32 protein-coding genes and 1 tRNA gene (1 of these 33 cut by a window edge) are annotated in these 44,181 nt (G+C 50.6%); 16 read left to right on the top strand and 17 right to left on the bottom strand.

Translation table 11 applies throughout. The annotated features are described in order from the left end of the window. Positions 1 to 125: 125 nt before the first annotated feature. Positions 126 to 890, bottom strand: coding sequence for a pentapeptide repeat-containing protein (locus tag H6G21_RS05220; RefSeq protein ID WP_190571221.1), 765 nt, complete (start codon positions 888 to 890; stop codon positions 126 to 128). A gap of 72 nt (positions 891 to 962) precedes the next feature. Between H6G21_RS05220 and H6G21_RS05215 the strand changes: the two genes are divergently transcribed. Further along, entirely contained in the window at positions 963 to 1,253 is a 291-nt protein-coding gene (locus H6G21_RS05215; protein ID WP_190571218.1) for a TIGR02450 family Trp-rich protein, read from the top strand. A gap of 45 nt (positions 1,254 to 1,298) precedes the next feature. Here H6G21_RS05215 and glcD read toward each other — a convergent pair whose 3' ends face one another. After that, on the bottom strand, positions 1,299 to 2,774 hold the full coding sequence (glcD, locus tag H6G21_RS05210) for a glycolate oxidase subunit GlcD (protein ID WP_347277981.1): 1,476 nt from the start codon (positions 2,772 to 2,774) through the stop codon (positions 1,299 to 1,301). A gap of 219 nt (positions 2,775 to 2,993) precedes the next feature. Between glcD and H6G21_RS05205 the strand changes: the two genes are divergently transcribed. Further along, on the top strand, positions 2,994 to 8,033 hold the full coding sequence (locus H6G21_RS05205) for a PAS domain S-box protein (protein WP_190571215.1): 5,040 nt from the start codon (positions 2,994 to 2,996) through the stop codon (positions 8,031 to 8,033). 58 nt (positions 8,034 to 8,091) lie between these two features. Here H6G21_RS05205 and H6G21_RS05200 read toward each other — a convergent pair whose 3' ends face one another. The 4 genes from H6G21_RS05200 to H6G21_RS05185 form a co-directional block, all read right to left on the bottom strand. After that, positions 8,092 to 8,457, bottom strand: a complete 366-nt coding sequence (locus tag H6G21_RS05200) for a DUF4864 domain-containing protein (RefSeq protein ID WP_190571213.1) — start codon at positions 8,455 to 8,457, stop codon at positions 8,092 to 8,094. Positions 8,458 to 8,599: 142 nt separating this feature from the next. Beyond that, complete coding sequence (locus tag H6G21_RS05195; RefSeq protein ID WP_190571211.1) at positions 8,600 to 9,979, bottom strand: lipid-A-disaccharide synthase-related protein; 1,380 nt, start codon at positions 9,977 to 9,979, stop codon at positions 8,600 to 8,602. Positions 9,980 to 10,055: 76 nt separating this feature from the next. Next, the gene (locus H6G21_RS05190) at positions 10,056 to 10,859 is read right to left on the bottom strand and encodes an endonuclease/exonuclease/phosphatase family protein (protein WP_190571209.1); all 804 of its coding nucleotides are present in this window, start codon (positions 10,857 to 10,859) and stop codon (positions 10,056 to 10,058) included. Positions 10,860 to 10,919: 60 nt separating this feature from the next. Beyond that, positions 10,920 to 12,515, bottom strand: coding sequence for an alkaline phosphatase D family protein (locus H6G21_RS05185; protein ID WP_190571206.1), 1,596 nt, complete (start codon positions 12,513 to 12,515; stop codon positions 10,920 to 10,922). Between the two features lie 414 nt (positions 12,516 to 12,929). On the opposite strand from H6G21_RS05185, the gene H6G21_RS05180 reads away from it, so the two are divergent. Next, positions 12,930 to 14,291 (top strand): Rieske 2Fe-2S domain-containing protein, encoded by a 1,362-nt coding sequence (locus tag H6G21_RS05180; RefSeq protein ID WP_347277982.1) that lies wholly within the window; start codon positions 12,930 to 12,932, stop codon positions 14,289 to 14,291. Between the two features lie 162 nt (positions 14,292 to 14,453). Here H6G21_RS05180 and H6G21_RS05175 read toward each other — a convergent pair whose 3' ends face one another. Continuing rightward, positions 14,454 to 14,948, bottom strand: a complete 495-nt coding sequence (locus tag H6G21_RS05175; protein ID WP_190571202.1) for a hypothetical protein — start codon at positions 14,946 to 14,948, stop codon at positions 14,454 to 14,456. A 572-nt stretch (positions 14,949 to 15,520) separates the two neighbouring features. On the opposite strand from H6G21_RS05175, the gene H6G21_RS05170 reads away from it, so the two are divergent. Then, positions 15,521 to 15,841 carry a hypothetical protein gene (locus H6G21_RS05170; RefSeq protein ID WP_190571200.1) on the top strand — a complete coding sequence of 107 codons (321 nt, stop codon included), beginning with the start codon at positions 15,521 to 15,523 and terminating at the stop codon, positions 15,839 to 15,841. A gap of 271 nt (positions 15,842 to 16,112) precedes the next feature. On the opposite strand, the gene H6G21_RS05165 is transcribed toward H6G21_RS05170, so the two are convergent. Further along, the gene (locus H6G21_RS05165) at positions 16,113 to 16,961 is read right to left on the bottom strand and encodes a metal ABC transporter permease (RefSeq protein ID WP_190571198.1); all 849 of its coding nucleotides are present in this window, start codon (positions 16,959 to 16,961) and stop codon (positions 16,113 to 16,115) included. A 154-nt stretch (positions 16,962 to 17,115) separates the two neighbouring features. After that, positions 17,116 to 17,862 (bottom strand): metal ABC transporter ATP-binding protein, encoded by a 747-nt coding sequence (locus tag H6G21_RS05160; protein WP_190571196.1) that lies wholly within the window; start codon positions 17,860 to 17,862, stop codon positions 17,116 to 17,118. A gap of 183 nt (positions 17,863 to 18,045) precedes the next feature. On the opposite strand from H6G21_RS05160, the gene moaB reads away from it, so the two are divergent. Continuing rightward, positions 18,046 to 18,567 (top strand): molybdenum cofactor biosynthesis protein B, encoded by a 522-nt coding sequence (gene moaB / locus H6G21_RS05155; RefSeq protein ID WP_190571286.1) that lies wholly within the window; start codon positions 18,046 to 18,048, stop codon positions 18,565 to 18,567. Between the two features lie 3 nt (positions 18,568 to 18,570). Here moaB and H6G21_RS05150 read toward each other — a convergent pair whose 3' ends face one another. The 4 genes from H6G21_RS05150 to H6G21_RS05135 all read right to left on the bottom strand — a co-directional run bounded on the left by H6G21_RS05150 (position 18,571) and on the right by H6G21_RS05135 (position 24,549). Further along, entirely contained in the window at positions 18,571 to 19,599 is a 1,029-nt protein-coding gene (locus H6G21_RS05150) for an isochorismatase (protein ID WP_190571194.1), read from the bottom strand. Positions 19,600 to 19,655: 56 nt separating this feature from the next. After that, on the bottom strand, positions 19,656 to 20,051 hold the full coding sequence (locus H6G21_RS05145) for a phosphomannose isomerase type II C-terminal cupin domain (protein WP_190571192.1): 396 nt from the start codon (positions 20,049 to 20,051) through the stop codon (positions 19,656 to 19,658). Between the two features lie 158 nt (positions 20,052 to 20,209). Then, positions 20,210 to 21,733: an MBOAT family protein gene (locus H6G21_RS05140; protein WP_190571190.1), complete on the bottom strand. Its 1,524-nt coding sequence runs from the start codon at positions 21,731 to 21,733 to the stop codon at positions 20,210 to 20,212. Between the two features lie 689 nt (positions 21,734 to 22,422). Then, complete coding sequence (locus tag H6G21_RS05135) at positions 22,423 to 24,549, bottom strand: FG-GAP-like repeat-containing protein (RefSeq protein ID WP_190571188.1); 2,127 nt, start codon at positions 24,547 to 24,549, stop codon at positions 22,423 to 22,425. A gap of 1,359 nt (positions 24,550 to 25,908) precedes the next feature. Here H6G21_RS05135 and prfC point away from each other — a divergent pair. The 6 genes from prfC (at position 25,909) to H6G21_RS05105 (ending at position 33,155) form a co-directional block, all read left to right on the top strand. After that, positions 25,909 to 27,537 carry a peptide chain release factor 3 gene (prfC, locus tag H6G21_RS05130; protein WP_190571186.1) on the top strand — a complete coding sequence of 543 codons (1,629 nt, stop codon included), beginning with the start codon at positions 25,909 to 25,911 and terminating at the stop codon, positions 27,535 to 27,537. Between the two features lie 107 nt (positions 27,538 to 27,644). After that, positions 27,645 to 30,089 (top strand): M48 family metalloprotease, encoded by a 2,445-nt coding sequence (locus H6G21_RS05125; RefSeq protein WP_190571184.1) that lies wholly within the window; start codon positions 27,645 to 27,647, stop codon positions 30,087 to 30,089. A gap of 824 nt (positions 30,090 to 30,913) precedes the next feature. After that, on the top strand, positions 30,914 to 31,366 hold the full coding sequence (locus H6G21_RS05120; protein ID WP_190571182.1) for an RNA-binding protein: 453 nt from the start codon (positions 30,914 to 30,916) through the stop codon (positions 31,364 to 31,366). Positions 31,367 to 31,667: 301 nt separating this feature from the next. Next, complete coding sequence (locus H6G21_RS05115) at positions 31,668 to 31,886, top strand: NAD(P)H-quinone oxidoreductase subunit O (protein ID WP_190571181.1); 219 nt, start codon at positions 31,668 to 31,670, stop codon at positions 31,884 to 31,886. Positions 31,887 to 31,954: 68 nt separating this feature from the next. Continuing rightward, complete coding sequence (gene mdh / locus H6G21_RS05110; RefSeq protein ID WP_190571179.1) at positions 31,955 to 32,932, top strand: malate dehydrogenase; 978 nt, start codon at positions 31,955 to 31,957, stop codon at positions 32,930 to 32,932. A gap of 150 nt (positions 32,933 to 33,082) precedes the next feature. Continuing rightward, positions 33,083 to 33,155, top strand: a tRNA-Met gene (locus H6G21_RS05105). 353 nt (positions 33,156 to 33,508) lie between these two features. Here the strand turns inward: H6G21_RS05105 and H6G21_RS05100 are convergent. From H6G21_RS05100 to H6G21_RS25355, 3 genes are all read right to left on the bottom strand, one after another. Continuing rightward, positions 33,509 to 37,936 carry a PAS domain S-box protein gene (locus H6G21_RS05100; RefSeq protein ID WP_190571177.1) on the bottom strand — a complete coding sequence of 1,476 codons (4,428 nt, stop codon included), beginning with the start codon at positions 37,934 to 37,936 and terminating at the stop codon, positions 33,509 to 33,511. 471 nt (positions 37,937 to 38,407) lie between these two features. Beyond that, a complete protein-coding gene (locus H6G21_RS25360) occupies positions 38,408 to 38,719 on the bottom strand; it encodes a Uma2 family endonuclease (RefSeq protein ID WP_199307018.1) in 312 nt (103 codons plus the stop codon). Between the two features lie 10 nt (positions 38,720 to 38,729). Beyond that, a complete protein-coding gene (locus H6G21_RS25355) occupies positions 38,730 to 38,993 on the bottom strand; it encodes a hypothetical protein (RefSeq protein WP_199307017.1) in 264 nt (87 codons plus the stop codon). A 225-nt stretch (positions 38,994 to 39,218) separates the two neighbouring features. On the opposite strand from H6G21_RS25355, the gene H6G21_RS05090 reads away from it, so the two are divergent. The 5 genes from H6G21_RS05090 to H6G21_RS05070 all read left to right on the top strand — a co-directional run bounded on the left by H6G21_RS05090 (position 39,219) and on the right by H6G21_RS05070 (position 44,044). Next, positions 39,219 to 41,759 carry a CHAT domain-containing protein gene (locus tag H6G21_RS05090; RefSeq protein ID WP_190571175.1) on the top strand — a complete coding sequence of 847 codons (2,541 nt, stop codon included), beginning with the start codon at positions 39,219 to 39,221 and terminating at the stop codon, positions 41,757 to 41,759. Positions 41,760 to 41,811: 52 nt separating this feature from the next. Next, positions 41,812 to 42,165: a hypothetical protein gene (locus H6G21_RS05085; protein ID WP_190571174.1), complete on the top strand. Its 354-nt coding sequence runs from the start codon at positions 41,812 to 41,814 to the stop codon at positions 42,163 to 42,165. Beyond that, positions 42,149 to 42,607, top strand: coding sequence for a hypothetical protein (locus tag H6G21_RS05080; protein WP_190571172.1), 459 nt, complete (start codon positions 42,149 to 42,151; stop codon positions 42,605 to 42,607). Before H6G21_RS05085 ends, H6G21_RS05080 begins: the two co-directional genes overlap by 17 nt. Before the next feature lie 79 nt (positions 42,608 to 42,686). Next, positions 42,687 to 43,070, top strand: a complete 384-nt coding sequence (locus H6G21_RS05075) for a hypothetical protein (RefSeq protein WP_190571170.1) — start codon at positions 42,687 to 42,689, stop codon at positions 43,068 to 43,070. A 23-nt stretch (positions 43,071 to 43,093) separates the two neighbouring features. Further along, the gene (locus H6G21_RS05070) at positions 43,094 to 44,044 is read left to right on the top strand and encodes a hypothetical protein (RefSeq protein WP_190571168.1); all 951 of its coding nucleotides are present in this window, start codon (positions 43,094 to 43,096) and stop codon (positions 44,042 to 44,044) included. A 108-nt stretch (positions 44,045 to 44,152) separates the two neighbouring features. Here the strand turns inward: H6G21_RS05070 and H6G21_RS05065 are convergent, their stop codons facing one another. After that, a protein-coding gene (locus tag H6G21_RS05065) for an ATP-dependent helicase (protein ID WP_190571166.1) crosses the window boundary here: on the bottom strand, positions 44,153 to 44,181 show its end. 2,290 nt of this gene lie beyond the right edge of the window; 29 of the gene's 2,319 nt are visible here — the last part of the coding sequence; its start codon lies off the right edge, out of view; it ends in the stop codon at positions 44,153 to 44,155.

The following is a 44,181-nucleotide window of genomic DNA, read 5'->3' as shown; positions in this document are numbered from 1 at the left end:
CCAACCCCATCTCGTCAATCACACCGGCCACAATCCCGCTGTGGTCAATATCTTGTACTCTAATTTCAGATGCATTCATGCATCAAAAATACAATAACTCTATGCCAAAACCTGCGGAATGTGGGTTAGAACGCGACAAAATATCGCAACAGCATTCCCATCAAGCCGAGAACACTTTGGCCAATGCCAGAGTAATTCTTTTCCTTTGGCGGATTCTTGAGGGCATGTACCACTTTTTGCGTAGACTCTGCGCTGGCCTTATCCCCTTGGGTGTTAAATAACGCGATCGCTTTTTCCAAATCTTCGATCGCCGCTTTATTTTGTCCCAGTTCTACCTTCGCTGCACCCCGTCCCAGCCACGCCGGAGCGTAGTCAGACTTTTGGGAGATTGCTTGGTTGAAGTGATTAATCGCCACCTCAAACCGTTTCGCTTCCCCTGCGGCCATGGCCCAGCGATAGAACTCTTGATAATTGACAATGCCCTCTGGAATCGCGATCGCCGACTCCAAACTAGTTCCCTCTAGGCGCGCATTTTGTAGATTCGCTCCGCCTAAAAAAGCTCCCCGCAGATCTACACCCCGCAGATCTGCCCCGACTAAATTCGCCCCAGCCAGATTCGCCCCGGCCAGACTGCTGCCTGCCAGTTGAGCATTACTCAGGTCAGCCCCGGTTAAATTAGATTGACTCAGATTGGCTCCCATGAGATTGGCTCCCGATAGGTTCGCCCCTTGCAGTTGGGAGAGAACCAATCCCGCCCCACTCAAGTCACAGCCCGCACATTGCTTCGTTGCCAACAGTTGACGGGTATGCTCCAAATTTTCGGCAACCGCAGCCGTTGCCCCGGTTAGCGTCATCAGTACCGCGATCGTGGTTAATTTTAGGGACTTCATAGGATGCCATCCAGAACCAGCAGGATGTCCGTTAGGACACTCCATGTTACTTTGTGTTTGGAGGACTAGATCATGTCAAACAAACAAAAGTTCCCGCATTTGGTGGGTTCCAAATGGACAGCGCGGGAGGAAACCTTTGGCTGGCGGCATTTTCAGGTCGTCAATCGCAAAAACGAAGGGGAATGGGTCTTTGCAGAGTTGGAATCCTCCTGTGGCAATCCCCCGGTGCGGTTTTGGCTGAATGCCAAAGTGCTCAAGGATCGTCGCCGCTGGTTCCCCGGTTGGAAAACCCTGGAAGAAATCCGCGAGCACGATCGCCTAGAACTCGAACGACGGGAACGGGCGGGGGCAGCGAGAACTTAGCGAGAACTTAGCGAGAACTTAGCGAGAACTTAGTCAGGAGACTGCTTAGAACCGTTCCAGATTCGGAAATTCCTGGGCAGCGATCGATCGGGCGGCTTCACCGCAGGTTTTAGGCGTCGGGAAAATCTTCGTCGGATTGGCAATGCCCTGGGGATCGATCGCCCGTCGTACCCATTGCATCGTTTCTAAATCCGCCTCGGAAAACATATCGGGCATGTAGCAGCGCTTCTCAGCGCCAATCCCGTGTTCGCCGGAAATGCTGCCCCCCACTTTCACACAGAGCTTGAGGATTTCCCCGCCCAAAGCTTCCACCTTTTCCAACTCGCCAGGAATGGCATTGTTATACAAAATCAGCGGGTGCAGGTTGCCATCTCCAGCATGGAATACATTAGCCACGGGATAGCCATACTCTTTCCCCAGCCGCGCAATTTCACCGAGGACAAATTCCAACTTTGTCCGGGGAATCACGCCATCCTGAACATAATAGTCGGGACTGATTTTGCCCATGGCCGCGAAGGCTGCCTTGCGCCCTTTCCAAAGGGTCAGGCGATCGTCCGGCTCTGTGGCGACGGTGACATTGCGCGCCCCATTCTTTTTGCACAGATCCGCCACCCGTTGGGCATTGCCCGCCGCTTCTACTTCCAAGCCATCCACTTCCACCAGCAAAACCGCCTCTGCATCGCGGGGATAGCAGTTGGTTTTCACCACATCTTCCACGGCGTTGATGCTGAAGTTATCCATCATTTCAATGCCACCGGGAATAATCCCCGCACCAATAATATCGGCGACCGTTGCCCCCGCCGCTTCCACACTGGTGAAATCCGCCAGCAGCACTTTGATTGATTCCGGAGTCTTGAGAATGCGCAGGGTGATTTCCGTAGCAATACCCAGCGTCCCTTCCGACCCAACAAACAGGCCGGTCAGGTCATAACCGGGCATTTCCGGCACCGCTCCCCCGATCTTCACCACCTCTCCCGTCGGGGTCACGATCGTCATGCCCAAGACATGGTTCGTTGTGACGCCGTATTTCAGGCAATGAACCCCACCGGAATTTTCCGCCACGTTGCCCCCGATCGAGCAAATAATTTGGCTAGAAGGATCGGGCGCGTAGTAGAACCCGGCTCCACTGACCGCCTGGGTCACCCAATTGTTAATCACCCCCGGCTGTACCGTGACCCGTTGATTATCCAGATCAATGTCTATAATTTGCCGCATCAGTGCCGTGGTGATCAGCACACAATGTTCGATCGGCAACGCCCCACCGGACAGCCCCGTCCCCGATCCCCGTGGCACAAAAGGTACCTGAAACTCGTGGCAGACCTTGACCACAGCGGCCACTTCAGCGGTTGTTCGGGGGAGCACCACCACCGCCGGTCGCTGGCGATAACTGGTTAACCCATCACATTCGTAGACCAACAGTTCTTCCCGCCGTTGCACCACGCCCCGATCGCCTACAATGTCCCTGAAGCGCTGGATAATCGGCTGCCAATCGCGGGGTTCTGGACTGGAAAGAGATGCCAAAGCCTGCATAGTGTTTTAGAACTACCATTAGGATATGTTGCTTGATCCTATCACTCCCGTTATTCCTGAAGACTGATCGGGAATTTTGGTGATCAGAGGAATGCAGGGTATAGATCGATTTCGATTGCCATCCTAAAATAGTAATTTCTTCCTTATGGATGTCGAATTGAAGCGGGTTCTCAGCTAACCGGAAAGACTCTGTTGATGGGGGGAAATATTGTGGCTTTTTCCGAGGATAAATGGCGAGTTTGGCAAGGGCTGCCTCCCCAATCATCACGCCAGTCCTCGCTCGAATCACCCTATTTTGCTGGGGGCATCACGCTACTCTATAGCCTTTTGGGATGGCTGTGGATGACCTGGGCCGATCGCCTCTTGGCCCTTGGGGGAGGAGCAGGATTATCGCCTGCCCAGCTCCAACTGATTAAGGAGTGGGGCTTTGTGGCAATGACGGCTGTTGGATTGTATGGCCTGTTGTGGCAGGGGCTGGGGCAGCTACGGAAACGCCAAACCGTCCTGCATAACATCATCGATGCGGCGAACGAAGCGATTTATGTCAAAGATGCCCAGGGGCAGTACCTGATTGTCAACCAGACCGCCGCCCAGGGGCTAAAGCTACAACCCAGCCAAATGATTGGACGATCGGCCCAAGACTTCATGGAACCGGAGGAAGCTAAACGGATCCATGACGAGGAATTGGAGATTTGGCAAACGGGGGAACCACAAGAAACCGAATATACTGTCACGATCGCTGGGGAACAACGCTACTTCCTAACAACCAAAAGACTCTGCCGCAATGAGCAACAAGAGCCGATTAGCCTCGTTTCTATCACCCGCGAAATTACACTTTACAAACAAACGGAAAAACGACTGCGGGAACGGGAGGAAATTTTCCGCCAACTGGCCGAAACCGTCGAAGAAGCCTTTTTGATTCAAACCGCCGATGGAAGTCAGACCCTCTACGTCAGTCCCGGATACGAGCGGATTTGGCAGCGTTCCTGTGAAGAGCTGTATCAGGATCCCACGGTTTGGTATGACTCTCTTCATCCCGATGACTACGATCGGGTGAGGGCGGAGCTCCAACAGGTGATGAGTGGCGAAATTCGTCATACCGAGTTTCGCATCTTACGTCCCAGTGGAGAAGTCCGCTGGATGGTTGCCCGGGGCTTTCCTGTCCGAGATGAAACTGGAAGGCCCTACCGGATCGTGGGAGCCGCCCAGGACATGAGCGATCTACGACAGGCTGAGCGCGATCGACAACAAGCCACCCATCTGCGAACAGAACTGAATGTCCTGGAGTCCATTCTCGAATCTGCGATCGCAGGCTACTGGGACTGGGATATTGCGGGTAACACCACCTATCTCAGTCCAACGTTTAAGCGGATGTTTGGCTATGAAGATCACGAATTGCCCAATGTGCCACAAACCTGGCAAACGTTGGTGCTCCCTGAGGACCTACCCATTTTGTTGAACTCGTTTGAACAGCACGCCCACAGCCAGGGACAGATTCCCTATCACAACGAAGTGCGGTACCGCCATAAGGATGGATCGATCGTCTGGGTCATTTGTGCCGGACGCATTCTCGAATGGAACAACGATGGGCAACCCGTGCGGATGGTCGGTTGTCATGTGGATATTACCCACCGCAAACAGGCGGAAGCAGAACTGAATCGCCTCTCCGATCGCCTCGCTCTGGCCCTGCAATCAGGCGCGATCGGGACGTGGGAATGGCATATTGCGGAGAATCGTCGCTTCTGGGATGAACGGATGTATGAACTGTACGCCGTCCAACCGAGGGAAGATGAAGACCTCTGCCAAGTCTGGGCTCAGTGCATCCATCCCGAAGACTTGTCCCGAGTTGAGACGGCCCTGTATCAAGCGGCACGAGGTGAGCAGGACTTTGACTTAGAATTTCGCATTGTTCATCCAGATCAGACGATTCATGATATCAAAGCTTCTTCCCTAGTTCAACGGAATGACCAAGGTCAACCCATCCGCATGATTGGGATTAACTACGAAATTACCGATCGTAAACGAGTTGAACAAGCGCTCAAAACCTCGGAAGCACGGTTGCAGGCTACGGTGGAGAATGCACCTGGAATCATTGTGACCTACGATCGCCAAGGTTACGTTACCTATATCAACCGGGCTGTGACTGGACAGTCACCCCAGGATTTTCTGGGTACTCACTACCACAACTGTGTTCTTCCGAAGTATCACGCCCAGCAAGATCAAGCCCTCATGCAAGTCTTTGAGCAAGGTGCGACCGTTGAGTATGAAGTTGAGGGCTACGTTGATGGCTTGGGCAACACCACCTGGTATCAAGTAACAACTGGCCCGATCTGGCAAGGGGACCAAGTGGAGATGGCGATTGCCACAGCCATTGACATCACCGATCGTAAACAGGCTGAAATTGCCCTGCGGGAAAGTGAGCATCGGTATGCCACGCTCACAGAATCTGCGCCCGTTGCTATTTTTCGATTAGATACCCAGGGACAGTGCATTTATGTCAACAGTCAATGGGGCAAGATGATGGGACGATCGCTGGAGTCGGCCCTAGGCATCGGTTGCTTTGATACGCTTTATCCTGAAGATCGCGATCGCATCTTCCAAGATTGGGCTAAAAAATTTCAGCAGGGGGAAGGACTGGGTGAAGGCTACCAAACTGAGAGCCGCCATGTGCATTCCAAGGGTCAAATCATTTGGTGTTATACCAATGTCGTTCCTGAAACGGACGCCCAAGGCCAGTTAATCGGCTATGTGGGCACGTTGATTGACATCAGCGATCGCAGAGAAGCGGAACAGATTCTGAGACGCTATGAGCGCATGGTCAATGCTACGGACGATGGCATGCTGTTGATCGATTGCAACTACATTTATCAAATCGTCAACCAGTCTGCAGAACAGGATCACGGAAAATCTAGCCAGGAAATGGTAGGGATGAGGGTCAGTGATGTGATGGGGCAGGCCGCCTTCGATCAAATTCTTAAAGCTCAATTAGATGAATGCTTCCTGGGGCACACCCACCAATATAGTATGTGGCTGGAATTGCCTGGGATTCCCGAGCCCCAATTTGTCAACTTCAGTTTGTCGCCCTATCGGGAAGCGGATCAGACCATTTCCGGAGCCGTCATCAGTGCCCGCAACCTGACGCACCTCAAACGGATTGAAGAAGCGCTGCGGGAAAGCGAACGGCGCTATGCCACGTTGGCTGCCGCTGCCCCCGTAGCCATTTTCCAATTCGATCGCCCAGGTAACTGCGTTTATGTTAACGATCACTGGAGCGAAATGGCTGGCAGACCCAAGGAATTTGCCTTAGGTCAAGGCTGGCTCAATGCTTTACATCCGGACGATCGGGAGATATTTAGTCAAGTATCCACCAATACTAATGCGCTTGACAATGAATTTATCTATGCCCATACCTACGTTCGAACCATGGAAGGGCGACATTTGCGTCCCGATGGAACGATCAATTGGTTCTATTGTCAGGTCGCCGCAGAAATGGATGCAGATGGAACCGTAGTGGGATATGTCGGAACATTAACGGATATCACAGAACGCAAACAGGCGGAACAGGCTTTGCAAGAATCCCGCGCCATGTTGCAATCTATTTTGGACACCATTCCCCAACGGGTTTTTTGGAAAGATCGGCAATCGCGCTACCTGGGATGCAATCGAGCCTTCGCCCAAGATGCGGGATTGCCAGATGCCAAGGAAATTTTAGGAAAAACAGATTTTGAGATGCCTTGGGAGAACTTTGCATCTGCATATCAAGCCGATGATACCGAGGTGATTAACCAAGGTGTTCCGAAATTGAATTACGAAGAACTCCTGCAAAATAGTAATGGGGAACAGCACTGGTTACAAACCAGCAAGGTCCCGTTGACCAATAGTGCAGGGGAGATTGTAGGCGTTTTGGGAACCTATGAAGATATTACTGATTTGAAACAATCAGAAGCTCAGTTGCGCCAAATTAATGAGCAACTCGCCTATACAAATTTGGAATTGGAGCGGGCAACTCGCCTGAAAGATGAGTTTTTGGCCAATATGAGCCATGAGCTACGGACACCTTTGAATGCAGTCTTAGGAATGGCTCAGAGCTTGCAGGATGAAATTCTGGGTCCCCTCAATGAACGACAACTCAAGGCGATCGCGACGATCGATCGGAGTGGCAGTCACCTGCTGGAATTGATTAACGATATTCTCGATCTCTCCAAAATTGAGTCGGGTAAGTTGGAGTTAGATGTTCGCCCCGTCAGTATTCGTAGTCTCTGCGATATGAGTTTGACCTTTGTTCGCCAAATGGCCACGAAGAAAAATATTCAACTAGAGAGTGATCTATTACCCAACCTGGGGCGACTTCTAGCCGATGAACGGCGATTGCGCCAAGTTCTGATTAATCTTTTGGATAATGCAATCAAGTTCACGCCTAATGGAGGGACTGTGACCCTGGCCGTACGGTATCAACCCAGTGCAGAGCACCGTGGTAGTGATTTGGGCCATTGGGTAGAATTCTCAGTCACGGATACAGGCATTGGAATTGCAGAAGAAGATTTTGATAAACTGTTCCAACCCTTTGTTCAAATTGATAGTAGCCTGAACCGGCAATATAGTGGGACGGGCCTAGGATTATCTCTCGTGTGGCGCATTGCTGAGTTACATGGGGGTAATGTTACAGTTCAGAGTGAACTCGGACGGGGAAGTTGTTTTACTGTGCAGATTCCTGATGCATTCCGTAATATTCCTCGGAATCACCTATCTTTGCAGGCTAGTGAATTTCCCCCTAGTCAGGGTTGTGAGATTGATGCAGAGTTGATTGGGAGTCGAGATGATCTGTCTTCGGCCTCCACCACTGTCCAACCTATTCAAGTGACTATGCCCGCTGCTGACCACCCTTTGATCCTTCTCGCAGAAGATAACTTAGCCAATATTGAAACCTTTACAGCCTATCTTGAAAGTCGGGGATATCGCTTAATTTTGGCGGGTAATGGGCAAGAAGCTATCGACCTCACCCAGACCCATCGTCCAAATATCATCTTGATGGATATTCAAATGCCGGGATTGGATGGATTGGCTGCCATTCGCGCGATTCGAGCCATACCCGACTTTGCAAACCTACCAATTATTGCACTGACAGCCTTAGCGATGTTGGGCGATCGGGAAAAGTGTTTAGCTGCTGGGGCGAATGAATATATGGCTAAACCGGTTCTGTTAAAACATCTCGTGAGTACGATTGAGAAACTCTTGGTAGCGACATCCTAACCGCAAGGTTGACTCAAGATTAACGCAAGATTAACGAAAGATTAACGCGATGAATGCATTAAACGGATGGACGTTCGATCGCGACTAGGTAACAGCCATTCACCGCCCACCGCCCATTGGAGAGCTGTTCCATCAGATACAGGGCTCGCACTGGAATGCCCTGGGGGCTAAGGAGTAGAACGGGTTGGGTCAGGTTACCTTCGACAAGCATGACCTCTTCAAAAATCACCGATCGGGGACGATAGACAGGCTCATAGGACTGCCGTACCATGTTCATAAAATTGGTGGGATTGCGAAACATGGCTTGAATCCCAGGACTGGCCAAGGCAAATGCACGCACCGCATCATCTTGCTGGAACGCGGATAGCTGCCATTCCACCACGTCTCGAATGGCCTTGCGATCGAATTCGCTAATGCTGTCCATAGGTGCTCTTCATGGTTCGAGGTTCCAGTGTTGGAAAATGTTCTGCGAGTCATTCCTTTCAAAATCGACATTTTGGGCGAGCGAATTGCAGATTGTCGGGAGAGTTCAGCGGATAGGCTGAGTACAAATTTTCTAGTCTGACCTAGGAGCTTGTGCGTTCGATCGTCCTGTGTTTGATTGTTGTGCAAGGGGCTAACCCACCTCCCAATACTTCAACTAATTTGCGGGCAATGCGCTGGGCTGCCCCCGGTTCCCCCATGCGACGGCGACCATTTTCAGCGATCGTGCGGAGACCATCGGGATTATTGAGCAAGCGGTACAGCGCATCACCGACCTGCTGGGGATGGGCAACGCACTGGACAGACCCTCCCAGCAATCGGGTTTGGGCTTCGGCAAAGGCGGGGGTGAACTGCGGCCCCGCACCGGGAAGGGTGATGACGGGTTTCCCAAGCCCCACAAATTGTTCCGTGGCCGTCCCCGCGAGGGCGATCGCGCAATCGGCTCGCTGGGCGTACTCGGCAAATTTCCCGACCGATAATTTCAGGGTGGATTGGGTTTCGCCCCAGCCGACTGTAAAGGTGTCGCCCAAGGTGTCAAAGGTGTCGCCCAAGGTGTCGTCTTCGATCGCTTGCCAGCGGGCTTGCTGGAGGGTTTGGCCCAGGATCTGACGCTCTAAACTGGGGGCGATCGCGGCTAAAAAGGTGATCGATCGGCCCAGTTTGGCCATGACATCATTGGCAGCGGAGAGGAGTAATTCCCAGTTGGCGTAGGCTTCGGGGGCACGGGATCCCGGCAAGAGCAGAATTTTCAAGGTTTCGCGATCTTTCAAGGTTTCGCGATCGTCGGCTACCAGGGATTCCGGCGCATTGGGCTTCTCCCTCAAGTCCATCATGGGATTACCCAAGTCATAGGCTCGGATGCCAAAGCGTTGTAGGGTTTCCGCTGTCAGGCGATCGCGGGGAAAGACGGCGACGCAGTTAGGCCGTGCCATCAGCCAGCGCTCCCAGGGATAGTAGACTGAACCTGTCGCGATCGCGAATCGATCGTCCCACCAGGATTTACGCGGTAACCAACCCGTTTCATCCCGCAGATAATATTCCGATTTCGCCGTTCCTATAAAGGCAAAGGGTAAGCCACTCATCCAAGCAAAGAGCATGGGAACAATATCCCCCACTGCCAGTACCAGGGCGGGTTCTCCGCGATTCGCTTTGGCCCAACGCTGTACCGATCGAATTTGTTCTAGCGTTAACTTTAGCAATCCTCCTTGGATATCCCGCGCTAGTTGTTTCCCGTCCATATAGATAAATCCACCGGAGGGCATTTGCTGCACTTTGCCAATTAATGGAAATCCTGCTTGGGTATAGGCATGGCCTTCGCCGACGATCGGCAAAACTTCGATCGTGGGGGGGGTTTGGGCAGTGGGGTTTGGGGGGGAGGGCTGGGGCAGGTTTTGCAGGGCTTGCAGGATGCGGAGGGCAATGCCATCCTCACCATGACCGTTACTGAGGCAAAGGAGTCGCATGGGTGATTGGGACGATCGATCGCTTCTATTTTAAGGCGTGGGAGGGCTGAGAGGAGAAGAAGGCGATGGTCGAGGATTAATTCGTAACAGCTAAATTCACGATCGATAAATCAGCAACAATCCCGAAGTGATCGGAGGGATAGAGGTTTCTGTCTTGGGCAGGTTGGGTGAGAATTAACCGACAATCTTGAACTTGCCAAGCAGAACTGACAAAGATGTAATCTAGCGTGCCTTTCCAGGGGATGAAAGTGCGGTTGAATAGGAATGTGCGTAGACTGCGATATAGCCATTCGCGTAAATCCCAAGGCGCGATCGGCGGGGGGCAGGTATAGTCTGGTTCTCGGCCATGGTAGGCTGCATAGGCAGAAGTGAAGCGTTGTCGCATCTGTTCGATCGCAGATGTTTCCGGTGTTCCGTTAAAGTCCCCCACTGCGATTACGGGTTGATCACCGACCTGTAATTCTAAATAATCCAACACTGTTTGAATTTGCCGATCGCGCTCCGGATGGGAACCCGGATGCCAGTAGTAATGGCCATTGCACAATACAACAGGTTGATTATTGATCATCACAGTGACAACTTGGGCCAGTCGGCCTTGACTCTGTAAATCGATCGCGGCCTGTTGGACAAAGGGATAGCGACTTAAAATCGCAATGCCATAGGTAATTCCAGGGTGATCCGCCGCAGGAAAGGGCACGGTGTAAACGTAGGGCATTCCCAATTGTTCCGCCAGCCAGTCGCCCGTATTCTGCACCAAGTTCACTTCTTGGAGTGCAATCAGATCCGCCTGTTCTGCGGCCAACCCCTGGACTAAGAGTTCCCGGCGGTGTTCCCAGTCCTCTAATTTGAACAAGATGTTGATTGTAATGACTTTCACCATACAGGCTGGCAAGAAACAGACTGGTAAAAATAGGCTGGCAAGAATCGTGCTGACTTCATTCTAGGCCGGGGGAAGATCGATCGAGAATAACGTCTCACCCCAGAGATTGCGTAAGGTAACCGTCATTAAGCCAGAATCCTGGGCAATTTTGACGGTGCCGAAAAACTGTTGCCCCTGACTGGGCGGTTGATTGATCTGGACGGTGGGTGCAGCGGTTTGGAACTTGACCTGTGGCCCAAAGGTGTTATCCAGCGGATTGGGGCCAAAATTGCCAGCGTTCAACGGCCCCGCCACAAATTCCCAAAAACCATGGAAATCCTGGAACTGCGCCCGATCGGGGTCATAGTAATGGGCCGCAGCGTAGTGCACATCGGCAGTCAGCCAAACGGTATTGCGAATGTTCTGCTGCTTGATAAATTTCAGTAAATCTGCCAGTTCTAATTCCCGACCCAATGCAGGCCCAGCCCCATTGGCTAAATTTTCAAAATCCGTTTTCCCATCAGCAACCACTAATCCCAAGGGCATGTCAGCAGCAATAACTTTCCAGGTGGCGCGGGATTGTTTCAACCGTTGTTTGAGCCATTGAATTTGTTGATTCCCTAGAAAGGCAGTATCCGGCCCCATAACGGTTTGGCGGTTGGGATTATTGGCACCGCGATAACTGCGCATATCTAGCATGAATATTTCTAAATGCTTCCCGTAGAAGAACGATCGCTCAATTTTTTGCTGCCGTACAAACTCCGATCGTAGGGGCGAATATTCCAAAAACGCTTGCTTGGCGCGCTGAGCCAGGACGGCCACGTTTTTGACGGTGTAGCGACTGTCGTCCAGAATTTCTGTGGGATACCAGTTATTGACAACTTCATGATCATCCCACTGCATTAGTACCGGAACTTCCGCATTAAAGCGCCGCACATTTTCATCTAACAGGTTGTAGATAAAATTGCCCCGAAATTCCTGAAGCGTTTCTGCGACCTTAGATTTTTCCGGTGTGGTCAGATTTTTCCAAATTCTTCCATCCTCCAATTTCACTTCCGCTTGGATGGGATTATCGGCATAGATCGTGTCGCCGGAGTGGATGAAGAAATCCGGTTTCAGTTGGCGCATCGTTTCATAGATTTTCATGCCGCCAAATTCGGGATTGATACCCCAGCCCTGCCCCGCCGTATCGCCCCCCCAGGCAAAGAAGATATCCCGCCGACTGTTGGGGATTTGTAACTGCCCGATCGCGGGTTCGCTGAGAATTTTGGGCTGATCCAGGTCTTGGAACTGCACTCGGTAGAAAATGGGTCGATCGGTGGGCAATTGAGACAAGACCACGCGACTGGTGAAATCCTGGCTGGCCTGAGCCACCTCACCGTAGACCAAGCGCGATCGCCGGAAATCCGGTTCTAGCGAGAGTTCCACCCGCATCCGACTCAGCCGATCGGCCCGACTCCAGACCACCGCCCGACTGCCCCCCACATCTCCACTCATCACCCCGTAGGGAATTTGAGGCCGACTCCGTTCTGAAGGAATAACAGCAGGGGCAGACAAGCCCGATCGCTGGGTTCCGAGGGAAGCCGTCACCACACTGGCTCCTGCAAAAAGGGTCGATCGAAGAAACTGGCGGCGATTGAACTGGGGATGATTGAACCGGGCTTGAGAACGGGACATAACGGCGGGATATCCAAAGTAGGAAGTGGACAGTGGGCTAGACAGTGAGCTAGACAGTGAGCTGGGCAGTGTACTGGACAGTGGGCTAGATGGGCAGTGGGCAGCAAACTCTTTCAACGCTCCTAGGTTGCAGGACAAGATCCATGGGCTAATCAGCCTGGGTTGTCTACCCTACGGTTTAACCTACGGACGGATAAGAATTGCATCCGATTAAATTTCAAGTTGAATTTCAACAGATTATCCTCCCTCGGTTAAGAAAATATATTTTTTAATCAAGGAAAATACTCGAAAGTTTGTTAAGCTCGTAAGTCCATTCGATCGTGAATTCCGTACTGGACACGGGCCGATTTGCTATGGTTAAACTAAATGTAAATAAGTGTAAAGAAATCCTGCGAGAGGTAACGAATGGTAACGATGCCAGTGTCCCAAGTCCGCAGCACGTCTTCCAGCGTCGGCGGTGCCGATCCCGATCGCTTTGATGTCAAGGAAGCCTGGTATCCCGTTTTTTATCTGACCGATCTGGACAAAACCAAGCCCATGCCTTTTACGCTGCTGGGGATGGATTTGGTGATTTGGTGGGACGGTTGGGCCAAGGCTTGGCGCGCCTTTGCCGATCGCTGTCCCCATCGCCTCGTCCCCCTCTCGGAAGGCCGGATTAATGAGGATGGGTTATTGGAATGCCCCTACCATGGTTGGAGCTTTGCAGGTTCGGGCGATTGCAAGAATATTCCCCAGCAAAATGAAGGGGGGCAGGCAGAAACCTCGCGGCGGGCCTGTGTGAGATCGTTCCCGACGGCGGAAAAGCAAGGATTATTGTTCGTCTACGCAGGACAACCGGACAATGCTGAGAATGCTCCTGTTCCCGCGATCGATCCTTGGGAAGAAGGCACGGAAGGATGGGTTTGCTTGGATATCTTTCGCGATCTCCCCTACGATGCTGCAACGTTACTGGAAAACGTCTTAGATCCAAGCCATCTGCCCTACACCCACCACAACACGGTCGGCAAGCGCAGTAATGCCTCTCCGGTGGAGTTAGAACTGCTCACATCGGATAAATGGGGCTTTACCGGAACCTGGAAGGAAGGCCCTCGGCGCGGCAAATTGGGTTCCCAGGACACGATCTTTATCGCGCCCAATTTAATGTGGCATGACCTCACGTCTAAGCAGTTTGGTCGCACAATTACGGCAGTCTATGCAACCCCCATTCGCAAAGGGGAATGTCGATTATTTGCCCGGTTCCCATTCAAGTTCCCCTCCAAGTTTCCAGCTTTGGCCATGAGTCTAACGCCGCGCTGGTTCTCGCACCTGGGACAAAATGCCATTTTGGAAGACGACCAAATCTTTTTGCATTGGCAGGAACGGATTTTAGCGACAGAAGGGGGCAGTGAGCAGTTTTCCCGCGCGTTTTACATGCCAACCAAGGCCGATCGCTTTGTGTTTGAGTATCGTCAATGGTTTAACCAATACGAAGCGGAACCCTTTCCCGGTGAAGCCTTGCCACCCCGTCTCAACCGAGAAGCCTTGCTCGATCGCTACCACTCCCATACAGAACATTGCGCGAGTTGTCGATCGGCGTTGGCACGGGTACAGCAATTGCGTCAGGGTTGTGTAGCGATCGCTGGCTTGGCGATCGTGGGAACGACCCTCTGGCAGAATGCGTTATTGGCGGGTTTAACAATTGTGTTAGGAGCGGCGTGGTACGGTTTGGGTCAACTGGAACAACGGTTTTACCACGGTCGATCGATTCCTCCGAGAAATTTACCAGAGAAGAGCTAAATCTACATCGGGTTGCTTTAGCGCGAGACTATCATTCGCCGCAAACATCTCGCTAAAATGATGGTCGATCGAACCCCTAACCGCAGTTAATCACACTACAGTTAGGGGTTTTTGATCGATTGCTTGATGGAGAGGATTGATGATTCAAGTTGGAGGATTCAATTAAGTTTGTTTTCGGATGGGAAGCATCCAATTATCTTTTTGATTCAGTTCATGCCGTTGGCCTTGGCTCAGCAGCCATAACGTTGTGCGGGTACGGAAACGGCCAATGACAATACGATCGCCATTCTCCCCAGCCTTGCTATCAACCACTTTTACCACAGAGGCATGGCCACAATATTGTTTTTGCCCTTGGTCAACCGCCACCTGAAAAAAGGAACTGGGCTCATACCCCGCAGGCACTTTAAAAAAGCCATAGACATGATGACGCCCTCGCCAAGGTTGTACGACAACTCTTTCTGGTTTGATGCTGGTCAAATCCCCGGCAGTTGTCTTGTCTGCTATTACCGAGGGGGCTAGTTCCAAAGTAGTCTGTTTAGACCGCACAGTTTGATCCCCGGATGACGGATGGAGGCTTTCTTGAACCACTTGACGGAGGTGCTTTGCTAAGGCGTGATCATCCACTGACTCGTCAGCTGACTCGTCAGCAGTAATCATTTCCACGTCTGGGGCAAAGTCTGTCTCTGGAGGGCATTTGGAAATAGCTTGAAGCCTATGGGGGACGATCATACTTCCCGCCACTAGGCTCGAGATTGTGATGAATCCAAGAAAGGTATACATCAATTGAAAGTGTTGACGATTTGGTAGCATGACAGCTTGATTCGGATTGTCAGGTGGAGCAACAGAGAGCGATGAGCTTGATTCTTAAGGTACAGGACAGATGTTACCTGGGTATGGCAGCCCCATCTCAACTTTATAAATCCCTGCAATGTCTCAAAATCACCGATCGAACTCTTGATGACCCGGTATTTCAGCGTAAAGGCTCAAACGTATACAGCCAAAATTATCGAACACCACAAAACAGACATCTTCGATAATGGTTAGTTTTTATACGCAGGGTGACACGTTCCGTTTTGAGATTTTGTTAGGCCCAGTGCAAAGGGACGATCGTCCCTGACGACTGATGATTCCCTGATTCAGGGAATCTGATGAATTGATCAATGTTTTGGTATTTTAAAGTGAAATACTGAATTCTAGAATTTTACGTTCGATCGTCCAACCCTTAGACTATGGCAGACTTTGAAGTGACTCCGGAACTACTCAAAACCATCGAAATTCTCGAAGGACTAGAAATTTTGCTTGAACAAGCGCCTACTCCTGCAATTTCTGAGATTTTGCAAGAAGCATGGCTGCAGGTAACTCGTACCTTTCCTGAAGATTTTCAAGAAGCGACCTGTGATGATGCCGGAGCTGAGGGATTACGGCGCTATCTGAGAGTTAAAGCTGCCTTTTCTGACCCAGGAACGACCACCCTCAGTTGGGAGGATTTACAAGACTATTATCGTCATCGCTTACCGATCGAGTTAGATGACACCGATGAAGACAAATAACTTGCCCCGAATGCAAGAATTAGGTTGCGTGCAAAAGCTAGGTTCAGTGCAAAAGATTAGCTAAAATTCCTTGCAGAATTAGCACTCTTAAATAACAAGATTTTTTTCCAACTGTGCCAGCTTGAAACGGGCCAAAGCCAGATTTCCTTTTTCCCGATCGAGCACAAGATAGAAAAAGAGCCCTTCAACCGCTTGGGTTAGCCGAATCAAATAATACTGGCTTGTCAGAGTAATGAGAATATCTTCAATTCGATCTATGCATCCCACAGCGCTAATGGGGCGATCCTGAACTGCTGGGTCTTGTCAAAATTCCCTGGGAAGGGCTGAAAAAGAGTGCTATTAGAAATAAGCTGGAGGATACTAAGACGATCGCGGGCCCAGACGGTAGATTGTTGTAGTAACTAATGTATACACCTGCCAAGCTGGAAAGAATGCCTAAGAGTGCTCCAACCCCCATCATCTGATGTAACTCAGTGGTTAGTAAATAAGCTGTCAGTGCTGGGCCAATTAATAACGCAATGACAAGGATTACGCCCACAACTTGCATACTGGCAATGATGGTGAGGGTGATTGCGGCCATGAATGCTAAATGCAATAGATTGACAGGTAATCCCAGGGCTTGTGCTCCTGTTCGATCGAAGGTAAAAAACAGCAGTTCTTTATAAAAAGCTTTGACCGCAACCAGAATAATGACAGCAATGATTAAGGTGCGAATAATGTCATGGCCTGTAACACTCAAAATATCACCGAAGAGAAAACTGTCTAAATCTAACTTATTTTTTAATACCGTAATTAGGATAATACCTAGGGCAAAAAAGCTGGAAAAGGTGAGTGCCATCGCTGCATCCACTTTGACGCGGGACTGCGATCGAATCCAGGCGATCAAAAACGAACCCAGCATTCCCGATGCAAAGGCTCCAAACATCATGTCGATGCCAAGAAAAAAGGAAAGCGACAAGCCCGGTAAAACGCAGTGTGCCATGACATCCCCTAAGAGTGCCATACGCTGCACAATCAGATAACTCCCCACCACTGGACAGAGAATCCCAATAATGACACTAATCGCTAGGGCATTCCGGATAAATTCATAGTGGAGGGGATCGGTTAATAGTTGCAGCATAGGTCAACATCAATAGGGAGTGCCAATGGGGAGCGATCACACATTAGAAACGATCGCACATTAAAAACGATCACACATTGGGAGCGATCGCTCCCAACCTCTCAAGCCATCTCACAGACCACTAGCCTGCCGAGTCAATTAGCAAAGCCATGAATTAGCAAAAAAGATTATCGCCTAAATCTGGATGCATGGACTGCATCCAAGCCCGACCATAGGCGTGTTTTAAATTATCTTGCGTCATCACCTGCTCTGGCGTGCCATCCGCGATGAGGCGTTGGTTTAATAGCAACATGCGATCGAGTTGATGCAGGGAATGCCCCCATTCATGGCTACTAATGAGGAGAATTTTGCCCGATCGGCGCAGTTGATCAAAAACCTGGAATAAGATCTCTTCCGTTACTGCATCAACGCCCGTAAACGGTTCGTCGAATAGAAAAATTTCTGCTTCCTGGGCCAAGGCCCGCGCTAAAAAGACTCGTTGCTGTTGCCCGCCGGATAGATTCCCAATCCGCCGATCGCGCAGATCCCACATCCCCACCTGTTCCAAGGCCCACTGGACTCGCTCTCGGGTCGATCGACCGGGACTGCGGAACCAGCCCAGTTTGCGGGTACGCGCCAACATCACCACATTCTGCACGGTAATGGGGTAATCCCAGTCAATCTGCGATCGTTGCGGCACATAGGCCACCTTTTCTAACTGCTGATGCAAGGGACAGGTACAGTAATGCACCTTGCCACTGGTCACGGGTACCAGCCCTAGCAATGCCTTCAGCATCGTGCTTTTGCCTGCACCATTCGGGCCAACCACCCCCACTAACTGTCCGGGGCCGATCTGAAATGTCACGGATTCTAGTCCTTTGACTCCGCGATAGTTGACCCCTAACTGGTGCACTTCTAGCATAGATAGCCTGCGGCAATAATGATTCTCATTGTAATGCTGCGATAACGATTCTCATTTTAGCGATACTCCGCCGAAAATGTTCTGAGGAAACCTAGAAATTTGTTGGGAAATTTCCGGGCTAGGATAGAGAACGGTTTAGAAGATTCCTGAATTCTGCTCTGCTGTTTTTCCGAAGTGGTTGCTATGCCTGTCGATCGATCGTTTCTACCGCTGAATATTGCAGTGCTGACCGTGTCCGATACCCGCACGGAAGCCAGCGATCGCTCAGGACAATTGCTGGTCGATCGCTTGACGGAAGCAGGCCATCACTTGGCCGAAAAAGCCATCGTGCCCGATAACATTTACCAAATTCGCGCGATCGTGTCCCAATGGATTGCTGATAATCGCGTTCAGGTGATCCTCACGACAGGCGGAACGGGGCTGACTGGGCGAGATGGGACTCCGGAGGCGATCGGGCCACTGCTGGATAAAGCGATCGAAGGTTTTGGGGAACTGTTCCGCTGGATTTCCTACGCCGATATCAAAACGTCAACCATCCAATCACGGGCGATCGCCGGGGTGGCCAATGGCACCTACCTTTTCTGTTTACCGGGTTCGACCGGAGCTTGCCAAACCGCCTGGGATCACATTCTCAAGGATCAACTTGATGCCCGCCATCGCCCCTGCAACTTTGCCGATCTCCTACCACGCTTGACTGAGTTGTAATTTCTAAAGCTGCAACCAAGTTTCGATCGGGTCAGTGGACTTGACCACATGCATTCCCGCCTCAGCAAACCGTTGGTAAGCCGCATCAGCCTGCTCAGAAAAATCCACCACCCCCGGCACCACCACCGGAGACGCACAATCCTCTAAGAGATATACCTTGCTGGCCAACTTGGGATCCCGCAGTTGAATTTCATTCAGCAAATCCGCGATCGTCCAAGCCACACAATGACTTTTAGCCTGTCCCGCAATAATCACTGCGTCGTAGTCCAACAACTTCTGGATTAACGATGTATTTTTTTGGGCGATCGGGCGACCATTGGCCCCATCCAACACCTCAGGCCGCAACACGGAATAGTTTTCAGTCAATGGATTACTGCCCTTCAGTTCAAATTGGGTTTGGGCACTGCGAGCCATGCAGTGGAAAAAGCACGCTTCCTCAAAGGCCGACACCAGCGCATGGCCAATTCCCCCCAGCATCGAGTGATAACACCAAATCGTCAGGGGATATTTGCCATCTTCAGTTAACTGACGGGTGTAGTGCAGAGCGTGCTGTTGCAACGTTTCCAGATCCCCCTGGGCCACACTTGCAGCAATGTTGGGGTTAACGCGCCATTGGCCCGCCTCCACCTCCGCCAGCGTAATCATTGTCGCGACGGGTACCGGATGCTCACCCTGCTCATTCACCCAGAAAATCGGATGGAAAATCTGCATAGCGGTGTGGGTATCCATCGTGGGCACGATCGTGGTAATCGTCCCCAGGTTGCGATAGATAAACTCGCACAGCCGCTGGGTATCCTCCACCGCCCCCCGGCCAGAAGCCCCACCCACAAACAATTCAAAATCGGGAATGCAAAACGTATTCTGCACATCGATCGCCAATAAGCAAACCCGAGCAGCATCCGTACTAGAAGGAGCAATCCCCTGCTGCTTGGCCCACATCACCGCTTGGGAAGCCCGCTCTTGATAGGGAACACGCCACACCGTCCCCCCACGATCGGGCTGAAAAAACTCAGGAATGGGCAACGCAGACATAGATAGCTCCTTGGGCGTTCTCGATCGTGGGGCGATCGTCCATCCGGGCGATCGGGTCAATCGTCGTGATCGTCTGGATCGGGCTCAAACCGCACGATATCATCTTCGCCCAAATATTCCCCATTCTGGACTTCAATCATCACCAACGGAATCACCCCAGGATTTTCCACCTTATGGGGCAACCCCATCGGCACATAGGTGGATTGTTTTTGAAAAATAATTTTTTCCTCGCCGCCACAGGTGACTTTGGCAGTCCCTGCTACCACAATCCAGTGTTCACTGCGATGGTGATGCATTTGTGTACTGATGTGCTCACCGGGCGCAATTTCGATGCGATTAATCCGATAACGCTGACTTTCTTCCAGCAGTGTAACCGTTCCCCAGCGGCGGGTGCGGGTTGTGGCCGTTGGGGGCGTCATGGACGGACGCGGGAACTCCACGGGATGACTCATAGCTGCCTTTCCTTACAGGTATTAAAAATTCACTACCAGTATTCTACGAAGAACAATTTGATTGTTTCGATCGAAATCGTCGATCGATGACTCTAATCAACTGAAAAGAGTGAAAAACCCTCAATTAGTCCTAAAAGTCAAATCCTAGAAATCAAATCCTAGAAATCAAAATAGATGTACTTGGCGGCACCCTGAGGAGAAAACAGAAATACAGCGTACAGACAGAGGGGCACGAGTAATAGCTTTAGGTACCAGTTTAACTGCAATTTCAGCCCCTGGTGAAACAGGTAGGAGATCCCCATTCCCATTGTCAAAACCCCCAGACATGCCCAAATCTGTTGGGGGGAAATCCCTAGGGTTTCTTGGTAGATCTTAATGGCAAATTGAGGATCCGCTGCCTTACCCACCAGATTTTGCAGGGCGTAGATGGCATCCTTTAAGTTAGGAAGCCGGAAGAGAAGCCAGGATAGGAAGACAACGAGTTGCGTTGCCAGCCATGCGATCGTAATTCCGGGTAAACTTTGCCAAAACTGCCCCATCCACTCATGGCGTTTGGAAAACCCATCCACCAAACGATGCCCCACTAAGGCTAGACCATGGACTGTGCCCCAGACGATAAAGCCCCAGGTTGCCCCGTGCCACAACCCGCATAACACCATCACGAGCAGAAGGTTAAAACAAGTTCTTAGTAATCCTTTGCGGGAACCCCCCAGGGGAAAGTACAGATAATTCCGGAGCCAATCCCCTAAGCTCATGTGCCAGCGTCGCCAAAAACTCGCAATACTAGTGCTGAAATAGGGGAAATTGAAGTTTTGCGGCAAATTGAACCCCAGCAGCATGGCACTACCCCGCGCCACATCCACATAGCCGCTGAAATCAAGATACAGTTGGAACCCGTAGGCGATCGTGGTTAGCCAAATATCACCGCTGCCCGCCCGCGTTAGGTTGTCAAAGCTTAGGTTTACATAGGTGCCTAACCGATCGGCAATCAGTCCTTTTTTCACCGCACCACAGGCAATCAGCCACAGCCCTTCGGAAATTTGATCGGCATTGGGAAAGGTGAGCGATTGTAATTGAGTCACGAATTGTGGATAGCGGGTGATGGGGCCTGAGGTTAACTTTGGGAAAAACAGTTTGTAGGCGGAAAATCGCGCAAAGTTGCGTGACGCAGGCGCACCCCGATAGACATCGACCAGGTAGGAAATACATTCAAAGGTAAAGTAGCTGAGCCCGATCGGGGTTAGCAGACTCAAGTTTTTCCAAGCGGACTCTGTAAAGGCCAGATCGACTTTAAAGAGTTGGGCGATCGTAGAAGCCAGTAGCAAAACGACCGATTTAAAGCTCAGCAGCAAAAAGAGATTGAGGCCAATGCCGAGAACCAGTAACTTAATGCGACGACGGTTCCAGTCCTGCTGGGCAAATTGCCAATCCTCAATGCGCCAGTCGGGGGGAGATCCGATCGCACGCCCCAACTGGAAGGTGATCCAAGTCATGACCAGCAGCAAAGGAATATACTGAGCCTGGTTCACCACCTGGGAGCTATTCTCTACATATAGCGTGCCATAGAACATTAAACTGGCCAGCAACAGCACCCAAATTCGCAATTGGGGCTTCGGCAGCGTCCAGTAAACTCCAACAACCCCAAGCAGGAAAACGGCATAGGTTAGTGAAAGAAAGTTCATGGCCTATAGCACTACGAGTAGAGTGTAAGATGTTTCCATCTTTGGATATGTAGTGTACTCTAAATTTGCAAATCGATCGGCCAAAAGAACGATCGGCCAGAAATTGCTCGGCCACAAACTGATCAGCCACAAAGTTGGCTAGACCACAAAGTTGGCAAAAAAAAGCAGCCTTTAGGCTGCCGTCGGTAGTGCATGAGGTTTGAGTTACATGATGATGAACAAGAAATGATTCACTCCGGTTTCCGGATGATGGGGGGAAGCTATTGATCCAGATATTAAGATGATCTGAGCGTTTAGTAATCTGAGTCTTAAGTTTGGTGTTTTTTATTGCTGTGACAAAGCTATTGTCTCGTGAAATCACTGCTTAGATGAGAAAAAGTAGACAGTCTTTGAAGCGTCATAGCGCTTGAGGAGGGGTGAGACAGCGATTTTGCGATGGACAGTCAATGAACTGTCCCCTAATCGACAACATTCCCCTCAAAATGGGCAATATTGGGGTCAGCGTTCAACTGTCCCTGTGCCCCGCAACTGTCTTGTTGCAGGGCAATTTTATTATTAGAGGTTTATGAATTAGCGGCTAATGACTGGCGAATATTGAGACTATTGGGGGACTGCACAATTTCCTCGATTTCTACGTTTGCTTAGTCCCGCCATCTCTGACCTAGATTCAGTTACCTAGATTCAGCGACCTAGACCAAGTGACTCAGATTGGTCGAGCCGATCGTATACAACCCATTCGTATACAACCCATTAGCGCTCAGATGCTTAGCACAGCCACAGACTAGTCTCCCCTTCGCCGCAGGGCGGGAACTCATATGGTCAGCTGCGGATGCAGCGAACTCTCCCAGGCTAGCTGCTGCGATCGCAGTGGTTTCTGAGGATAAAGCAGAGGAGTTGGATGGATCACTGCTGCTTCCCGCTCGCAGTGCATTAGCTGTGACATAACTGGGGAGCGTATAGGGTTGTGCCGCACCATAGTTAACATTCCAGCCCAAGTCCCGGAGTGCCGCTAGCGTCATCTGACTGGTTGGGGTAGCGATGCCAATGCTCTCGGCATAGGGCGTCATGAGTTCTGTGTCAAACTGATACTCATCCCAATGTTGAAAGACCCCAGCTTCGATCGGAATAGCTGTGGGACTGTAGGTTCCTAGCAGTTCGCCGTAGGCCCAGGCTGCATAGGTATTCGCGTTATAGGTTGCCGTGGTTTTGTTGATGTAAGTTCGCCCCACCAGGGTAGAACTATTCCCCTGCCGAAATTCGACGGGTACCCACAGCGTTCCCAACCCTAACGCATGGGCAAATTCATGGATCATCAAACTGCGGAGATAGCTGGGGTTACTATTAAATTCTGCCAATCTCCGGGTGTTGATGGTAGCGTTGCCACTCACGATAAAAAGATTAGCCCAATCCGTGGTGACATTGGGGCCTGCGTAGGCAAGCAAATTATAATCACTCAGCTCCAGGCCCACGAGCTGAATATTGAGATTCTGATACTGGGTAATGGCACTGCGACTGGTTATGATATTGCTCCAGTAGCTAGCAGCCTCCGCGATCGCCTGACGAGCCGCAGTATTCAGGCCACCTGTACCCTCACCAAAAGTTACGTTTAAACTAAATTGCTGGTCATCTACTGCAGCAGCTCGAAAGTTCGTCGAGATGGCATAGCTGGCAGATTGGTTGTTGTAGCTATTAACTTGGAGATAGTAGGTTCCAGGGTTAAGAAAGCGGCGCAGGGATTCTCCACTGGTTCCCCGTTCCCATTGCCAAGCCAGAATTTCTCCAGAATCAACTTGGTCATTCCGATTAAGATTTTGAATGAGTTTGACATCAGCATCCCCGGTTAATCCCGTGAGATGGGCCGTGAAGATACCGGATTGCGTCACACTAAATTGATAGACGTCAGTGAGATCCCCTCCACTAACTCGTTGCGCTCGGAAAAACTGGGCTGTACTCTCTATCGTTGCATTGAGGAGAGCATTGCCTGCATCGGCTTCTTCCGGTTTAGGGCGAGAGAGAAATCCTACAATTTCCCAAGACTTGCCGACAACAGATTGGATGTCATACTTTTCCAGAACTGTGCTACCTTGCATGATCCAAAGACTATTGGATCCTGTGTTGTAATCTCGCCAAACTAAGTCTAGATGTCCATCTTGATTGAGATCATAGGTTCCAGCTAGGGTGGCGTTCGGTAAACCAGTTGGTAAACTCACGCCTTGAATAATTTGGCTACCTTGCATCACCCACCATTGGAGTGTGCTAGTGGCTTGGTGTTGCCATAGCAAATCCACAAAACCGTCACGGTTGAAATCTCCAGTGCTGACAATCTTCCACCCTGGATCAACTGTCGGTAACGCCACACTTCCAATGATCTGACTATCCTGCATGTACCACCAGGCATTGTTGCCTGTTGCAGTATTGCGCCAGAGAATATCCAATTTTTGATCGCCGTTAACATCTCCTGTTCCTGCGATCGTCCAGTTCAGATCGGATAGAGTTGGTAATGCAAAGGCACTGGAAAGGGTCTGGTTCTGAAGTATCCACCAAGCCATGGCTCCAGAGGGACTATGCCGCCAAAGGATGTCTGTTTCGCCATCCCGATCGACATCTCCTGTGGCAGCTACTTTCCAGCCTAGATCAGGCATCGTAAATAGGCCACCACTAATAACATTTGCCCCACTCATGCCCCAGCGAACGCCTGTTCCAGAGCCGGTTTCACGCCACAATAAATCAACAGAATAATTAAAGGGCGTGGACTGGCTCGTGCTGGATGAGTTGGCCAAACTGGACGCGCTGACTGAATTGTAGGATTCCAACATACGGAACTTCAGACCCTAAAAACCTAAAACGCAATGGCCATGAATCACGCTTCATCTATCAGAGCTACTCTTGAGCTAATGCGGGGACTATTTCAGTGGGACAAAACCCCAGTTCTAGGATTCAGGCAAACGCTTCCATTCACACTATCTGGCTAGAATTAAATGTAAGCCACGGTGATCTGTAGTTTGGTCGATTGCTGAACTGATTGGGTAGGACTCCACGAAAGCTCTGGTTGACTGAATTCTGGAAGCGATGATACTGAGTGAGCAATGGTTGGTGAGCAATGGTTTGTCTGAGAATATGTCTTCTGAAAAGATGTCTTCCCAATGACATTGGGTGCGACCCTGAATAGATGCAGTTGGTACTGTGCAGTTCTATGCAACGACCTAAGTGTATAAGGCTTAGGGCTTAAATGCCTAGAGGGATTGAATGACTAGGTTGTTTGTAATCGCTGGAGTAGGGGTTGATGAATCAGTCATGACTGAGTCTGGACTAAAAGGTGCCTTTGATTCAAGACAGGCATTCGTCTATGTCATGACTTGCCGCGGTGTTAAATCGCACCACGACTTAACCACTGTGATCTAACACATTGTCGGTTAATACATCGTCGGTTAATACATCGTCGGTTAATACATTGTCGGTTAATACATTGTTGTCTAGCACATTTGACTTAACGCATTTGTTATTGACCTGAAGGACGAAAGAACTAGTCATCTAGTCTTGCGATTGTAGACCCAGTGATTTCACCCTAAATACGCCATTTGACGATATATAACAGACAGTTACTAAGGTTGTTAGAAGGTCTATTAATGAGCTCTATATCCTACATTCCATCCTACAGAAAAATATCCGGAAAACCGGGGCCAAAGTTCTAAAGTTATAGTGATTGATCCCGGGATTTTAAATGAAGAAGTGATAAAGCTGATTGATTGCCCAACGCTAGACCCTGCCTAGAGACCAACATTTACAGCTAGGTTGAACTCGCGATCGAACATGCGAGGACTTGATAGCTTTCCGCTACTTTGACGCAGACTTTATGGGTTAAAACGATAAATTCCGTCGGTACGGTGGATTCCTTGGGTTAGACGACAGTTTGGTTAGGCGACAAAGCCCCTTCGCCCATCCATGATTTCAATCCTGTAGCTTGCCACTTTGGCACTGTTGTGCTGTGCGATTATTGTGCTGTGCGATCGTGACCGTTTTAGGCAAAGACGCGACTTCCGGTCTCCAGCAGTTCCCAGGATGCTGGGTGAATCAGTGCATTGCAACCATAGATTTTGGGCATTCCGAGCAGAGACATTTTCCGATTACAATGTAATCTTCTTGCAATCTTTCTTAATTTGTCTCAGAGCATCGCTATGTCCTCAGATTTGCAGACCGAGTTGGAACAAGCTGTCAACCGTCGCCGTAATTTTGCGATTATTTCCCACCCGGACGCAGGGAAGACGACGTTAACCGAAAAGCTGTTGCTGTACGGAGGTGCAATTCATGAGGCAGGTGCGGTGAAAGCTCGCAAGGAGCAACGTCATGCAACCTCTGACTGGATGGAAATGGAAAAACAGCGGGGGATTTCCATTACTTCCACCGTGCTGCAATTTGACTATAGCAACTACTACATCAATCTGCTGGATACCCCTGGACACCAAGACTTCAGCGAAGATACCTATCGCACCTTGGCAGCAGCGGATAATGCGGTGATGCTAATCGATGCGGCGAAAGGGTTAGAGCCTCAGACTCGTAAGCTGTTTGAAGTCTGCAAGATGCGATCGCTGCCGATTTTTACCTTTGTCAACAAGCTCGATCGACCGGGGCGGGGGCCATTGGAGCTGCTGGACGAAATTGAGAAAGAACTGGGGATGCAAACCTACGCGGTCAATTGGCCGATCGGCGGAGGCGATCGCTTCAAGGGGGTCTTCGATCGACGCAAGCGGCAGATCCATCTATTTGAACGGAGTCTCCACAATAAGCGCGTGGCCAAGGATACGATTTTGGAACTGGATGATCCAATGCTGGAAGACCTGTTGGAGCCAGATCTCTATGCACAATTTAAAGATGAGTTGGAACTCTTAGATGAGCTGGGCGGCGAATTGGATCCAGAAGCGGTGCATATTGGCCAGATGACGCCGGTCTTCTTTGGCAGTGCCATGACTAATTTTGGGGTGGAACTCTTCCTGGAGTCCTTCCTCGACTACGCCCTCAAACCCGGTGCCCACGAAAGTACCCAAGGTGAAATTGCTCCCACCTATCCAGAATTTTCGGGCTTTGTCTTTAAATTGCAAGCCAACATGGATCCCAAACACCGCGATCGGGTGGCCTTTGTGCGGGTGTGTTCCGGCAAGTTTGAAAAAGATATGACGGTTAGCCATGCCCGATCGGGGAAAACGGTTCGACTCTCCCGCCCCCAAAAGCTCTTTGCCCAGGATCGGGAAGTCATTGAAGAAGCCTATCCCGGTGACATCATTGGCTTGAATAATCCTGGTGTCTTTGCGATCGGGGATACGATTTATCTAGGTCAACGGCTGGAATACGAAGGCATTCCCTGCTTTTCCCCAGAACTGTTTGCCTTCCTGCGTAATCCCAACCCGTCCAAATTTAAGCAATTCCGCAAGGGTGTTTCTGAACTGCGGGAAGAGGGGGCCGTTCAGATTATGTATTCCGCCGACGAATCGAAGCGGGATCCCATTCTGGCGGCAGTGGGACAACTGCAAATGGAAGTCGTCCAGTTTCGGTTGCAAAACGAATACGGCGTCGAAACCCAACTGGATTGGTTACCCTACACCGTTGCCCGCTGGGTCGATGGAGGCTGGGATACCCTAAATGCTGCTGGGCGGCTCTTTAACACCCTGACGGTGAAGGATAGTTGGGAACGACCAGTCCTGCTGTTCCGTAATGAGTGGAACTGTCAGCAATTGGAAGGCGATCATCCTGAACTGAAGTTGAGCCGGGTAGCACCTGTTGTGTCTGGCAAGGAACCCATGGCGATTTAACGTCCCTGGGCTTCAAGTTTGCAGCCCAAATAGATCGTTTCGTGACAGTTCACCCCATTTAGCTCCTTTGGGTATCCTAAAGGGGCAAGTGATGGGGGCGCATGACCATGGCTGAAACATCGATCACACAATGCTTGGAGGCAGGATTCTCTGCCCTAAAAGAGAAAAACTATCCTCGGGCGATCGCGTTCCTAGAGCAGGTCATTCAGGATCCCAGGGCACAGGCGGAGCCAGCCCTACCGGAGTGTCTCAAAGCGCAAATGGGATTGGTCACGGCCTATAGCCAAATGGGACAGCACGATCGCGCGATCGACCTTGCTCAAAGACTGTTGCAGCAGGAAAATCCCAAGGTTCAACAATGGGCCGAGCGGCAATTGGCGGAGTTGGGTGCTTCATCAGCACCGCAATTGAACGATTTGTCTGACCCAGAGCTTCAGGAAACAGGATTTGTCCCCTTAGCGGTTTCCCCCTCTTCCCCTGGCGAAGGCCGCCGTCGTGTTGTGCTGCCTACGATGGATAATCCGCCGCCGCAAGCCTTATCGTCAGGGACTCCCGATACAACTTCAGCGAGTGGGATCTCTGCACGGTCGCCCTCGATGGATGTGGATATTAATGCAGAGCCATCCCGTGCAGAGTCTCCCCTGACAGCGACTTCAATGGCAGCCTTTTCCCCACCTTCTCAGGATGCTGAACCGTGGCCTCAACACTGGCAACAGGAACGGGCAACCAAGTGGTCAGCGTTGCCTCAACGATCGCTGTTGTCCCTAATCTTGGCCCAAATGAGTGTCCCGATCGGCTTAGTACTGATCCCGTTAGTCCTCTTTACAGCCAAATATCTGTGGGATGTTCTGCGCATCGGCTTTGCAACGCGCGTCTTGCGGTGGAGTCAAGTATTACCCAGTTGGGAATTTCCGGTTTGGTGGATTCTGCCCCTGTTGGTAATTTGCTATTTCGCATCCCCCTGGTTTTTAGATTGGATCCTACGACAGTTTTATGGCTTAAAACGCTTGGCCACGGGCACTCTGGCCCAATTTAGTCCAGAAAGTCATCGTCTGCTCCAACGCAGTTGCCAACAGCAAAACATGCCGATTCCCAGCCTTGGGCTCTTACCGATCGCGGTTCCTGTGGTCATGAGCTATGGTTTTTCGGCGAAAAATGCCCGCATTGTCATCAGTCAAGGCTGTCTCGATCGCCTAGAAGATGACGAGATTGCCGCGATCTATGCCGCTGAAATGGGGCACATTGTCCACAAAACCCTCGCAACCCTATCCTGGGTCACAACGGTCATTCAGGTTCCCTATCTGGTTTATTGGCAGGCCGCCGATATTGGGGATTGGGTCTTACAACGGGCAGAGGCGGTAGCGGGCCGCAAGGCTTGGCTCGCTGGATTGATTCGGATCCCTGCCTACATTCTGGCTGGGATTTCTGCCTTGGCCTATGGCTTATTTTGGATGTTCCGTTGGGCCGGATTGAAGCTGAGCCGCGATCGTGCGGCCTATAGCGATCGAATTGCCTGCAACCTGACAGGTAACCCGAATGGCTTGGCTCGGGCTTTAGCCAAATTAGCCATGGGCACCGCAGAAGCCGTTGAACAACGGGGGCATGTCGATCCCGTGCTCGAAAGTTTTGAACTGTTACAACCGCTAGGGTATCGATCGATCCTCTCCCTCGGCAGCGCATTGCCGTATTTATCTCCTACTCAGGTGCTGGCCTGGGAAACGAGTCATCCCTTACGGACTTGGCTCCAGCTGAATCAACCCAGCGCCTTTCTGGCCGATCGCCTGCGCAGTCTGATGACCTATGCCCAAACCTGGCAGCTACAACCAGACTTTACCCTCCCAGATCCCACAGCATTACAATCCCGCTCCCCCCAGTCCAAACCGCGTCCAGCCAATCTCTTTATAATAGCTGCACCTTTTTGGGGTGCCCTAGGGGGCTATTTGGTGGCAACTCTGGCTTGGGGACTGGGCTGGCTTGCCTTCCAACTGGGGCAATATCGACTGAGTTGGCTGGGCAGTGACTATGGGCTCTTGATGGGATTCCCCTTAATCGGTTTTGGCCTCGGTACCATTTGGCGATTTAACCGCTTCTTTCCCGAAATTCCCCTCTCGCTCCTCCGGAGTGGCCCCCCTGAACAACACGATCCATTACAGGAAGACCGTTGCAGTGAAGTGGCTGAATTTCTCCAAAATCCAACGCTGGATCCTCTACAGCCACAAAGGATTAAACTCCAAGGCCAATTGTTGGGACGTCAGGGGATTAGTAACTGGTTGGGACAGGATTTATGGTTACAGACGCCCCTAGGACTGGTGCGATTACATTACCTCTCTCAACTGGGGCCGATCGGCAATTGGCTCCGGCATCAGGATCGACCCAGCGATCAGGTTGGTCAACCCGTCACCGTGATTGGTTGGCTGCGGCGGGGGGCAACTCCTTGGCTGGATATGGAATGGTTACGCAGTCCCGCAGGGCGCAACAACGGCAGCCATCCCCTCTGGTCTACGATTGTGGCCATACTCGCGATCGTGGCGGGGCTCTACCTACTGCTGTAATCTGCGCCCGATTGGCTTGTGGCCGATCGGCTTGTACCCGATTGGCTTGCGCTCGATTGGTTCACCCCGATCGGCCATCGAGAATACCATCCGTCGATTTGTAACAAACAGTTGCAGTTTAACGGGCGAATATGTTACATTTCTTAACAAGGAGACTGAAAGTTCTGCGTCCAGGTTAGCCTCCATCGCTTTTGGGATTTGCCCTGTGGGATTTACCTCGTGGGATTTGCCCAGTTCGATCAGGTTGTCTTGAATGGTCTCGGTATCAGATATTTCTCCTCCCAACACAGCAAGCTTCGCCAGCCACCCGTATGGCTGGCTTTTTACTGCTAGAACGTCAGCAATAGGCCCTCGATCGCTGGGGATTGTGGCTGACAGGAGCTCTTCTATTTAGGAGAAATCTGTAAAACTACCTAGCTCTGAAGAAACCAGCATGCTACTTTATTGAATGGTTGATTTTTCAGTTAGAGTGGAGTCGTCTCTCGCCCTTGCTTCTGGCATTTGTCAAGGTGTCAATACACACCAAGACAGGGCTTTCAAGCCTTGTTTTCTCTTCGTTTATCAGGAATGTGAAAAGAACATTCAGAAAATTTGCAGGCGCAGTCTGAAAAAGGAAGAGGTCTTGGTAAGGTGGATAGAGAAAAGATGTCATGATGGTGGATGGGATTTAAGTCGTTTGCGAGCTAATTGAGGAATGTTACAAAACCGGACATGGTTTCGCTGAGGTTGAAGCTCCAGCCCGCCTTCTAGAATCCTCGCCTGAAACGCCCACAGTTATGAAACAGTTTTTTCTTTCAAAGTTCTGAGTCTGGAGGTCTTTTCCAATGTCTGTTCGTCTGTATGTCGGCAATCTGCCTGAGGATGTCAATCGCCAAGATCTAGAAGCGGTGTTTTCTGAAGCAGGAGTCTCCGCAAAACTAATTACCGATCGCAAAACTGGCAAATGTCGGGGCTTTGGCTTCGTAACTGTCAAAACCGATGAAGAAGCCGATCAATTCATTGAGAAATTCAATGGAGTCTCGGTGAAGGACAACGCCATCAAAATTGAAAAGGCGCTGCCTCGGTCTAAGGGCGATGATGCAGCGGAAGGCTCGGCTCCTGCGGCTCCTGCTTCTAACAACCGCCGGAACAAGGGTGGCAACAACAAAGGTGGCGGTGGTAACAATCGCCGTGTTGCTAGCACCTCCGATTCTGAAGGATTCCAGCCCGATCCTCGCTGGGCCAGTGACCTGGAGAAGCTGAAGCAACTACTAGCGGCTCAAACTACGGGTTCATAGGCAGGCTCGATCGAGGTCGATCGATAGGTCAATTCGAGCTATCGATGAAATTCATCGAATTTACCGTTTCCATTCCGGTGAAACCATTGGGTTGCAGCCAGTTTTCTAAATTGGATTTAAGTCGATGGATTGAACAAGATGGATTGAACAATGGGTGTGCATTGTATAGATAAATTGATCAATGTTACCTGTGTTAAGAAACCTGTGAATTTTGCTTAAATAGATGGGGTGAAGTCTTGGCTTCACCCTTGATTTTTAGCGATTTCTGAATTGTCCTCAAAGCAGATCCCGAGGTGGAATCATGACGGTCAAAAAAGGTGCCATGGTTAAGGCAATCCGCGAAAAGCTGGAAAATAGTGTTGAAGCCTATGCTAGCGATCGCCGCTTTCCATCCTATTTATTTGAAACCCCTGGGGAAGTCTTAGACGTTCGTGGCGATTATGCCTTTGTCAAATTTGGCATCGTGCCCACGCCCAATATTTGGTTAAGGATTGATCAGTTAGAAGCGTTCTCGGGTTAGAACTTGCTAGACTGCGGATAAAGCATCCTTCAGTTGCTCTTCTGAGAAGGAGCTTGGGAGTAGGAGTTATGCTGTCTGCCCAAGTGTTAGGTTGCCCGCAGTTTCGGGTTGCAGTCATTGGGGCTGGAAATGTTGGCAGTGCTTTGGCACAACGTCTGGCGGAAAAAAACCTTGCAGATGTGGTTTTGCTGGATGTTGTGCCAGGTCGGCCCCAAGGACTAGCCCTAGATTTAATGGAAGCGCGAGGTGTAGAGCGCCATAACCGCCGAATTCTTGGAACCAATGACTACGCAGATACGGCAGGATCGGACATTGTGGTGGTGACAGCGGGAGTTGCTCGTAAACCCGGCATGAGCCGGGATGATCTGCTGATCACCAATGCAAAAATTGTGCAAAAGGTGGTGCAAAATGCGATCGCACAATCTCCCAATGCAGTGATCATCATGGTGACGAATCCCTTGGATGTGATGACCTATCTGGCATGGCAGGTGAGTGATTTGCCCCCCGATCGGGTGATGGGGATGGCCGGGGTGCTGGATGCCTCCCGATTCCAAACCTTTGTTGCCATGGAACTGGGGGTTTCGGTCGCAGAGATCCATGCAACTGTTTTGGGCGGCCATGGTGATTTAATGGTGCCGTTACCTCGGTATACCACAGTCAGCGGAATCCCCATTACTGAGCTAATGGATGAAGCTACGATTGCTCGATTAATCGATCGCACCCGTAACGGCGGCGCAGAAATTGTGCAATTAATGCAAACGGGCAGTGCCTTCTATGCCCCCGCTTCCTCGGCAGCTTTGATGGTGGAGGCCGTGTTATATAACCAAGCGCGGCTGTTACCCGCAGCCGTCTATCTGAATGGAGAATATGGATTGAAAGATATTTTTCTGGGAGTGCCCTGTCGTTTGGGATGCCGAGGTGTAGATCAGGTGGTGGAACTGAAGCTGACAACCCATGAACAGGAGCAATTGCTCTCTTCTGCGCGATCGGTGCGCCAAAGTATTGATCTTCTAATGGATTTGTTGCAAACTCAGGCAAACAATTAAAACAATCAAGGGGCGATGGCCCGATCTGATGGCATCTAGGGGCTTCTAGGAGACTCGATCGGGGAGTGGTGAGGGCTGGCAACTTCTTCGCAGTTTTTCGAAAATTCCCTAGCAATATTTCAATAACCTGTGTTATATTAATTGAAGCACGGCTCAGTAGCTCAGTGGTTAGAGCAGGGGACTCATAAGCCCAAGGTCGCAGGTTCAAATCCCGCCTGAGCCATTTAAAAATTGTATAGTCTTAATGATTAGCTAGTCTAAACTAGTAGTTTTAGCTTGCGTTTTCAGCCTTTTTGCTTGCTGAGTTTATAGCTGTATCTGCAATCTCCAGCTTGTCAATTCAGTAAGTGTTTCGTGAGATTGCTAACTCTAGGGGGGTCCCCGGTTGGATCCAAACTGTCAAAATTCAGGTAATGGATTCACAACGCCCGCAGGTCATTTGCCCACCAAATTTATTACCCGCAAATTATGGAAGATGCCCTTCCGATCGCCCAGGGGGGCGTGAAGCAGCTTGACTAGAATTACAAGCTGCTCTAGCAAGGTGGCAATAGAGATATAGACCCGTTAGGGGCAGGATTATGGAATCTCAATCAAAAATTCAGTCCCCACACCAGGGGTTGAATGACAGACGATTGTGCCGCCATGCTTTTCTTCCACAATTTGACGGGCGATCGCTAACCCTAAACCAGTTCCTTGACCCACCGCCTTCGTAGTGAACAAGTGATCAAAAATTCTAGCTTTAACCTCATCAGTCATGCCTCTACCATTATCCCGGATTGAGATCTGCACTCGCTGATCAACCAAGGCTGTCCGAATAGTAATTTGTTGAGGATTTGCTTCCAACTCAGCAAAAGATTGAGATTGAGCCATTTCATCAAACAGATCGATCGCATTAGCCAAGATATTCATAAACACTTGGTTGAGTTGCCCCGGAAAACAGTCTACCAAGGGTAAATGACCATACTCTTGAATGACCGCAATCGCAGGACGATACTCGTTGGCTTTGAGGCGATATTTCAAAATCAGGATGGTACTATCCAGCCCATCATGCAGGTTAGCTCTGACTTTATATTCTGTATCGGCACGGGAAAAGGTGCGTAAGCTGGTGCTGATATCTTTGATGCGATCGGTGGCTCCTTGCATGGAGTTGAGCAATGTGGGTAAGTCTTCACAGATGAAATCTAAATCAATGTCTTCGGCGTTATCTTGGACAGATACAACAGCATTGGGATAGTGTTGTTGATAGAGTTTCAGATGTCCTAACAAGTCCTGAATATAGTCTTTAGCGTTGTTGATACTGCCATTGAGAAAACTGAGCGGGTTATTGATTTCATGGGCAACCCCTGCAACCAAGTTACCTAGGGTTGACATCTTTTCAGACTGCACAACTTGCGCCTGACTCTGTTGCACTTGCATCAGCGCCTGTTCAAGGGCATGATTTTTCTGTTGAATAATGGCTTCGGCAGCTTTGCGATCACGAATATCTTCCACGCTAGACCAAATAAACTGTTTGCCGTGACGTTCCACAACCACACCTGATAACCGCACGGGAACCCGCTGCCCATTTTTATGGATGTACTCTTTTTCATAGGGGCCATAGCGGCCAGTGGTTTGTAGTTTTTCCAGTTGTAGTTGTTCTGCATCGGCATACTGTTCAGGGGTCACTTCCCAGTAGCTTAGTGAGAGGGTTTCTTCTGGCGTTCGTCCAATAATGTTTGCATAAGCCGTATTTACATACAGCAGTTGTCCAGTCATGCTACAGAGTGCTAATCCAATGGAAGACTGGTCAAATAGATTACGATGGTACGCTTCGCTCTCCACTAACGCAGCTTCTGCTTGTTTGCGATCGCTAATATCCCGTGCAATACCGCGAATTCCAATCACATTCGCTTGCTCATCTTTGATGGGCGAGTTATTGCAAGTAATCCAAATCCATGAGCCATTTTGGTGCTTGGCACGAAATTCCAGTCCTGCTTGCTTCTCGCCAGTCTCAATCAGATGTTGATTGAACGCTATCACCTTAGCTAAATCCTCTGGATGGACGAGAGGGGCAAAGGATTGATTCAAGTAATTGTTGACTGGATAGCCAAACATCGTTTCAAATTGGGGGGAGAGATAAGTAAAACGTGAATCTAGCGTGATGGAGTAAATTAGATCATTAACATCTTCAACAAAAGCCCGAAATTTCAGTTCGCTTTGATGCTGGATTTGATACAGACGAGCGTTTTCCAGGGAAATGGCAGCTTGGGTACAAAGGCAATTGAGAACCAGTAGTCGATTGCTCGTAAATACCCCTCTGGTCAACTGATTCTCAAGATACAAAATGCCAATTAAGTGCCCTTGATTTAAAATGGGTAGACATAAAATACTCTTGGGACAATGCTGACTTAAATACTCACCAATGACGGGAAGATTGGTTTTACAATCATCAATAATTACGGTTTCCAACGTGTTTTTGACGTAGTGAATCAGCTTTGTCGGTACATCAGGATTATTTTGTAACGGGTTGTGATGTAGTTGGGTGCCTTCAGTTGTGGCGATCGCTCTCACTTCCAATTCTGCTTCTGCATTCGGTAGGATTAATGTGCAGCGCTCGGCTCCGGAGTTTTGCAAAATAATCTGGCTCAGTTGATGCAGTAAATCATCAAGCAGAATGGTTCTGGAAAGGCTGTGGGACGCTTTAAGAATTGTGGCAAAGTCCAGATTGTCATGGAAGGTGCTATGGACGGTGCTGCTAGATGACCCATTGGTTGGGGCAGAAGCATGGATTGAATGATTGGACTCGGCGATCGTTGCTAGGGGGGCGATTGGCCTGAATTGTGGTGCCTTGGGGAGAATGGAGTGGAGCAAGTGAGGGTCAGGAATTAAGGCGTACGCTGCTTGCTGTACCTGATCGTGCAAGAAGCGATAAACCGGGTTAGCATTGCTGGGGGAATCCGCTGGATCTTGAGCTTGAAAGAATTTATAGGCTTGGTCGGTGGGCAAAATCACGCCTTCTCGCAAGGCTTCCCAAAGTGCGATCGCGGTCTCCGTTGGCGTTTGCTCTGAAGCAATGGCTAAGGTGACCAAATCGAATTGATTACCAATACAAGCGGCCAATTTCAGAACTTGTTGGGCGGTGACTGGCAGCTTCTGCAATTGTAAGGCCATAAATTCAACGACATCATCTGTTAAAGATAATGTTTTGATTTGAGTGATATTGCATTCCCAATGGTGATTCTCTCGATCGAAGTAAATATATCCCTCTTCATGTAACGTTTTAAGAAACTGCGTTGTAAAAAATGGATTGCCTTGCGTTTTACGATCGATTAGCTCCGTTAACGCCTGCGATCGTTCCAATGAGTAATGGAGGGTATCAGCAACCAAACGATTGGTATCCTGGAGTGCTAGGGGTAATAAGGTGATTGTGCTGATAGCAACCTGTTGGTTTCTCAGCGCTTCAACGGCCAAAATAAATGGATGGGCGGGTGACACTTCATTGTCACGGTAGGCCCCTAGCACCAACAAATGGCCCGTTCCACTCATCAATAACTGCATCAACTGGAGCGAAGTTGAATCCGCCCACTGTAAGTCATCTAGAAAGATCACGAGGGGATGGTGGGCGGTTGCAAAGACTTCAATGAATTTGTGGAAGAGTACGTTGAAGCGATTTTGGGCAGCGGTACCGGATAATTCTGGGGCGATCGGTTGTTGGCCAATGATCTGGGCGAGTTCTGGAATCACTTCAATGAGGACTTGCCCGTTGTCACCCAGCGCTTGCAGAATCTGTGTTTTCCAGTTTTGCAGGTGCTGATCGGATTTAGACAGTAATTGCCGCATCAAAGCGCGCAGGGCTTGAACAAAGGCTGACAGCGGAATATTGCGGTTAAACTGGTCAAATTTACCTTTGATGAAGTAGCCCCGTTGCCGCACGATCGGTTTGTGGACTTCGTTGACCACGGCTGTTTTGCCAATTCCTGAGGAACCTGCCACGAGTACCAGTTCAGAACTGCCACGGGCTCCGGGGTTCTCCGGTGGAGCCGCTACGCGATCGAAGGCCGCTAGCAAGGTTTGGACTTCGGAGTCGCGACCGTAGAGTGTTTCGGGAATCAAGAAGCGATCGTGAAAGTCATTCTGTCCCAGTTCAAATTCTGAGATGTCTCCCCTCGTTTTCCACTCAGTCAAACATCTTGCCAAATCGGATTTTAGGCCCAGGGCACTTTGGTAGCGATCCTCGGCGGTTTTCGCCATCAACTTGGAGACGATCGCGGCCAGCATTCCCGGGATGGTTGGATTGACCTGATGCACAGGTAAAGGCTGTTTGGCAATGTGGCAATGCATTAATTCCAGAGGGTCTGTTGACTCAAAGGGCAGTTGTCCGGTCAACAATTGATAGAGGGTGACCCCTAGGCCGTAGAAATCTGTGCGATAGTCAATGCCGCGATTCATCCGTCCCGTCTGCTCTGGGGCGAGATAGGCCAAGGTGCCTTCTATCGTATTAGCGCTTGGGATTGCTGGGGTTTCCTTGGGGAGCAAAGAAGCAATACTAAAGTCGATCAGTTTGACTTGTTTGGACTCAGGTTGAATGAGAATGTTGGCGGGTTTGATGTCTTTATGCACTACTTGGTGCTGACCCAGATCGTGCAAGATATCCGCCAGTTGGAGGGCGATCGTCAAGCTTTCTGCCAGGGTGAGTGGCTGCTGTTGGAGGTAGGTTCCCAAGGCGATGCCGTGCCAATCTTCCATCACGAGGGCGTAACTATTGCCGCAGGGTTCCAGGCTCAAGGGCTGAATAATTCCTGGAATGGTCAAGTTTTTGGTGATGGCATACTGGTTGCGAAACTGCACCAGTTCGTCCAAGCTAGGATACTCTGACCGCAGGACTTTAATGACGACAGACTGCTGGGTGGCGGTTGCTACGGCTCGATAGACTGCTGTGCGACTTCCCAGGTAGAGTTGTTCCGTGGGTGTGTAACCCAAAATTTCTGGGAACAGTTGGGGAGAGGTCGTTGCTGCAAGGGTCATAGCGTTGGGTGGCCGATCGGAACCGCATCAAGGGAAGTTTGGCTTAGGATGCCCAAACCAGTGGCTGATCGCACTAGATTTGCTAAGTAGAAAAATGAGATGGAATGCTATCTGGCAACTTGCGAGGATTGTGAGTATTTACACGATCGTAGGATTGTAGCCCTATGGAAAATACTGTTGATCTGGTTGTGTCGATTGTGGAAGTCTGGGAATCTGTGCGTTCTCTGGATAGATTCAAGGGTTTGGGTGTTGGGGTGCTGACCCTGTGTGTCTCCCTGAAATGACGAATTCCAATCTCCATGCTCCAATAGTTTATTGACATAGGACTGATTATCGAAATAGGACTGACAATGCCCGATCGATGGCTAGAGGAATGGCGATCGCAAGACTATAACTGGTGATGTAGAATGACTTGCGAATTGAAAATCAGTTTAGGATGCTTTGACGCAAGTTCTACGATCGGCTATCTCTTTATCCAGCCATCTGGCCCAAAATTTGCTCTGCCGTTACGGATAAGCCTGTCAGTACCTGCGAGAGGATTGGCGTATCTCCCCGCAACTGCAACGGTTCACCATATTCTGCCGCTGCACGATCCATTGCGTAGATTGATAGCATGGGCTGTTTGGGTTGACCGAGATAACGCACGCCACCCAGCCCAGCGTAGTCGGCAATCCAATATTTCTGTACCCCGATCGATTCGTATTCTGCCAATTTCGTCAGATAATCGTCTCGCCAATTCGTTGAAACGACTTCAATGACTAACGGGGGAGCTGTATAGGCCATTTATGCCTTCTCATGTTGCTTTATTGAATACCACAATGTCTGCTCGTCTTGCTGTGACTTTACTTTCCTGAGAGCCTATTGCGACTAATTTCGATCGCTTGGGGACATAGGGTAGATTCTGAGCTAGGCAGTGTGCCTTGAGCAAATCACAAATCGTATCGGCGACATCTTCATGGTCGGCGGTTGGATCGTCAATGGGCAGGGGCATTCCTTCAATCAGCTCATATAGTCGATCGCATCTGTCGTCCCAGGCTAAGAATTCTTCCAGGGACATGGGCTTTGGGGTGCTGGGTGCTGGGGGGGAGTCAAGGCTTGGGCCACGGGAATTGCTCCATGAACGATCGCTCTTCCACAGTATAAACCGCGAGTATCCGCTGCTGGGGTTCTGGCTGCACTGGGCATTTGGCATCAGTTCCGGAATTTCCTTTGGGGATAGTGAAGCTGTGGGGGGATGGTTTATCCAGTTTGAAAAGGTGATGACTGGCGGGAGGGTTGGCTGATGGATGAGCAGCGGGTTCAGGCTTATGTGGGGCTGATTGAGGAGTTGCTGGGGTGTCCGCAGGGGCAGGAAGAGGCGATTTTGCAGGGGAAGGCGGAATTGGTGGATGCGGGGCTGGTGGGGGTGATGGGTCAGTATGCTGACTTGCTGGAGGGGCAGGGTAATAGCAATGCGGGATGGCTGCGGCAGTTTGCAGGGCAGGTGGCGCAGGCGCTGGGGTTGACGGAGGCGAATTCTGCTGGGGCATCGTCTGGGGATGCCAGAGGCTTTCTGATGGAGATTTTGCAGTTGATTGCGCAGACCCAGGGAGATCCGGCACAGGTTTATGGGTTCTTTCGGGCGAATCTATCGCGATTAGATCAAGCGTTACTGGCGGCATTGCCTGATGTATTTCAGGAACTGATTCAACAGAATGATAAGACATTAATTGAAGCAGTCTTTGTAAAGTTTGGCAATTTGATTAATCAGTTTCCCTTGGGGCAACGCAGGCTAAACCTGGAGATAGGTATCAGTTGCTACGAGCAAGTCTTGACGGTGATGACACAAACTGCGATGCCGATCGAATGGGCCAACACCACCATGAACCTGGCAACTGCATACAAGAACCGCATCAAAGGCGATCGCAGCGAGAATATCGAAGAAGCGATCCGGTGCTACGAGCAAGCCTTGACGGTGATGACGCAAACTGCCATGCCGATCGAATGGGCACAGACCACCAATAACCTGGCAAATGCATACTCTAACCGCATCAAAGGCGATCAGGGGGAGAATATCGAACAAGCGATCGCCCATTATTCCGCTAGCTTGACCATTTTTACCCCGACAAGTCTCCCGCATGACTGTCGCAAAACTGCCCGCAGCCTCGCCAATCTCTACAGCGACGAGCAGCGCTGGTCAGAAGCCATTCCCATCTACGACCAAGCCCTCACCGCCGCCGAAATTCTCTACCAAAGCGCCACCCTCCTCGATAGCAAATCCGCCTCGCTCTCCGAAACAGCAGATCTCCCCCGCCGTGCCGCCTATGCCTTTGCTCGGACAGGCGATCTCTCCACAGCCGTACTCACCCTAGAACAAGGCCGTGCCCGTGGACTAACGGAAAGCCTGAACCGCGATCGCGCCAACCTTGACCACCTCCAAGCCCACAACCCAATCCTCTACAACCAATACCAAAACATCACCCAACAACTCCGCAACCTAGAAGCCGAACAACGGAACTTCGCCACCTCCGCCGATCGTCACAGCCTCACCCCCGAAACCCTCCGCAACACTGCGCTCAAGCTCCGGGCAGACCTAGAAACCACGATCGAGCAAATCCGCCAAATCCCCAGCTACGAAGACTTCCTCTCGCCCACAAAATGGCAAGACATCGCGATCGCCCTCCAGCCAGACAACCCCCTCATCTACATCGCCACCACCCCCAACGGCAGCATTGCCCTGATTGTGAGTCGATCTCATTCCAACGCCGTCAACATCACCCCCGTTTGGCTCGATCGATTCAACCAAACCCAACTCATCGACCTACTTAACAAGACTTGGTTTGCCGCTTACAACCAAGCCTCCACCGATCGCCAAGCCTGGTTCGACGCGATCGACACCACCACCCGCCAACTCTGGGATCTCCTCATGGGGCCGATCGTCCAACAATTGCAAACCCTCGGCCATCCCCACGCCACCCTCATCCCCACCGGATACCTCAGCCTCCTGCCCCTCCACGCCGCATGGACAGAAGATCCCAACACTCCCACCAAGCGCCGCTACGCCCTCGACGCCATCCACTTCACCTACGCCCCCAACGCCAAATCCCTCACCGCCGCCCAAACCATCGCCACTCGCGTCCCAGCCCACTCCATCCTCGCGATCGACAACCCCCGCCAAGACCTCCCCAACTCCCAACGGGAAATCGATAGCGCGATCGCCAGCTTCCCCAACCCCACCGTCCTACGCCACAACCAAGCCACCGTCCAAACCGTGCGATCGAACCTCCCCAAAGCCGCGATCGTTCACTTCTCCTGCCACGGCACCGCCAACCTCACCGACCCGCTCAACAGTGGTCTTGTAATGAGTGACGGACTGCTCACCTTGAAGGATATCTTCGAGTTGAACCTGAGCGAGGGGGAACGCGGCATCCGTCTGGCTATCCTCTCCGCCTGCGAAACCGGGATGACAGGCACCAAAAACGCCGACGAAGCCATCAGCCTCCCCACGGGACTCCTCCAAGCCGGAGTCGCCGCAGTCGTCGCCTCCCTCTGGTCAGTCAGCGACCTCAGCACCATGATGCTCCTGACCAAGTTCTATGACCTCTGGCGCGAGCAACACCTCCCCCCCGACCAAGCCCTCCGCCAAGCCCAAATCTGGCTCCGCGACACCACCAACGATCAAAAAGTCAGCGAATTCAAAACCTTCCTTCCTACCATCACTGGAACTCGGATGTCCCCTGAAATTGCCCAACAGCTTTACGACGAACTCGCCTGGGAAGACAAAGACGAACGTTCCTTCGCCCACCCCTTCCACTGGTCGGCGTTTAGCTATACAGGTGTATAGAATAAAAGACAAATGAGAGACGGCATTCTGGAAAACAGGAGACTCGTGACCTATGGCAGTCATTCAAGTCGATCGAGAAAATCCAAAATACGCTTTTGCCTGTGTAGAAACCTCAGAATTAGAAGCTCAATTTTTGGAATTAGCAGAACAGTGGCGGCAGGAGACAGGCATGTTCTCCGTAGTCTCTCAGATAGTGATCCATCCGGCCTATCAACGGATTATTGGCATGGGGCAGCCTGTCGTGCCGTTGCTTTTACGCGATTTAGAGCAAGAACCCGACCATTGGTTTTGGGCATTGCAAGCAATCACAGGAGAAAACCCCGTGAAGCAAGAACATCGAGGCAACTTGCAACAGATGGCGATCGATTGGTTGGAGTGGGGGAAAGCCTATGGCTACCGATGGTAGATTGGCATTTTATAAAGAAAACCAGTTTCCCAATTTGCTAGCAACCGGATATCGGATTACCAGTCCTATCACCCCAGCCTATAACTGTTTCGCTTGGGCCGCAGAACAAAACGATCGTTGGTGGAATCCCTTGGAACCGACCAATCCCTACTATTGGATTGATGGTGTCTCCGCAGAGTTAACGATCGCGGCCTTCATTCAAGCCTACGCAACCTTTGGATATGTGCCTTGCGAAGATGCAACCCTCGAAACAGGATTTGACAAAATTGCCCTGTATGCCAAGTCCGATGGTGAAGTTACCCATGCTGCAAGACAATTACCCAATGGTAAATGGATGAGTAAGTTAGGCCGCTGGGAAGATATCGAACATGAACTAGAGGAACTCTGTGGTGAATTCTATGGAACAGTCCAGCAAGTACTGAAACGATCGCGCCAGGAGTAAGTAAGGTATATACAAATCGCAACATTCTAAATTCAATTGGATTATCAACTTTCTCACATCTCATCACGGATTCAAGACAATGACTCAATCTAAAATCCTTTTGGCCGCCCAGGAAATTCGCCCCCATCTCGCGAGCTTGCTCGATCCAGAAACCGCCCAAACCGTCGATCGTCAACTGCAAACGCTACTCACCCAAGCAGAGTCTGGGCAAGCCGTCGAAATCCAAATCACCGAACTACTCCGGAATCACACAACCACCCGAGAATGGATGCGGCGCTACCTCAAAGGTGAAGACCCCGTCGGTATAACGCGATCGTTCAATCTTCCTGGCAATCCTGCTCCAGTTACAAACCCTCTCATCTATCGCTGTCCTAAATGTGATTACATTACTGATATTCCCTTTGTTGGCATAACTCCCGATCCCTGCCCTGACCATCCCACCGTAGCGCTTATTTCTGGCTAACCTTCTATTGGAGTCCGTGCATCATGTCCGCAAAATTCCTTGAAGGCGTAGGTGGAAAACTCGCAGAACAATGGGTGGCGACCTTATTCACTCCTGCATTTATATTTTGGATGGGTGGTGTTCTGGCCTACGTTACTCGCTATGGTTGGGAACCCATCGCCAAGGTATTTCCCGATGCTAAACTCGAAGCGCTGCAAATTGCTGTTCTAGCCGGAATTTCCATTCTCATTTACATTTCTGCGCTGATTGTCCAACGGTTTGATGTGGAAATTCTGCGGGGGCTAGAAGGCTACTGGTATCCTGGCCTTCGCGATCTGCTGCGCCCCCTCCTCAACTGCATGACCCAGCGCCAGATCGATCGCTACAAACAATTAAATAAACGCCGGAAACCCCTCAGCCAAAAACGACTTCGAGATCCGTCCTCCCTTTCTCTGCAAGAACGGGCAGAACTTGTCCGCTACGATCGCGCCATCCGCCAATTTCCTACCGAAGAAAACGACTTCCTCCCCACCCGTCTCGGCAACCTCCTCCGCGCTGCCGAACGTCGCCCTAACGATCGCTACGGCTTAGACGCCATCATCTGCTGGCCTCGCCTTTGGTTACTACTCCCCGACAGCGCCAAAAAAGAACTACAAGACGCCCGTGCCCAACTCAACAACGGTGTGCGGGTCTTTGCTTGGAGTTTGCTTTTTTTAGTATGGTCAGTTTGGGCTTTGTGGGTCATCCCGATCGCGATCGTCTCTACATGCTTCGCCTATAGCTGGATTTGGGACAGCGCAGAACTCTACGGCGACCTAATCGAATCAGCCTTTGACCTATATCGCGGCTCCCTTTACCAATCCCTGCGGTTGCCACTCCCCACAACAGCACAAGAAGAAAAAGTATTAGGTCAACAAATTACCGAATACCTATATCGTGGATCTTTATCCGCTGAACTGAAATTTCTACCAACACAAGACAAAACGCATTCATAAACAGAAACCATCTGTATTTGAAGCCCCTACGGTATCCCCCATTCCGGTACCTGACTTTGCGAGTGCGGTACAGCTGATGGTGAGTCAGATTTTCAATTGGCTAGAGGGCTAAAAATCGGCAGCATCGATCGTGCAGT

It is taken from the genome of Alkalinema sp. FACHB-956 (assembly GCF_014697025.1).
In the GTDB taxonomy this organism is placed as follows: Bacteria; Cyanobacteriota; Cyanobacteriia; order Leptolyngbyales; family Leptolyngbyaceae; genus Alkalinema.
This window is presented reverse-complemented; position numbering and strand designations above follow the sequence as displayed.

What these genes read in the sequence shown, in the direction of transcription:
- H6G21_RS05220 (WP_190571221.1), bottom strand. Translation starts at nt 890, where the DNA reads ATGAAGTCCCTAAAATTAACCACGATCGCGGTACTGATGACGCTAACC.
- H6G21_RS05215 (WP_190571218.1), top strand. Translation starts at nt 963, where the DNA reads ATGTCAAACAAACAAAAGTTCCCGCATTTGGTGGGTTCCAAATGGACA.
- H6G21_RS05200 (WP_190571213.1), bottom strand. Translation starts at nt 8,457, where the DNA reads ATGGACAGCATTAGCGAATTCGATCGCAAGGCCATTCGAGACGTGGTG.
- H6G21_RS05195 (WP_190571211.1), bottom strand. Translation starts at nt 9,979, where the DNA reads ATGCGACTCCTTTGCCTCAGTAACGGTCATGGTGAGGATGGCATTGCC.
- H6G21_RS05190 (WP_190571209.1), bottom strand. Translation starts at nt 10,859, where the DNA reads ATGGTGAAAGTCATTACAATCAACATCTTGTTCAAATTAGAGGACTGG.
- H6G21_RS05185 (WP_190571206.1), bottom strand. Translation starts at nt 12,515, where the DNA reads ATGTCCCGTTCTCAAGCCCGGTTCAATCATCCCCAGTTCAATCGCCGC.
- H6G21_RS05180 (WP_347277982.1), top strand. Translation starts at nt 12,930, where the DNA reads ATGCCAGTGTCCCAAGTCCGCAGCACGTCTTCCAGCGTCGGCGGTGCC.
- H6G21_RS05175 (WP_190571202.1), bottom strand. Translation starts at nt 14,948, where the DNA reads ATGATTACTGCTGACGAGTCAGCTGACGAGTCAGTGGATGATCACGCC.
- H6G21_RS05170 (WP_190571200.1), top strand. Translation starts at nt 15,521, where the DNA reads ATGGCAGACTTTGAAGTGACTCCGGAACTACTCAAAACCATCGAAATT.
- H6G21_RS05165 (WP_190571198.1), bottom strand. Translation starts at nt 16,961, where the DNA reads ATGCTGCAACTATTAACCGATCCCCTCCACTATGAATTTATCCGGAAT.
- H6G21_RS05160 (WP_190571196.1), bottom strand. Translation starts at nt 17,862, where the DNA reads ATGCTAGAAGTGCACCAGTTAGGGGTCAACTATCGCGGAGTCAAAGGA.
- moaB (WP_190571286.1), top strand. Translation starts at nt 18,046, where the DNA reads ATGCCTGTCGATCGATCGTTTCTACCGCTGAATATTGCAGTGCTGACC.
- H6G21_RS05150 (WP_190571194.1), bottom strand. Translation starts at nt 19,599, where the DNA reads ATGTCTGCGTTGCCCATTCCTGAGTTTTTTCAGCCCGATCGTGGGGGG.
- H6G21_RS05145 (WP_190571192.1), bottom strand. Translation starts at nt 20,051, where the DNA reads ATGAGTCATCCCGTGGAGTTCCCGCGTCCGTCCATGACGCCCCCAACG.
- H6G21_RS05140 (WP_190571190.1), bottom strand. Translation starts at nt 21,733, where the DNA reads ATGAACTTTCTTTCACTAACCTATGCCGTTTTCCTGCTTGGGGTTGTT.
- H6G21_RS05135 (WP_190571188.1), bottom strand. Translation starts at nt 24,549, where the DNA reads ATGTTGGAATCCTACAATTCAGTCAGCGCGTCCAGTTTGGCCAACTCA.
- prfC (WP_190571186.1), top strand. Translation starts at nt 25,909, where the DNA reads ATGTCCTCAGATTTGCAGACCGAGTTGGAACAAGCTGTCAACCGTCGC.
- H6G21_RS05125 (WP_190571184.1), top strand. Translation starts at nt 27,645, where the DNA reads ATGGCTGAAACATCGATCACACAATGCTTGGAGGCAGGATTCTCTGCC.
- H6G21_RS05120 (WP_190571182.1), top strand. Translation starts at nt 30,914, where the DNA reads ATGTCTGTTCGTCTGTATGTCGGCAATCTGCCTGAGGATGTCAATCGC.
- H6G21_RS05115 (WP_190571181.1), top strand. Translation starts at nt 31,668, where the DNA reads ATGACGGTCAAAAAAGGTGCCATGGTTAAGGCAATCCGCGAAAAGCTG.
- mdh (WP_190571179.1), top strand. Translation starts at nt 31,955, where the DNA reads ATGCTGTCTGCCCAAGTGTTAGGTTGCCCGCAGTTTCGGGTTGCAGTC.
- H6G21_RS05100 (WP_190571177.1), bottom strand. Translation starts at nt 37,936, where the DNA reads ATGACCCTTGCAGCAACGACCTCTCCCCAACTGTTCCCAGAAATTTTG.
- H6G21_RS25360 (WP_199307018.1), bottom strand. Translation starts at nt 38,719, where the DNA reads ATGGCCTATACAGCTCCCCCGTTAGTCATTGAAGTCGTTTCAACGAAT.
- H6G21_RS25355 (WP_199307017.1), bottom strand. Translation starts at nt 38,993, where the DNA reads ATGTCCCTGGAAGAATTCTTAGCCTGGGACGACAGATGCGATCGACTA.
- H6G21_RS05090 (WP_190571175.1), top strand. Translation starts at nt 39,219, where the DNA reads ATGGATGAGCAGCGGGTTCAGGCTTATGTGGGGCTGATTGAGGAGTTG.
- H6G21_RS05085 (WP_190571174.1), top strand. Translation starts at nt 41,812, where the DNA reads ATGGCAGTCATTCAAGTCGATCGAGAAAATCCAAAATACGCTTTTGCC.
- H6G21_RS05080 (WP_190571172.1), top strand. Translation starts at nt 42,149, where the DNA reads ATGGCTACCGATGGTAGATTGGCATTTTATAAAGAAAACCAGTTTCCC.
- H6G21_RS05075 (WP_190571170.1), top strand. Translation starts at nt 42,687, where the DNA reads ATGACTCAATCTAAAATCCTTTTGGCCGCCCAGGAAATTCGCCCCCAT.
- H6G21_RS05070 (WP_190571168.1), top strand. Translation starts at nt 43,094, where the DNA reads ATGTCCGCAAAATTCCTTGAAGGCGTAGGTGGAAAACTCGCAGAACAA.